General features: G+C 65.9%; 51 protein-coding genes, 1 tRNA gene and 1 pseudogene (2 of these 53 running past the window's edge). 37 read left to right on the top strand and 16 right to left on the bottom strand.

Annotated elements, in window-relative coordinates; all coding sequences use genetic code 11:
* The 4 genes from AC5P78_RS00980 to AC5P78_RS00995 all read right to left on the bottom strand — a co-directional run.
* Positions 1-1,341 carry the 5' portion of a M13 family metallopeptidase gene (locus AC5P78_RS00980; protein WP_197634432.1) on the bottom strand. The gene continues 762 nt to the left of window position 1, outside the view, so the window shows 1,341 of its 2,103 coding nt (coding positions 1-1,341); its start codon is at positions 1,339-1,341; the stop codon falls past the left edge of the window.
* 202 nt (positions 1,342-1,543) lie between these two features.
* A complete protein-coding gene (locus AC5P78_RS00985) occupies positions 1,544-4,630 on the bottom strand; it encodes a TonB-dependent receptor (RefSeq protein WP_005414103.1) in 3,087 nt (1,028 codons plus the stop codon).
* Positions 4,631-5,033: 403 nt separating this feature from the next.
* Entirely contained in the window at positions 5,034-7,856 is a 2,823-nt protein-coding gene (locus tag AC5P78_RS00990; protein ID WP_262101872.1) for a TonB-dependent receptor domain-containing protein, read from the bottom strand.
* A gap of 361 nt (positions 7,857-8,217) precedes the next feature.
* Positions 8,218-11,025 (bottom strand): TonB-dependent receptor plug domain-containing protein, encoded by a 2,808-nt coding sequence (locus tag AC5P78_RS00995; protein WP_012480903.1) that lies wholly within the window; start codon positions 11,023-11,025, stop codon positions 8,218-8,220.
* Positions 11,026-11,238: 213 nt separating this feature from the next.
* Here AC5P78_RS00995 and apbC point away from each other — a divergent pair, with 213 nt between their 5' ends.
* On the top strand, positions 11,239-12,093 hold the full coding sequence (apbC, locus tag AC5P78_RS01000) for an iron-sulfur cluster carrier protein ApbC (protein WP_024956337.1): 855 nt from the start codon (positions 11,239-11,241) through the stop codon (positions 12,091-12,093).
* 78 nt (positions 12,094-12,171) lie between these two features.
* Positions 12,172-12,744 (top strand): dCTP deaminase, encoded by a 573-nt coding sequence (dcd, locus tag AC5P78_RS01005; RefSeq protein WP_005410499.1) that lies wholly within the window; start codon positions 12,172-12,174, stop codon positions 12,742-12,744.
* A gap of 106 nt (positions 12,745-12,850) precedes the next feature.
* Here the strand turns inward: dcd and AC5P78_RS01010 are convergent, their stop codons facing one another.
* Genes AC5P78_RS01010 through AC5P78_RS01020 form a run of 3 tightly spaced genes read right to left on the bottom strand, consistent with a single transcriptional unit; the run spans position 12,851 to position 14,124 of the window.
* A complete protein-coding gene (locus tag AC5P78_RS01010) occupies positions 12,851-13,018 on the bottom strand; it encodes a LiaI-LiaF-like domain-containing protein (protein WP_005410498.1) in 168 nt (55 codons plus the stop codon).
* 15 nt (positions 13,019-13,033) lie between these two features.
* Complete coding sequence (locus AC5P78_RS01015; protein WP_005410497.1) at positions 13,034-13,456, bottom strand: HIT domain-containing protein; 423 nt, start codon at positions 13,454-13,456, stop codon at positions 13,034-13,036.
* Complete coding sequence (locus tag AC5P78_RS01020; RefSeq protein ID WP_012480901.1) at positions 13,453-14,124, bottom strand: dienelactone hydrolase family protein; 672 nt, start codon at positions 14,122-14,124, stop codon at positions 13,453-13,455. The genes AC5P78_RS01015 and AC5P78_RS01020 overlap by 4 nt, the downstream gene beginning before the upstream one ends.
* Before the next feature lie 204 nt (positions 14,125-14,328).
* Here AC5P78_RS01020 and rimO point away from each other — a divergent pair, with 204 nt between their 5' ends.
* Both rimO and AC5P78_RS01030 read left to right on the top strand, forming a co-directional pair.
* Positions 14,329-15,690, top strand: a complete 1,362-nt coding sequence (gene rimO, locus AC5P78_RS01025; protein ID WP_049436796.1) for a 30S ribosomal protein S12 methylthiotransferase RimO — start codon at positions 14,329-14,331, stop codon at positions 15,688-15,690.
* A complete protein-coding gene (locus tag AC5P78_RS01030; protein WP_138969940.1) occupies positions 15,687-16,523 on the top strand; it encodes a DUF3025 domain-containing protein in 837 nt (278 codons plus the stop codon). Before rimO ends, AC5P78_RS01030 begins: the two co-directional genes overlap by 4 nt.
* A 157-nt stretch (positions 16,524-16,680) precedes the next feature.
* Here the strand turns inward: AC5P78_RS01030 and greB are convergent, their stop codons facing one another.
* The gene (gene greB, locus AC5P78_RS01035; protein WP_279915534.1) at positions 16,681-17,187 is read right to left on the bottom strand and encodes a transcription elongation factor GreB; all 507 of its coding nucleotides are present in this window, start codon (positions 17,185-17,187) and stop codon (positions 16,681-16,683) included.
* 79 nt (positions 17,188-17,266) lie between these two features.
* On the bottom strand, positions 17,267-18,772 hold the full coding sequence (locus tag AC5P78_RS01040) for a helicase HerA-like domain-containing protein (protein ID WP_279915533.1): 1,506 nt from the start codon (positions 18,770-18,772) through the stop codon (positions 17,267-17,269).
* Positions 18,773-18,894: 122 nt separating this feature from the next.
* Here AC5P78_RS01040 and AC5P78_RS01045 point away from each other — a divergent pair, with 122 nt between their 5' ends.
* Both AC5P78_RS01045 and AC5P78_RS01050 read left to right on the top strand, forming a co-directional pair.
* Positions 18,895-20,499: a transglycosylase SLT domain-containing protein gene (locus AC5P78_RS01045; protein ID WP_044570661.1), complete on the top strand. Its 1,605-nt coding sequence runs from the start codon at positions 18,895-18,897 to the stop codon at positions 20,497-20,499.
* A gap of 20 nt (positions 20,500-20,519) precedes the next feature.
* On the top strand, positions 20,520-20,867 hold the full coding sequence (locus AC5P78_RS01050; protein WP_005410490.1) for a ribonuclease E inhibitor RraB: 348 nt from the start codon (positions 20,520-20,522) through the stop codon (positions 20,865-20,867).
* 121 nt (positions 20,868-20,988) lie between these two features.
* Here the strand turns inward: AC5P78_RS01050 and asd are convergent, their stop codons facing one another.
* Together asd and AC5P78_RS01060 are read right to left on the bottom strand one after the other, a co-directional pair.
* On the bottom strand, positions 20,989-21,831 hold the full coding sequence (asd, locus tag AC5P78_RS01055; protein ID WP_049451986.1) for an archaetidylserine decarboxylase: 843 nt from the start codon (positions 21,829-21,831) through the stop codon (positions 20,989-20,991).
* Positions 21,828-22,478 carry an SCO family protein gene (locus AC5P78_RS01060; protein WP_005410488.1) on the bottom strand — a complete coding sequence of 217 codons (651 nt, stop codon included), beginning with the start codon at positions 22,476-22,478 and terminating at the stop codon, positions 21,828-21,830. Before AC5P78_RS01060 ends, asd begins: the two co-directional genes overlap by 4 nt.
* Before the next feature lie 123 nt (positions 22,479-22,601).
* Here AC5P78_RS01060 and prmB point away from each other — a divergent pair, with 123 nt between their 5' ends.
* The 10 genes and pseudogenes from prmB to AC5P78_RS01110 all read left to right on the top strand — a co-directional run.
* Complete coding sequence (gene prmB / locus AC5P78_RS01065; RefSeq protein ID WP_495217143.1) at positions 22,602-23,531, top strand: 50S ribosomal protein L3 N(5)-glutamine methyltransferase; 930 nt, start codon at positions 22,602-22,604, stop codon at positions 23,529-23,531.
* On the top strand, positions 23,528-24,631 hold the full coding sequence (gene aroC / locus AC5P78_RS01070; protein ID WP_012480895.1) for a chorismate synthase: 1,104 nt from the start codon (positions 23,528-23,530) through the stop codon (positions 24,629-24,631). Before prmB ends, aroC begins: the two co-directional genes overlap by 4 nt.
* Complete coding sequence (locus tag AC5P78_RS01075; RefSeq protein WP_108270361.1) at positions 24,624-25,661, top strand: 2-hydroxyacid dehydrogenase; 1,038 nt, start codon at positions 24,624-24,626, stop codon at positions 25,659-25,661. The genes aroC and AC5P78_RS01075 overlap by 8 nt, the downstream gene beginning before the upstream one ends.
* 91 nt (positions 25,662-25,752) lie before the next feature.
* Positions 25,753-26,781: an aspartate-semialdehyde dehydrogenase gene (locus AC5P78_RS01080; RefSeq protein WP_049397021.1), complete on the top strand. Its 1,029-nt coding sequence runs from the start codon at positions 25,753-25,755 to the stop codon at positions 26,779-26,781.
* Positions 26,782-26,931: 150 nt separating this feature from the next.
* Positions 26,932-28,992: a FimV/HubP family polar landmark protein gene (locus AC5P78_RS01085; RefSeq protein ID WP_414498367.1), complete on the top strand. Its 2,061-nt coding sequence runs from the start codon at positions 26,932-26,934 to the stop codon at positions 28,990-28,992.
* Between the two features lie 26 nt (positions 28,993-29,018).
* A complete protein-coding gene (locus AC5P78_RS01090; protein WP_005410482.1) occupies positions 29,019-29,381 on the top strand; it encodes a VOC family protein in 363 nt (120 codons plus the stop codon).
* Positions 29,382-29,413: 32 nt separating this feature from the next.
* Entirely contained in the window at positions 29,414-30,184 is a 771-nt protein-coding gene (gene truA / locus AC5P78_RS01095) for a tRNA pseudouridine(38-40) synthase TruA (protein WP_012480891.1), read from the top strand.
* Positions 30,181-30,837: a phosphoribosylanthranilate isomerase gene (locus AC5P78_RS01100; protein ID WP_005410480.1), complete on the top strand. Its 657-nt coding sequence runs from the start codon at positions 30,181-30,183 to the stop codon at positions 30,835-30,837. The genes truA and AC5P78_RS01100 overlap by 4 nt, the downstream gene beginning before the upstream one ends.
* A gap of 280 nt (positions 30,838-31,117) precedes the next feature.
* Positions 31,118-31,807: a hypothetical protein gene (locus AC5P78_RS01105; RefSeq protein WP_076739729.1), complete on the top strand. Its 690-nt coding sequence runs from the start codon at positions 31,118-31,120 to the stop codon at positions 31,805-31,807.
* Between the two features lies 1 nt (position 31,808).
* Positions 31,809-32,021, top strand: a pseudogene (locus AC5P78_RS01110) (peptidoglycan-binding protein); the annotation flags it as partial.
* A 47-nt stretch (positions 32,022-32,068) separates the two neighbouring features.
* Here the strand turns inward: AC5P78_RS01110 and AC5P78_RS01115 are convergent.
* Positions 32,069-32,956 carry a LysR family transcriptional regulator gene (locus AC5P78_RS01115; RefSeq protein ID WP_024958314.1) on the bottom strand — a complete coding sequence of 296 codons (888 nt, stop codon included), beginning with the start codon at positions 32,954-32,956 and terminating at the stop codon, positions 32,069-32,071.
* Between the two features lie 96 nt (positions 32,957-33,052).
* On the opposite strand from AC5P78_RS01115, the gene trpB reads away from it, so the two are divergent.
* The 5 genes from trpB (at position 33,053) to glmM (ending at position 38,391) form a co-directional block, all read left to right on the top strand.
* Complete coding sequence (gene trpB, locus AC5P78_RS01120; RefSeq protein ID WP_005410476.1) at positions 33,053-34,270, top strand: tryptophan synthase subunit beta; 1,218 nt, start codon at positions 33,053-33,055, stop codon at positions 34,268-34,270.
* Entirely contained in the window at positions 34,267-34,947 is a 681-nt protein-coding gene (locus AC5P78_RS01125) for a hypothetical protein (protein WP_099473472.1), read from the top strand. Before trpB ends, AC5P78_RS01125 begins: the two co-directional genes overlap by 4 nt.
* Before the next feature lies 1 nt (position 34,948).
* The gene (trpA, locus tag AC5P78_RS01130; protein ID WP_012480887.1) at positions 34,949-35,758 is read left to right on the top strand and encodes a tryptophan synthase subunit alpha; all 810 of its coding nucleotides are present in this window, start codon (positions 34,949-34,951) and stop codon (positions 35,756-35,758) included.
* Positions 35,759-36,154: 396 nt separating this feature from the next.
* Positions 36,155-37,030: an acetyl-CoA carboxylase, carboxyltransferase subunit beta gene (accD, locus tag AC5P78_RS01135; protein WP_005410473.1), complete on the top strand. Its 876-nt coding sequence runs from the start codon at positions 36,155-36,157 to the stop codon at positions 37,028-37,030.
* Complete coding sequence (gene glmM / locus AC5P78_RS01140; RefSeq protein ID WP_012480885.1) at positions 37,030-38,391, top strand: phosphoglucosamine mutase; 1,362 nt, start codon at positions 37,030-37,032, stop codon at positions 38,389-38,391. Before accD ends, glmM begins: the two co-directional genes overlap by 1 nt.
* A gap of 168 nt (positions 38,392-38,559) precedes the next feature.
* On the opposite strand, the gene galE is transcribed toward glmM, so the two are convergent.
* From galE to AC5P78_RS01160, 4 genes are all read right to left on the bottom strand, one after another.
* Positions 38,560-39,600 (bottom strand): UDP-glucose 4-epimerase GalE, encoded by a 1,041-nt coding sequence (gene galE / locus AC5P78_RS01145; protein WP_012480884.1) that lies wholly within the window; start codon positions 39,598-39,600, stop codon positions 38,560-38,562.
* A gap of 68 nt (positions 39,601-39,668) precedes the next feature.
* Entirely contained in the window at positions 39,669-40,526 is an 858-nt protein-coding gene (locus tag AC5P78_RS01150; RefSeq protein ID WP_005410470.1) for a polysaccharide deacetylase family protein, read from the bottom strand.
* Positions 40,519-41,664: a glycosyltransferase family 4 protein gene (locus AC5P78_RS01155; protein ID WP_005410469.1), complete on the bottom strand. Its 1,146-nt coding sequence runs from the start codon at positions 41,662-41,664 to the stop codon at positions 40,519-40,521. Before AC5P78_RS01155 ends, AC5P78_RS01150 begins: the two co-directional genes overlap by 8 nt.
* 18 nt (positions 41,665-41,682) lie before the next feature.
* Entirely contained in the window at positions 41,683-43,563 is a 1,881-nt protein-coding gene (locus AC5P78_RS01160; RefSeq protein WP_012480882.1) for a DUF3413 domain-containing protein, read from the bottom strand.
* A 153-nt stretch (positions 43,564-43,716) separates the two neighbouring features.
* On the opposite strand from AC5P78_RS01160, the gene AC5P78_RS01165 reads away from it, so the two are divergent.
* The 16 genes from AC5P78_RS01165 to nuoL all read left to right on the top strand — a co-directional run.
* Positions 43,717-44,694: an isopenicillin N synthase family dioxygenase gene (locus tag AC5P78_RS01165; protein ID WP_005410467.1), complete on the top strand. Its 978-nt coding sequence runs from the start codon at positions 43,717-43,719 to the stop codon at positions 44,692-44,694.
* Between the two features lie 762 nt (positions 44,695-45,456).
* Positions 45,457-46,212, top strand: coding sequence for a triose-phosphate isomerase (gene tpiA / locus AC5P78_RS01170; protein WP_111198051.1), 756 nt, complete (start codon positions 45,457-45,459; stop codon positions 46,210-46,212).
* Positions 46,213-46,243: 31 nt separating this feature from the next.
* Complete coding sequence (gene secG, locus AC5P78_RS01175; RefSeq protein WP_005410465.1) at positions 46,244-46,681, top strand: preprotein translocase subunit SecG; 438 nt, start codon at positions 46,244-46,246, stop codon at positions 46,679-46,681.
* Between the two features lie 51 nt (positions 46,682-46,732).
* A tRNA-Leu gene (locus AC5P78_RS01180) sits at positions 46,733-46,817 on the top strand.
* Positions 46,818-46,928: 111 nt separating this feature from the next.
* Positions 46,929-47,285: an NADH-quinone oxidoreductase subunit A gene (locus AC5P78_RS01185; RefSeq protein WP_005414075.1), complete on the top strand. Its 357-nt coding sequence runs from the start codon at positions 46,929-46,931 to the stop codon at positions 47,283-47,285.
* On the top strand, positions 47,276-47,830 hold the full coding sequence (locus tag AC5P78_RS01190; protein WP_005410463.1) for a NuoB/complex I 20 kDa subunit family protein: 555 nt from the start codon (positions 47,276-47,278) through the stop codon (positions 47,828-47,830). The genes AC5P78_RS01185 and AC5P78_RS01190 overlap by 10 nt, the downstream gene beginning before the upstream one ends.
* A 33-nt stretch (positions 47,831-47,863) precedes the next feature.
* Positions 47,864-48,613, top strand: a complete 750-nt coding sequence (locus AC5P78_RS01195; protein WP_005410462.1) for an NADH-quinone oxidoreductase subunit C — start codon at positions 47,864-47,866, stop codon at positions 48,611-48,613.
* Positions 48,610-49,917, top strand: a complete 1,308-nt coding sequence (locus AC5P78_RS01200) for an NADH-quinone oxidoreductase subunit D (protein WP_014037950.1) — start codon at positions 48,610-48,612, stop codon at positions 49,915-49,917. Before AC5P78_RS01195 ends, AC5P78_RS01200 begins: the two co-directional genes overlap by 4 nt.
* A gap of 97 nt (positions 49,918-50,014) precedes the next feature.
* Positions 50,015-50,542, top strand: coding sequence for an NADH-quinone oxidoreductase subunit NuoE (nuoE, locus tag AC5P78_RS01205; protein WP_005410460.1), 528 nt, complete (start codon positions 50,015-50,017; stop codon positions 50,540-50,542).
* Between the two features lie 4 nt (positions 50,543-50,546).
* On the top strand, positions 50,547-51,887 hold the full coding sequence (gene nuoF, locus AC5P78_RS01210; protein WP_138969938.1) for an NADH-quinone oxidoreductase subunit NuoF: 1,341 nt from the start codon (positions 50,547-50,549) through the stop codon (positions 51,885-51,887).
* On the top strand, positions 51,884-54,118 hold the full coding sequence (gene nuoG / locus AC5P78_RS01215; protein ID WP_138969937.1) for an NADH-quinone oxidoreductase subunit NuoG: 2,235 nt from the start codon (positions 51,884-51,886) through the stop codon (positions 54,116-54,118). Before nuoF ends, nuoG begins: the two co-directional genes overlap by 4 nt.
* Complete coding sequence (gene nuoH, locus AC5P78_RS01220; RefSeq protein WP_005410457.1) at positions 54,115-55,209, top strand: NADH-quinone oxidoreductase subunit NuoH; 1,095 nt, start codon at positions 54,115-54,117, stop codon at positions 55,207-55,209. Before nuoG ends, nuoH begins: the two co-directional genes overlap by 4 nt.
* A gap of 4 nt (positions 55,210-55,213) precedes the next feature.
* Complete coding sequence (nuoI, locus tag AC5P78_RS01225; protein WP_005410456.1) at positions 55,214-55,702, top strand: NADH-quinone oxidoreductase subunit NuoI; 489 nt, start codon at positions 55,214-55,216, stop codon at positions 55,700-55,702.
* 9 nt (positions 55,703-55,711) lie between these two features.
* Positions 55,712-56,368, top strand: coding sequence for an NADH-quinone oxidoreductase subunit J (locus tag AC5P78_RS01230; protein ID WP_093999837.1), 657 nt, complete (start codon positions 55,712-55,714; stop codon positions 56,366-56,368).
* Positions 56,365-56,670, top strand: a complete 306-nt coding sequence (gene nuoK, locus AC5P78_RS01235) for an NADH-quinone oxidoreductase subunit NuoK (protein ID WP_005410454.1) — start codon at positions 56,365-56,367, stop codon at positions 56,668-56,670. Before AC5P78_RS01230 ends, nuoK begins: the two co-directional genes overlap by 4 nt.
* A gap of 7 nt (positions 56,671-56,677) precedes the next feature.
* Positions 56,678-56,803: the 5' portion of an NADH-quinone oxidoreductase subunit L gene (gene nuoL, locus AC5P78_RS01240; RefSeq protein ID WP_138969936.1), read on the top strand. It continues 2,034 nt past the right edge of the window; 126 of the gene's 2,160 nt are visible here — the first part of the coding sequence; it begins with the start codon at positions 56,678-56,680; its stop codon lies off the right edge, out of view.

The raw sequence follows: 56,803 nt of genomic DNA on the forward strand, positions 1-56,803 counted from the left end.
CTTGTCCGGGTAGCCGATCTTCGGGGTGAAGGTTTCCCACTTGGCGATGGCCTTGGCCTTGGTTTCATCGCTCATCCAGCTCAGGCCCTGGATGCGGTCCTTCAGCGAGGCGGCCAGGTTCTTCACCAGTTCTTCCATCTTCGCCTTGGCTTCCGGCGAGAAGGCCACCTTCACGTACAGCTGGCCGAACGCTTCACCGGCGTCATTCTCGATGGTGCCCAGCACACGCTTCCAGCGCGGCTTCTGCTCCTTCTGGCCGTTGAGGGTCTTGCCGTAGAACTCGTAGTTCTCCTGCACGAAGGCGTCGGCCAGGTACGGCGAGGCGCTGTCCACGGTGTGGAAGCGCAGGTAGGCACGCCACACCGACGGATCGGTGTCGCCCAGCGCCTTGCTCACTTCCTCATGGAAGGCCGGCATGGCCAGCGAGAACTTCTCCGGTGCGGCCACGCCCTGCGACTTGAAGAACTCGGTCCAGCTGAAGTTCGGGGTCAGCTTGTCCGCGTCGGCCACGGTGACCGGGTTGTAGTACAGCTCGACGTTGCGCGACAGTTCGACGCGCGACTTGGACGCCTTGGCCAGGCGGGTCTCGAACTTGACCACGTCCTCGGCCTGCTTGGCAGCGTCGGCAGCAGCGACGCCGGACAGCTCCAGCACCTTGGCGACGTGCGCCTGGTAGGCCTTCAGTTTGTCGGCGTTCTTGGCATCGGTGTAGTAGGTGCTGTCCGGCAGGCCCAGGCCGCCCTGGCTGGCGTAGGCCATGTTCACGGCCGAGTTCTTGAAGTCGGCTTCGGCGCCGAAGCCGAACAGAACGTTGTCACCCTTGGCGGCGCTGGAGCGCAGGTAATTGGCGATGGCCGCCTTGTCCTGCAGGCCATCGATCGCGGTCAGGTCGGCCTTCAGCGGCTCGATGCCCTGGGCGTTGATCTTGGCCTCGTCCATGCCGGTGGCCCACAGGTCGCCGACGATCTTCTCGATGTGGTTCGGAGTCTTCACCTGCGCGACCTGTTCGGCCAGCTGGTGCTGCACGGCCACCGAGCGCTCGTCGAGGATGGTGAACGCGCCCCAGCTGGTGCGGTCGCCCGGGATTTCATTGGCGGCCAGCCACTTGCTGTTCACGTAGTCGCCGAAGGCGCCGCAGGCGTCCTTGCTGGCATCCAGGTCGCTGGGCTGGAAGGCGTTGTAGGCCGGCAGCTTGCTCTCGTCCAGGGTGTACTGGGTGGCTTCGGCGGCAGCCGGCGTGGAGGCGGTGGCGTCCTTGGCCGGGGTTTCGTTCTTGCCGCAGCCAACCAGCGCGGCCGAAACGGCCAGGGTCAGCAGCACGATCTTGGGAGTACGGGTCACTTTGATGGCCTCCAGGCCGAGTGAGTCAGGGAAGGGCCGCAGGGACGGCCGTGGGCCGAACGATACGCCGCCGGCTTGCCCTGCAAGGGTGTCGAAGGTCATGGCCGGGCGCAAGGGGCCGACGGCGACGCGCCACGAAAGGAAAAAAGAAGGGCCCGTGCGGATCGCACGGGCCCTCGGGGTCAACGATGCTGCCGGATGATCAGAAATCGTATCGGGCAGTGAAGCGGAAGTAGCGCGGGGTCGAGTAGTTCAGGTCACGACCGTACTCCGGGTTGTAGTCCGCTGCGCCGCGGTACGGCGAGGCGGCGTAACGCGAGTACGTGCTGCCAGCCACCTGGCGATTCAGCAGGTTGATCACATCGGCCTGCAGGGTCAGGCCCTTCGCCCAATCCGGCGTGTACGCGACATTCAGCCCCAGGTTGAACTGCCACGGTGCCTTGCCGTGCGAACCGCGCGGCGAGGAACCGTAGTCCGCCGACGGCGGCACGTAACCGGCCGTGCCCGGTGTGGTGCCGCTGCCCGGCAGGCCGCAGTACCAATAGTAGGAGCCATCGTAGAGGCCCTTGTCTGGGGTCGGGTACATGCTGGTGCAGTTGTTCGGACGACCTTCGGCAACGGTCAGGCTGCCACCCACGCGCCACTCGGGGGTCAGCTTCATGTAGCCGAACGCCTTGAGCACATGGCCACGGTGGTTCGGCAGCAGCCCATTGGCGCCCTGCATCAGCTGCGGCAGATCCCAGTCCTGGGTGACCGACACATCTTCCTGGCCACCGGTACCGGTATCCAGGTCGGAGTTCAGCTGGCCTTCGGTATTGCCGTAGTTGCGGCTGAAGGTGTACATGACCTTGCCGTACCAGTTGTCCGTACGCTTCTCCAGGAACAGGTCCAGCGCGTAGTACTTGCGCTTGAGCTTGGGCAGGCCAAGGTCAGCTGCCGAATAGTGCACCTTCTCGTAGCTGCCATCGGCCTGTTCTTCCCAGAAGGTGTTGCCCACGCCGGGGTTGAACAGGAAGCATGCGCCGCCCAGCGCGGGGGTGCAGGTGTCGTCGATCGCGCTCTTCAGTTCGCGGTAGGTGAACTTCGCGCCCCAGACGGTATCAGCCGCAAGCTGCTGCTCCATGCCAATGATGTACTCGTCCTGGTAGTGCGACTTCATGTCCACTGCGGCCAAGGTGCGCGGATTCGGCGCACTGCCGCATTCCAGGTTGCTGGCGACAGCGTTGGTGCCCGGGCACAGGTACCCCTTCGAGGCATCGACCGGAATGGAATTGAGCCCCGTCGGTGCACCGGTGGTCGGATCGACGCCGGTGTAGGTGAAGTACTCGTTGGTGTTGAGCGAGCCGGAGGCTGCACGCACTGCCACGTTGTTCGGCATGGCCAGGTGGTAGCGACCGGCATTGGCGAACAACTTCAGCGACGAGTCGCCATGAACGTCCCAGGCCACGCCCAGACGCGGTGCCAGCTGCGTCTTCTGGCTCGCATACTTCTCGCCCGTGCCGGTGTAGTTGGTGAACTGTTCGTTGCGCAGACCCAGCGATAGCAAAACGTTGTCCGAAACCTGCCAGCGGTCTTCGATGTACTGCGAGGCCTGCTCGGTCTTCGGCTGTGCCAGCTTGGTGCTGTACAGGCGATAGACGTAGTAGCCCTGTGCGCCCAGGCCGCCACCGGAAGCTGCCGAGCTCACGCCGTGCGATGCATCGATCGGGGTGTTCGGGTTGGTGGAGCGACGATAGATCCAGCCGTAGCCACCCGGATACTCGGTGCCGGTCAGCGACTCTGCATCCTGGCGGTCGAAGCCGAAGCGGAGTTCATGGTTGCCCAGACGCCAGGTCAGGTCGATACGCCCGCCCTTGGTCTCGTCGAAGGCGCCGTCGGCATTGACCAGCGAGGTCGTGCTCTGGCAGCCGCTGTAGTTCAGGCCCGGCACGCGTGCAGTGGTTCCGGCACTGATGTACGGGCAGCTTGCGTCGTAGTTGTACAGGCCCTGCGAGTGTTCGATCTTCTGGCGACCGTACAGCGCCGACAGGGTCAGGTTGTCGGTCAGGTAGCCGGTGTACTTGCCGATGTAGAGTTTGGAGTCTTCCTTGGTGCTGATGCCGCCGGTCTGCACGTCGCCATGTGTGAACTTGTTGTAGTCGAACGAGTAGTACTCGGCGTCGTACTTGGTAACGTCAGACACACCTGTCAGCTCGATGACGTGGTTGTCGGTGATGTTCCAGTCGATCTTCGCCGTCCAGCGCGGATATTCATAGGTGTACTCGTTCCAACCGCGGGTCAGGTTGGCCGGGCTGGTGTTGGTCGCGTAGCGGGCGCTGGTGCCGTCAGTCTTGGTGAACTCGCCGTTGACGAAGAAGAACAGCTTGTCCTGGACGATCGGGCCGCCGACATAGGCACCGGTGGTGTTCTGCCAGGAGTTGTTCTTGTTGCGGTACTGATACAGCTTGCCATCGGTCTGGTAAGCCGCGCCGCGCGGATCATTGGCGGTAAAGTGGCCGGTGTTGGCGTAATACATGTTGCGCGGAGATGCGCGCAGCGATTCCGGGCTCCAGATCTCGTACGCACCGGCCTTCCATTCGTTGGTGCCGCGACGGGTCACGATGTTGACCACGCCACCGGTGGAGCGCCCAAAGTCCGCGCCATAGCCGCCGGTGAGGACCTGTTCCTGGGCGATGGCCTCAAAGGGCAGTGTGGTCGAGCCGATGCTGGTCAGCGGGTTGGTTACCGCAAAGCCGTTGATGTAATAGGCATTCTCCGACGCAGCAGAACCGCCGAAGCTGGGTACGCCGCTGTAGCTGTTGCTGGCGATCGCACCGGGTGCCAGCAGGGCAACAGCAGTGATGTCGCGCGGCAGCGGAAGGCTGCGCAGGTCTTCGTAGCTGAAGACGGTCCGGGTATCGACCTGCGAAACGTCGATCGATGCCATCGACGCGGCGCGCACCACGATGCCGTCCAGATCAGTCGCCTTGCCGCCGGCGAAGGAGACCTCGGTGCCGGAGGCGATGTTGACCGCCACGTCATTCTGTGTCGTGACCGTGGCGCCGTCACGGCGCAGTTCCACCGAGTAGCGGCCGTTGGGCAGGTCGGACACGCGGTAACGACCATTGGCATCAACCGGCAGGGTGCGCGTGGCGCCGGTCCCCAGGTTGCGGACAACCACGCTCGAACCCGCGCCGGCCGGCGCCTGGCCGTAGATGTAACCGGTCACGGACTGAGCGTGGGCGATCGAGAAAAGGCAACCAGACAGGGCGGTAGCCAGCGCCGCGCGGCGCCAGAACTTCGTTTGCATCAGGACTCTCTCCGGGGTGTAGTGGGTGCGCCTCGTGGCCAAACAGGAACGCGGTCACAAACGGCGTGCCTCATTTATAAATGCCTCGTGAACAAAAATGCAATGAATCCTGAATGAAATTTTTTAGGTGACAAGACTTGGAAAAACTCCGGGTTGGTAAAAAACGCAATATTGAAGCTAAGTTCTGCGAAAATACATATAAAATCATTGTCATGTGATGGGCGGCGCGATCGCTGCATGAGGTGGAATTGTCATATTTTTCTGACATTCATGAATCCAGCCGCTAACGATCAAGGATGGTCACCGACGCGCAGCATCCGGAGAGAAGCGGTGGAAGACCCACGCAGGCAAAAAAAAGCCCCGCCGGAGCGGGGCCTCTGCTTCCATGTGCGTTTGGCTGTGCTTACTTCCTGCCGAAGTCGTACTGGGCCTGGACGTAGATAGCGCGCCCGTAGGCGTTGTAGAGCGAGTTGTTGTACGGCACGTCGATGTTGCCCGCGTAGGAGTGCTGCTGGTTGTCCGGTACCTTGTTGAACAGGTTGTTGACCATCAGCGAGAACGTCAGGTTGTCCATCGCGCGGTAGTTCACGCTCAGGTTGTACGTCGTGTAAGAGCCCCACTTGCCAGCCTTGTAGCCGGACGTCGGATCGACATAGTCATAGCCACGGCCCAGGTAGGACAGGTAGTTCGGCGTGCGGCCGATGTAATTGAAGTACAGCGTGGTGGTGAACTTGTCGATCGCCCAGCCGATCGAGCCGTCAGCCCGGACCTTGGCGTAGGAGTCGTACACCCACATTGCGTACGGGTTGCCCAGCAGATCCAGGAACGGGTCGTTGAGCTGCGGCTGCAGTTCACGCTTGAGTATGTTGGTGTAGTTGCTGGAGAACTGCAGCGAACCGAAGCGACCGATGTCCTGCACGTACTTGAAGCTGGCAGTGACCGCCTCGAGGTTCTGCCGTGCCACGTTCAGCTTCGGCGTGTAGATCTCCTCCAGCGCGCCGGTGGCATCACGGGTGACCCAGTTGGCCACTTCCTCGCAGGTGGCGCCAGCGGTGTTGGTCAGGCCGTTGCGGCAGTAGTACTCGGCCAGCAGCAACTGGTCGGAGCTGAGGGTGTTGACCTCGTTCTTGATCTTCCAGTTGTAGTAGTCCAGGGACACCGACAGGTTGTTGATCGGCGCCCACACCAGGCCCGCGTTCCACACATCGGCGGTAATCGGCTTCAGCTCCGGATTGCCCGACTGGGTGCCGAACACCGACACGCTGCCGTAGCGGCAGTCGACCGTGTTGGACGGATCGAACCCGAGCTGGCCACAGCGGTAGTAATCCTTGGACCCATTGGCGTAGTAGCCGCTCTTGCCCTGGAAGGCATCGGGCAGGGACGGGGCGCGGAACGCGGTGCCGTACTTGCCGCGGACCAGCAGGCTTTCGAAGGGGCGGAACTCGAGGCCGATGCTGTAGGTGGGCTTGTCTACGGTATGGCCGGCGATCTTGAAGTTGTCGTAGCGGCCGGAAGCGGTGACCGTCAGCATGTCATGCAACGGCAGACGCAGTTCGCTGGTGACAGCGTAGTTGCTGCGATGGCCGTTGCCCGCCACCGAGGTGGTACCGAACACCGTGCCGTCGGTCAGGCGCACGTCCGGCGTGTAGTTCCACCCTTCGCTGCCGCCTTCAACCACGGCGGCAAAGCCGGCGTCGCCACCGGGCAGCTTGAACAGCGAGCTGTTGGTGATCTGCGCGCGGGTCTGGGTCTGCCAGGTGCGGCTGCGGCTGGTGGTGAAGCCGGTGAAGCTCTGGAAGGCCCCTTGCGGCAGCTGGGAATAGAAAGCACCCCAGTTCGGGTTGTAGATGTTGTAGCCGTCGTCGGTCTGGCCCAGCACCGGTCCCAGCACGTTGTCGGCAAACCAGTTGTTGATCGGGTCGTTCCAGCGCGCATAGCCACGCTCGTTGAGCTTGTACTCGCCGTGGGTGATGCTGGCCTCGTAGTCCCAGTTGCTGCCGATCGCGCCGCGTGCGCCCAGCGTGACCTGATAGGACTTGCTGCGGTCGGTATTCATGATGTCGCGGTAGCCGATGCCGCCGATGTCTTCGGGTGCGAACACGCGTTGCAGCCCCAGATAGCGACCACTGGACTGATCGAAGAACGGACCCATGCTGATGTCCGTGCCCCAGTAGTTGTAGCCGGCACCGGTGTTGTACTTGACGGTTTCGTAGCTGTAGAGGACATCGCCGAACAGCTGCAGGTTGTCATTCACGTCGTAGGTCAGCGACGAATAGAGCTGGCTGCTTTCCTTGCCGTTCTTGATCGTCTTGTAACCCGCGCCGAACGCGGAGCCGCAGGATTGTCCAGCGCGGCGCGTACCGAGGATGGTGGTGCCGCCGAACTGGCCGGAAACGCCGGCGCAGTTGTTCGGATCCATCATCAGGAAATCATTGGTATCCGCGTCGAAGACCAGGAAGTCGTTCGAGGGCAGCTGGCGCGTGTAGCCATGCGGATTGTTCTGCTTGGTGATGTCGCGCTGGTAACCCCAGATCGGGTTGGTCTTTTCATACTGCACATTGACCAGGGCGCGGAAGCGATCGTCCTTGCTGTTGAAGCCATTGGCGCCGCTCACGCGGAAGCTGGCGCCACCGCCATCGGAATAGGCGCCGCCGCGCACGTTCAGCGTGCCGCCGTCCATGCGTTCCTTGAGGATGATGTTGACCACGCCGGCGATCGCGTCCGAACCGTACAGGGATGACTGGCCACCGGGCAGCACCTCGATGCGGTCGACGATGTCGATGGGGATGCCGCTGATGTTGTTGAACGCGTCGCTGCCGTTGTACAGCGCCGGATACGAGAGCATCGGGCGGCCGTTGATCAGGTACTTGGTGTAGCCCGGGTTCAAGCCGAACATGCCAGCCGCTTCAGCACCCTGGGTGAAGGATGCCGAGGTCTGGCCGCCTTGCAGGCCGCCGGTGGTCAACGAGGACTGCTGCAACACTTCGGCAACGCTGGAGAAACCGCGCGCCTGAATCGCCTCGGCGCTGATGGTCAGCACCGGCGTCTGGTTTTCGATCTGCGTCTGCGGGATCAGCGAGCCGGTGACCGTGACCCGGTCGAGGTTGGTCGCGGCCTTGCTGCTGTCCTGGGCGAGTACGGTGGCGCTGCTGCCGGCCAGCAACAAGCCGCAGGCGACGGCGTGGGTGAGCGGGTGGTGCGAGAATGCGAAGCGACGACGAGACATGCGATTACTCCGTGTGATCGTGATGACGCGTGTATCCCTTTCCTGGGATTTCGATTCTGTTCAGCTGCTTTGCCTATGCGGTTTAGCGGCGTAGCGTCAACGTAACACACGCTTAACGTGCCTTGCGCAGTTCTGTAACGGTCGGTGACGGACGGTTGCGCGCTTGGTGAAAAGCCCCTTCTCCACAGGCATTTCTGCCGTTTTCCGGATTATCGGAAAGCAGGGAAAATGAATATTTGATAAATTCAACTGACATTAACAATCGATACGTCGCGGGCTTTCCCCATGCCGCATAGAAGGAAAAAAAAGGCCCCGCCGAAGCGGGGCCTGGTCCAGACACGAAGTCCGGAAAACGACGGGATCAGAAGTTGTACTTGACCTGGGCCGAGATCTGGCGGCCGTAGACGCTGTAGAAGCCGTCATTGAACGGGGTCGATTCGTTGCCCGGGTAGTTGTAGCGCTGGCCTTCCGGCAGCTTGTTGAACACGTTGTTGACCATCAGCGACAGGACCAGATCGTCCTGTGCCTGGTAGTTCATGCTCAGGTTGTACGTGGTGTACGAACCCCACTTGCCGGCCTTGGCGCCGGAAGAGTGGACATAGCCGTAGCTGCGGCCGGTGTAGGCCAGGTAGTTCGGGGTGCTGCCAACGTAGTTGGCGTACACGGTGGTGGTGAACTTGGCGATGTTCCAGGCCACCGACAGATCGCCACGGACCTTGGCGAAGTTGTCGTAGTACCACATGTTGTACGGATCGCTCAGCAGGTCGAGCTTGGCGGCGCCCGGCATCGGCTGCACTTCACGCTTCAGCATGTTCGTGTAGTTGCCGGAGAACATCAGCGAGCCGAAGCGGCCGATATCCTGCTGGTACTTGGCCGCCACCGTCACCGCTTCCAGGTTCTGGCTGGCGACGTTGAGCTTCGGCGTGTACACCCGGGTCAGGTTGCCGCCGGCATCGCGCGACACCCAGTCGGTGACGTTCTGGCAGCTGGCCGAGGTGTTGTTCGGCAGCCCGTTGTGGCACTGGTACTCGGCCAGCAGCAGCTGGTCGGTGCTGAGGGTCTTGACCTCGTTCTTGATCTTCCAGTTGTAGTAGTCGGCCGACAGCGAGAAGTTGCTCACCGGGGCCCACACCACGCCTGCGCTCCACACGTCGGCGGTGATCGGCTTCAGGTCCGGGTTGCCGGACTTTTCGCTGTACACCGAGGTGTTCTTGTAGAACGAGCAGGCCTCGTCACGCAGGCCGTAGCCCAGCTGGCTGCAGCGGTAGTAGTCATTCTGGCCGGACGAGTACGAGCCGCTCATGCCCTGGAAGGCATCGGACAGGGTCGGTGCACGGAAGGCGGTGCCGTACTTGCCGCGCAGCAGCAGGCTCTCGATCGGACGGAATTCCAGGCCGATGCTGTAAGTGGCCTTGTCGACGGTCTTGTCGGCGATCTTGAAAGCGTCATAACGGCCCGAGGCGCTGACGGTCAGCTTCTCCAGCAGCGGCATGCGCAGTTCGCTGGTGACCGCGTAGTTGCTGCGGTGGCCGGCGCCCGCGACGGCGGTGGTGCCCCACACGTTGCCGTCGACGAAGGCCTGGTCCGGCGAGTAGTCCCAACCTTCGCTGCCACCTTCCAGCACGACGGCCAGGCCGGCGTCACCGCCCGGCAGGCTGAACAGCGAGCCGTTGGTCACCTGCACGCGACCCAGGTTCTGCCAGGTCTTGCTGCGGTGGGTGCCGTAGCCGGTGAAGCTGGCGAACTGGTCCGGGGTGATCGGCGAGTAGAAGGCAGCGTAGTTCGGGTTGTAGATGCCGAACGTGGCGGTCGGGTCCTTCGGGTCGGTGTAGGTGCCCAGGCGCGGGCCCAGCACGGTCTGGCCGAAGAAGTCCTCGATCTTGTCCTTCCAGCGCACGAAGCGGTTCTGGTCCAGGCGGTACTCGCCACGGGTGAAGCTGGCGCTGTAATCCCAGTCGCCGACCATGCCCTTGCCGCCCAAGGTGACCTGGTAGGCGCGGCTCTCATCGGAGTTCAGGATGTTGTTGTAGTCGCCCTCGCCGATCTCCTCCGGCGCGAAGGCGCGCTGCAGGTTCACGACCTTGCCTGCGCCCTGGTCGTAGAAGCCACCCATGACCGACTTCGTGCCCCACCACAGGGCGCTGGAGCCGGAGGTGAACTCGGTCTTTTCCTTGCTGTACAGCACGTCGGCGAACAGCTGGAAGTTGTCGTTCACGTCGAAGGTCATCGACGAGTAGAACTGGCCGCTGTTCTTGCCGTTCTTCAGGGTCTTGTAGCCGGCGCTGTACACCGAACCGCAGGACTCGCCCGACGCGCGCTTGCCGACGACGGTGGTGCCGTCGTACAGGCCTGCCACGTTGGCGCAGCGACTCGGGTCCATCATCAGCAGCTTGTTGTCTGCATTGGTGATGACGGCGAAGTCGTTCGACGGCACCTGCGCGGTGTAGCCGACCGGGTTGTTCTGCTTGGTGATGTCACGCTGGTAGCCCCAGATCGGGCTGCCGTTCTCGATCTGCACGTTGACCAGCGCGTGGAAGCGGTCGTCGAACGCGTTGAAGCCCTTGGCTGCGCTGAAGCGGATATTGCTGCCGCCGCCTTCGGTGTAGGTGCCGCCACGGACGGTCATCGTACCGCCGTCCATGCGCTCCTTCAGGATGATGTTGACCACACCGGCGATCGCGTCCGAGCCGTACAGCGAGGACTGGCCACCGGGCAGCACTTCGATGCGCTCGACGATGTCGATCGGAATGCCGCTGATGTTGTTGAAGGTGTCGCTACCGTTGTACAGCGCCGGATACGAGAGCATCGGGCGGCCGTTGATCAGGTACTTGGTGTAACCCGGGTTCAGGCCGAACATGCCGGCTGCTTCAGCGCCCTGGGTGAACGAACCCGAGGTCTGGCCACCCTGCAGGCCGCCGGTGGTCAGCGAGGACTGCTGCAGCACTTCAGCAACGCTGCTGAAGCCGCGGGTCTGGATGTCTTCGGCGGTGATGGACATCACCGGGGTCTGGGTTTCAACCTGGGTCTGCGGGATCAGCGAACCGGTGACGGTGATCTTGTCCAGGTTGGTCGCCTTGTCCTGGGCCATTGCCGGGGCGGCGGCCATCAGGGCGGAAATCAGGGCGACGGCGAGCGTGTTGCGACGTGCGGTGTTGCTTGCGTATTTCATGTAGTTCCAATAGAGAGCAAAAACAAAAATCGGCACTGCGCATGCGCCATCGTGCGCGCTGGAAACCAGCTCCGCAGCCCAAAACAGTGCTTCAGGAACGTAACATGAACTTAACAATCTGTGCACGAATCTGTAGCAATCCTGAATTTCAGTCAGGCTACGTCCAGCTTGTATGATGTTGGGTTATTCCCCCTGATACAGCTGGTGCCCGTTGTGAACAGTTCCCCCCGCCGCCCCCATGCCAGCCAGGTCCAGAAGGGACTGACGCCACATGCCCGCATCCGCAATGTCATCGCGGTCGGCTCCGGCAAGGGCGGCGTGGGCAAGTCGACCACCGCGGTCAATCTGGCCGTGGCGCTGCAGCAGCTGGGCGCACGTGTCGGCGTGCTGGACGCGGACATCTACGGCCCCAGCGTGCCCGCCATGCTGGGCTTGTCCGGGCGGCCGGAAAGTCCCGACAACAAGAGCATCGAGCCCCTGCGCGCGTTCGGCGTGGACACGATGTCGATCGGTTACCTGATCGAAGAGGACACGCCGATGATCTGGCGCGGTCCGATGGCCACCTCGGCAATGACCCAGCTGTTCAACGACACGCTGTGGGATGACCTGGATTTCCTGCTGATCGACCTGCCGCCGGGCACCGGCGACATCCAGCTGACTCTGACCCAGAAGATCCCGCTGGCCGGTGCGGTGATCGTCACCACGCCGCAGGACATCGCCACGCTGGATGCGAAGAAGGCGCTGAAGATGTTCGAGAAGGTCGAGGTGCCGGTGCTGGGCATTGTCGAGAACATGGCCGTGCACACCTGCAGCCACTGCGGGCATGTCGAGCATCTGTTCGGCGAGGGCGGTGGCGAGCGCATGGCCGCGCAGTACGGCGTGCCGCTGCTGGGATCGCTGCCGCTGCAGATCGGCATCCGCGAGCAGGGCGATAGCGGTACCCCGATCACCGTGGCGCAGCCCGATTCGGTGCCGGCGCAGGCCTACCGCCATGCCGCGCAGCGCCTGATCGAGGAAGTGGGCAAGCGCCCGCGGGCGTCGATTCCGATCCTGTCGTCGCTGCTGTAAGCACCTCGGCCGGTGCCGTCGGCGATGCCCGGCCCCCTGCTAGAATCCTCGCGCCCCTCGTATCCCCCAGGACAAAGCATGAGCATCAAGAGTGACCGTTGGATCCGCCGCATGTCCGAGCAGCACGGCATGATCGAGCCGTTCGAGGCCGGGCAGGTCAAGCAGGCCAACGGCGAGCGCATCGTCAGCTACGGCACGTCCAGCTATGGCTACGACGTGCGCTGCTCGCGCGAGTTCAAGGTGTTCACCAACATCAACTCGACCATCGTCGATCCCAAGCATTTCGACTCGGGCAGCTTCGTCGACATTACCGCCGACGAGTGCATCATTCCGCCGAACAGCTTCGCGCTGGCGCGTACCGTCGAGTACTTCCGCATCCCCCGCGACACCCTGGTGGTGTGCCTGGGCAAGAGCACCTATGCGCGCTGCGGCATCATCGTCAACGTGACGCCGCTGGAGCCGGAATGGGAAGGCCACGTCACCCTGGAATTCAGCAACACCACGCCGCTGCCGGCGCGCATCTACGCCAACGAAGGCGTTGCACAGATGCTGTTCTTCCAGGCCGCGGCCGATGACATCTGCGAGACGTCGTACCGCGATCGTGGCGGCAAGTACCAGGGCCAGACCGGTGTGACCCTGCCGCGGACCTGAAGATTGCAGGCGGTTTGTGGAGCCGAGCCATGCTCGGCTTCAAGGCGGGGCAGCCGAGCATGGCTCGGCTCTGCATGAACGAGGGCGGCGCAATGCGCCGCCTTCGTTATTTTCCGCGCCCGAACAGCATCGCGATCCCGACACCCACCAGCGCCACCGGCCACCAGGTCAGCAGCAGCTTGGACAGGTTCAGGTGCGTCCAGCCGAGGTTGCTGGCGAGCATGAACAGGCCGATCAGGATCAGCAGGATGGCGGCAACGAGGTTGAATCGCATCGGGTCGGCGAAGGCTCAGGTGTGGGCCGGATATCCTAGCCGTTCCTTCCAGTAGGCGACATGCTGGTCCAGTGCGGCCGCTTCGTAGCGGTGCGCGGGACCGCTGCCCCAGACCGGGCCCGGCCAGGCCGGATCACCGTCATGGCGGCCGATCACGTGGAAGTGCAGCTGGCGCACGATGTTGCCCAACGCGCCGATGTTGATCTTCTCCACCCCGTCGGCGCCCTTCAGGGCCTTGCAGGCGCGGTTGAGCTCGGTGCGCAGCTTGTCCTGCTGCTCGCCGTCCAGCTCGATCCACTCGGTGACCCCGGCCAGGCGCGGTACCAGTACCAGCCACGGGAATCGTTCGTCGTTCATCAGCCGCACTTGCGACAACGGTCCTTCGGCCACCAGCACGCTATCGGTGGCCAGGCGTGAATCGAGTTCGAATTCGCTCATCCAAGATGCTCCGAGAAGAAGTCCAGGGTGCGTTGCAGCGCCAGGGCGGCGCTGTCTGGATCATACGCATGTCCGACCTCCCGGTTGAAGGCGTGGTCGGCCGGATAGACGAAGGTGGCCATCTGCGGCAGCTTCTCGCGATGGGCCTGGACCGCTTCCGGCGGGATGCTGCGGTCCTGGGCGCCGAAGTGGAAGATCACCGGCGCCTTCGGCGTCTCATCGAGGAACTGGACGTTGCGCGCGCCGTAGTAGCTGACGGAGGGCAGGCCCAGGCGCACTGCGGACAGCATCGCTACCGTACCGCCCCAGCAGTAGCCGACGGTGCCGACCTTGCCGTAGGGGGCAAGCCGGGTGGCTGCCGCGCGGACCACTTCCAGCGCCTTCTCCATGCCCAGCGCGCTGACCCGTTCCAGGCCCTGCTTCACGCCGTCGGCGTCGTAGGGCAGGGCGTCCGGGTCGGCATCGGGGCCATCGACCAGGTCGAAGAACGACGGTGCCAGCACCGCATAGCCCTCGGCGGCGAAGCGCTCGGCCACGCCGCGGATGTGCGGGTTGGCGCCGAAGATTTCCTGCACCACCACCAGCCCGCCTCGCGCGGTGCCCTCGGGGAGTGCCTGCCAGGCCCGGACGGGGCCGTGGTGCGTATCCAGGGTGATCCACTCGGCCATCTTCATCTACTCTCGTTGCAGGGACAGGACTGCATTGTCGGTGCTGCGAGGGTTAGCGCGGTGTCAGCGGCTGTGCGCGATCGGGCGGCTGGCCGTTCAGAGCCCGGCCGCCAACCCCGGTATACTGGCGCCCTTTCAGGCCCCGGCCCCCAGGAACCCCTGCCATGCCGGCAGGGGCCCAGGCCTCCAGAGTCCCGCGATTCCATGTCCCAGCTGAACCCCAAAGTCGGCTTCGTCAGCCTTGGCTGCCCGAAGGCCCTTGTCGATTCCGAGCGCATCCTTACCCAGCTCCGCTCGGAGGGCTACGACATCGTCCCGTCCTACGATTCGGCCGACGTGGTGGTGGTCAACACCTGCGGCTTCATCGATTCGGCGGTGACCGAGTCGCTGGACGCGATTGGCGAGGCGATGAACCAGAACGGCAAGGTCATCGTCACCGGCTGCCTGGGCAAGCGCCCGGAGCAGATCCGCGAGGCCTACCCGAACGTGCTGGCGGTGTCCGGCCCGCAGGACTACCAGAGCGTGATGGAAGCGGTGCATGAAGCACTGCCGCCCAAGCACGATCCGTTCGTGGACCTGGTGCCGGACTACGGCATCAAGCTGACCCCGCGCCACTATGCCTACCTGAAGATCTCCGAAGGCTGCAACCATAAGTGCAGCTTCTGCATCATTCCGTCGATGCGCGGCAAGCTGGTCTCGCGCCCGGTGGATGAAGTGCTGCGTGAAGCCGAGCGCCTGGTGCGTGGTGGCGTGCGCGAGCTGCTGGTGGTTTCGCAGGACACCTCGGCCTACGGCGTGGACGTGAAGTACGCCGAGAAGATGTGGCGCGACAAGGCCTACCAGACCCGCCTGAAGGCGCTGTGCGAAGGCCTGTCCGAGCTGGATGCGTGGGTGCGCATGCACTACGTCTACCCATATCCGCATGTGGACGAGGTGGTGCCGCTGATGGCCGAGAACCGCATCCTGCCGTACCTGGACATCCCGTTCCAGCACGCCAGCCCGCGCATCCTGCGCCTGATGAAGCGCCCCGGTGCGGTCGAAAAGACCCTGGAGCGCGTGCAGAACTGGCGCCGCATCGCCCCGGACATCACCGTGCGTTCGACTTTCATCGTTGGCTTCCCCGGCGAGACCGAGGCCGAGTTCGAAGAACTGCTGTCGTTCCTGGACGAGGCACAGCTGGATCGCGTCGGTGCGTTTGCCTACTCACCGGTCGAAGGTGCCACCGCCAACGACCTGCCCGATGCGGTGCCGGAAGAAGTGAAGCAGGAACGCCTGGCCCGTTTCATGGAGAAGCAGGCGCAGATTTCCGCCGCGCGCCTGGAAGCCAAGATCGGTACCGTGCAGCAGTGCCTGGTCGACGCCATCGAAGGTGACATCGCCGTGGCCCGTTCCAAGGCCGATGCGCCGGAGATCGACGGCCTGGTGCACATCCAGAATGCCGACCAGGTGCCGCTGCGCGTGGGTGAGTTCGTCGACGTGGAAATCACCGAGAGCGACGAGCACGACCTGTACGGTGATGCGCTGCCCGCCGCTACCCGCCCGGCATTCGATCTCAAGATGCTGTGACCGCAGCGACGACCGCCGCCGGTGACGGCAGCGGCGTGCGCCGCTTCGTGCCGCCGCCGCGTGCGGCGGTCGATCCGCAGGTGTTCGCGCACCCGGTGTTTGCCGGGTTGCGCGACGTCCATGACCTGCTGGCCAGCCCCGAGTGGCCGTCCATTGCAGCGCTCGAGGCACGCCTCACGCTGCCCGGCAAGCACCTGGTCGAGCAGGATGCCGCGCTGCTGGCCGACGGCCTGCACTACGAAGCCCGCATCGCACAGGGGCGCATCGCCACCCGCGCCGACAACTGGCATGACCTGTTCAATGCACTGGTGTGGGCCCGTTACCCGCAGCTCAAGCAGGTGCTCAATGTGCAGCAGTGCAGGCATATCGCATCCATGCCGCCGGGCCAGCGCAATCGCGCGCAGGCCGCGCTGACCCAGTTCGACGAAACCGGTGTGATCGTGCGTGTGCGCGATGAGGACGTGTTGGCCGCATGGGACGTGCATGATTGGCCGGCGTTGTTCGAGCCTGCGCGCTGGCAGAGTGGTGACATCGCTATCGCTGCGATATTCGGGCACGCGCTGATGGAGCAGGCGCTGCTACCGGGGCGCCTGCTGGTCGGCAAGTGCGTGGTGGTGCACGGTGAAGTCGATGATGCCTGCGTTGACGCAGTGACCGCGGCCATCGCCGAGGGCAGGGCAGTGGCAGATCCCCTGCAGTTGCGTCCGCTGCCGCTGGCGGGAATCCCGGGCTGGCACCAGGGACAGGATGCCGCCTTCTATGCAGATGCCGCGTACTTCCGCCCGCTGCGGGCCGGCCGCCAGTACCCGCCGCCGTTGCACAGGGCTATGTAGAGTCGACTGTCAGTCGACTGCTCTTCGTTCCGAGGCCGTGAACGCCCGACAGGTGGCTTCGGCGAGTCATCAACCGCGATGAGGAGCGCGGTGCGCTTACCGTCCGGCTGCGGAGGTTTGTGCCGCGCTTGGCGCGGTAGTCGACTGACAGTCGACGCTACAGCGGTTCGTATTCCACGCTGATCACCGCGAAGGTGAACTGGCCGCCGGGCAGTTCCACCGAAAATTCATCATCCAGCCGCTTCTTCAGCAGCGCACGCGCCAGCGGCGAATCGATGCTGATCCAGCCCAGGCCTGCGTCGGTCTCATCCGGGCCGACAATGCGATAGCGGCTGGTGTCGCCACTGTCCACGTTCTCCAGTTCCACCCATGCGCCGAAGAACACCGCCAGCGGATCGGTCGGCGTGGTATCAACCACGCGTAGCGATTCCAACCGCTTGGTCAGGTAGCGCACACGACGGTCGATCTCGCCCAGCTGCTTCTTGCGATAGGTGTACTCGGCGTTTTCCGAACGGTCGCCTTCCGCAGCGGCCGCGGCCAGTGCCTTCACCACCTCGGGGCGGCGCACACGCCATAGGTCATCCAGCTCGGCCTTCAGCCGGGCATGGCCGGAGGCGGTGATCAGGGCGGTACTCTTTTCTGCAGGGGGACGCCAACGCGACATGTGGTGCGACTTCTTTTCAGGGGAACGATGGGGTCGGATCCTTTCCGCAGGAAAGGGATCCGACCCCAGTAGTGGCGGATCAGCGCTTGCCGCCGAAGATGCCACCCAGGATGCCACGCACGATCTGGTTGCCCAGCTTGGTGCCGACGGTGCGCGTGGTCTGCTTGGCCATGGTTTCGATCATGCCCTGGCGGCGCTTGGTGCCGAAGATCGCGTCCTTGATTGCCTGGCCGAAACCGCCTTCCTGCGCTTCGTCCTGCTCGCGACTACGCGCGGCCGGTGCCTGCGCCTGTTCGACGGTCTTCTGCGCACGCTGGGCCAGCAGTTCGGCGGCCGATTCACGGTTGATCGCGGTGTCGTAGCGGCTGCCGACCGGGCTGCCGGCACGCACCTGGGCACGCTCGGCGTCGGTGATCGGCCCCATCCGGCAGCGCGGCGGCGCGATCATCGTCTGCTGCACCGGCATCGGCACACCCTTGTCCTGCAGCGTGGACACCAGCGCTTCGCCGGTACCGAGCTGGCTGAGCACCTTGGCCACGTCCAGCTTCGGGTTCGGCACGAAGGTCTCGGCAGCAGTCTTCACTGCCTTCTGGTCGCGCGGGGTGAATGCACGCAGCGCATGCTGCACGCGGTTGCCGAGCTGGCCGAGGATGTTGCCCGGTACGTCATCAGGGAACTGCGAGCAGAAGTACACGCCCACGCCCTTGGAGCGGATCAGGCGCACCACCTGCTCGATGCGCTGCACCAGCGACGGGGGTGCATCGTCGAACAGCAGGTGCGCTTCGTCGAAGATGAAGACCAGCTTCGGCTTGTCCAGGTCGCCCACCTCCGGCAGCTGCTCGAACAGCTCCGACAGCAGCCACAACAGGAAGGTGGAATACAGCTTCGGCTTGAGCACCAGCTGGTCGGCGGCAAGGATGCCGATCATGCCGCGGCCGTCGTGATTGACCCGCATGATGTCGGCCAGTTCCAGGGCCGGCTCACCGAAGAAGTTCTCGCCGCCATCCTGCGCCAGGCGCAGCACCGACCGCTGGATCGCAGCGATGGACTGCGCGCTGACCAGGCCGTACTCGGTGGAGATGTCCTTGCGCTCCTCGGCCACCAGGCCGAGCAGCGCGCGCAGGTCGTCCATGTCCAGCAGCAGCAGGCCACGGTCGTCGGCCAGCTTGAACACGATGTCGAGCACGCCGGACTGGGTGTCGTTCAACTCGAGGATGCGCGCCAGCAGGGTCGGGCCCATCTCGCTGACCGTGGTGCGCACCGGGTGGCCGAGCTTGCCGTACAGGTCCCAGAAAATGGTCGGGCTGGCGGCCGGTGCGTAGTCGGCCACGCCGATCTCGGCGGCGCGCTTGAGCAGGTTCTCGGCGCCGGTGCCGGGCACCGCCAGGCCGGACACATCGCCCTTCACATCGGCCAGGAACACCGGCACGCCCAGCCGCGAGAAGCCCTCGGCCAGGGTCATCAGGGTCACGGTCTTGCCGGTACCGGTGGCGCCGGCCACCAGGCCGTGGCGGTTGCCGAGTCTCGGCAGCAGGGTGACGGCCACATCGTCGGTGATGCCTTTGCCGAGCAGAATCGGATCCATGGTCCAGCCCTTGTGGTGAATAGCCCAATGTTAACCGCCGGCGGTGACGGTCCGAAGGTCGGCTTGCCCGGACCTTGGCGGCGCCGCTACTCTGCCTGCCTGTTTCGCACACAGTGCCATCAATGCCCGTTCCTGTCCTGATTTCCCGCGGTTGGCCGCTGCTGGCCCTGGCCGGCCTGGTTTCCCTGGCGCCCGACGCCCATGCGCAGCGGGTTTCGGCCCGGGACAAGGTGAAGGTGGATGCGCTGCAGCAGCGCATGACCGTCGCCGAGAAGCGTTACAGCGATGCGCTGCTGCTGGTCGCCAATGCCGACCCCAAGGGCAGCAACGAAGCCGACGCCGCGCTGGAGGACATGGAAGATGTCCTCAACGACTGCGTGAAGCAGAAGGGCTGCCAGATGGGCACCCTGCTGGCCAGCTACAAGCGCCTGCTCAAGCACGACGCCGACGCGGCCGCCAGCGATGACGTGGCCGACGAGGGCGGTGATCGCCTGGAAGCCGACCCCGACCACATCGGCCCGCTTACCGCCGACGTACCGGAGGCCGCGCGCGCTGCCGCGCTGCTGAACGACAAGCGGCACGCCTTCGACAGCATGGTCGAATACAACCCGGCGGTGCAGGCCGGCATCCGCCGCTGGCTGACCGACATGCGCCCGGCGTTGCTGACCAGCTACGAGAACTACCAGAACCTGCGTGCGGTGATGTGGCCGGAGTGGGAGAAGCGTGGCCTGCCCGAAGCGCTGCTGTTCGGCATCATGGCCAAGGAATCCAACGGCCGCGTGCATGCCTCCTCGCGCGCCGGCGCGGCGGGCCTGATGCAGTTCATGCCGGCCACCGGCCGCCGCTTCGGCCTCGGCCCGGACGGCACCGGCTTCGACACCCGCTTTGACGCGCGCAGCGCCGCCGAAGCCAGCGCCAGCTACCTCAACGAACGCCTGCGCGAACTGAACAACAACGTGGAAATGTCGGTGGCCGCCTATAATGGTGGCGAAGGCCGCGCCGCGCGCGTGTTCAAGCAGAGCGCCGGGCAGAGCTTCTGGACCGACAGCGTCTACAACCAGTTCCCCGGCGAGACCAAGGACTACGTGCCGATGGTGATCGCCGCGGCCTGGATCTTCCTGCACCCGCAGCAATACGGCGTGGAGTTCCCGAAGATCAGCGCGCAACCGGCCACGCTGCGCCTGGCCAAGTCGACCACCATCTACGAACTGACCATCTGCCTGGGCAGCCACGGCACCCGCGATGGCTACATGCGCGCGCTGCGCAACCTCAACCCGCGCTATGAGGCCGATGGCTGGATCCCGGCCGGCACGCTGATCAATGCCACCACCCGCATCGCCGGCCTGTACCAGCGCAACTGCGTCAGTGGCCCGCGTGCCGACCTGGCCCGGACGCTGATCACCGCCGATCTGAACGCAGCAATCAAGCGCCCGACCGCGACCAGCTACACCGGGAGCGTGGCCGTGGGCGGCGTGGTGCCGGTGGCCGATGCGGCCGCGTCCACCAGCGTGCCGACCACGCCGGTCGCTCCGGTGGCCACGCCGCGCCCGGCGGCGCGCCCGAAGCCGGTGCGCAGCCACAAGGTGGGCCGGGGTGAAACCCTGGGCGCCATCGCGGCCAAGTTCCAGTGCGACGTGCCCACCCTGGCCCGTGCCAACGGCCTGAAGGCCCCGGCCTACAGCCTGCGCCACGGCCAGACGCTGAAGCTGCAGGGCTGCGACAAGTAATCCCCTACCCTGGAATCCGCATGGACCTCGAAGACACCCGCAACCTGTTCGCCAACCTCCGCGAAAACACCGACTGGGACATCACCGGCCCGTTGCTGTGGGGGTACTTCTTCGTGCACTCCACTGCCGAGCCGTTGCAGGCACTGGCGCAGCACCTGCAGGCGCAGGGTTACACCTTCGTGGAATTGTTCGAACAGGATCCGGAAGAGGGCGACGCGCCGTTCCACGTGCTGCATGTGGAGCGCGTCGAGATCCACGACGAAGCCTCGCTTGACCGCCGCAACCAGGAATTCGCAGCGCTGGCCGCGGAGAAGGGCGTGGAAGACTACGACGGCATGGACGTCGGTCCGGCCCCGTCCCTGCAGTAACGCGCGTACCGGTAGTGCCGGCCGCTGGCCGGCAATGCTCGACGCGTTGGATCGAAAAAGGGGACGGAGGGGATTAAGTCGTTTATGCATAAACGACTTAATCCCCTCCGTCCCCTTTTTGTCAGCGCAGCCTGGCCAGCGCCTGGCCCAGCTGCACCGGGCTTTCAGCGCCCAACTGCGGGGCGAAGTCAGCCACGCCTGGCGGCAGCAGCACGATCACGGTGGAGCCGTAGTTGAAGCGCGCCATCTCGGCAAAGCGCTCCAGCCTGATGCCCTGGCCGCGGTAGTCCTTGCGGGTGATGCGGTCGCCATAGTGCGGAATCTCCTCGCCGCTCCACACGGTTTCCACCCCGGACACCAGCAGCGCACCGACCATCACGCTGACCATCGGCCCGAAGCTGGTGTCGAAGTGGCAGACCAGGCGCTCGTTGCGGGCGAACAGGCGCGGTACGCCGTTCACTGCCGCCGGACCAACGCTGAACAGGCGCCCCGGCACGTGCACGGTCTCACGCAGGGTGCCGGTCCACGGCATGTGCACGCGGTGGTAATCGCGCGGCGACAGGTACACCGTGGCGTAGAGGCCATCGTTGTATGGCTTGGCGTCCTCGTCACTGCCCAGCAGTTCGGCAGCGGTGAATGACTGGCCCTTGGCCTGGAAGATGCGGCCGGCCTCGATCTTCCCCAGCTGGCTGATGCGGCCGTCGGCCGGCATCACCAGGCTGCGCGGATCGGCGTCAGCCACGCGCGCGCCCGGCTTCAGCGCACGGGTGAAGAACTGGTTGAAGGTCGCATAGCTGCGCGGGTCCGGGTTGGCCGCTTCGTCCAGGTTGACGTTGAACTTGCGGGTGACCGTGTCGATCAGCCAGCGCGATACGCGCGGATCGTCCGAGTACGCCAGCGAACGCGCCATCGAGGACAGCAGGCGGTGTGGCAGGGCGTACGTCAGGGCGGTGGTGAGGCTCATGGGGCGGTTTTCTCGGTCAGCTTCTGCAGGTCGCGGGCAATGGCCGGCGCGTTGAACGGGGGGCGTACCAGGCCGGCAAGGCGGCCCTGCGGGTCGAGCACGGCCAGGCTGGCCGAATGCTCGACGGTGTAATCCTCGGGGTTCTCGTCGAAATGCTTGCCCGGTACCTTCTGGAACACGAAGCCCAACGAGGTGGCGAAGCGCTCCAGCGAGGGAACGTCAGCGGTGGCGGCCAGGGTGTCCTTGTGGAAGCCGTGCACGTACTCGCCGAGGCGGGTGGCGCTGTCGCGGTCGGGGTCGACCGAGATGAACAACACGCGTGGGCGCAGGCTGTCGGGCAGGGCTTCCCACTGGTTCTGCGCGCCGGCCAGCTCGGCCAGGGTGGTCGGGCAGACGTCCGGGCAGAAGGTGAAGCCCAGGAATACCAGGGTCCAGTGGCCCTTCAGTTCGCCCGGGATCAGGCGGGTGCCGTCGGACTGGGCCAGGTTGAAGTCGGGCAGTTCGCGCGGCTGCGGGTACAGCGTGATCGCTTCGGTGGCCGGGGCATTGGCCGGCGGCTTCGGCGCGAACAGCTGCTGGGCGGCCAGCAGACCGAGACCCGCCGCCAGGGCGATCAGCAGGATGATGCCGGCGTTGCGATTGAACATGGGGGCTCCCGCGCGAAGTGGGCCCCATCATACCGGCTGTGGCCCGAATCGTTTCCGCCGCAACGGATGCCGCCACGGGCGCCAGCCCCTATAATCGGGGGCCACTTTGCCCGCAGTACCGCCATGACCGCTGAAACGGCCGCCGAACTCCACACGATCATCGATCTGATCCGCTACGGCACCAGCCGTTTCAACGAAGCCGGACTGACCTTCGGGCACAGCTACGACAACGCGCTGGACGAGGCCACCCAGCTGGTGCTGCACAGCCTGCACCTGCCGCATGACCTCGGCCCGGCCTATGGCCAGGCGCGCCTGCTGCAGGCCGAGAAGCTGCGCGTGCTGGAGCTGTTCCAGCGTCGCATCGACGAACGCATCCCGGCCGCCTACCTGACCGGTGAGGCCTGGTTCGCCGGCCTGAGCTTCAAGAGCGACAAGCGCGCCCTGGTGCCGCGCTCGCCGATCGCCGAACTGATCGAATGCGGCTTCGAGCCGTGGCTGGCCGGCCGCGATGTCAGCCGTGCGCTGGACCTGTGCACCGGCTCGGGCTGCATCGCCATTGCGATGGGTCACTACTATCCGAACTGGGAAGTGGACGGCGTCGACCTGAGCGACGATGCACTGTCGCTGGCCGAAGAAAACAAGGAGCGCCTGCAGGCGCACAACGTCACTCTGCTCAAGTCGGACCTGTTCAACGGCCTGACCGTCCGCCACTACGACCTGATCGTCACCAATCCGCCGTACGTCACCAACGACGAAACCGATGCCCTGCCGCAGGAATACTCCTACGAGCCGGAAATGGGCCTGCGTGCCGGCGACGACGGCCTGGACCTGGTGCTGAAGATCCTGCGTGACGCCCCGCTGCACCTGAGCGAGGACGGCCTGCTGATCTGCGAAGTGGGCGAATCCGAGCAGCACCTGATCAAGCTGCTGCCGGAAGTCGACTTCGCCTGGATCGAGTTCAAGGTCGGCCAGATGGGCATCTTCGCGGTCGAGTGCCGCGAGCTGATCGCCCACAGCGCGCGCATCACCGAACTGGCGGCGCAGCGCCCGTGAGCTCCAATTCGTTCGGCAAGCTGTTCACGGTCACCACGTTCGGTGAGTCGCACGGGCCGGCCATCGGCTGCGTGATCGATGGCTGCCCTCCGGGGCTGGCGCTGGACGCGGCCGAATTCGGCCATGACCTGCAGCGTCGCGCGACCGGCAAGAGCCGGCACACCTCGGCCCGCCGCGAGGCCGATGAGGTCGAGATCCTGTCCGGCGTGTACGAGGGCCTGACCACCGGCACCCCGATCGCGCTGCTGATCCGCAACACCGACCAGCGCAGCAAGGATTACGCGAACATCGGCCAGCAGTTCCGGCCAGGTCATGCCGACTACAGCTACTGGCACAAGTACGGCATCCGCGACCCGCGCGGTGGTGGCCGTTCCTCGGCACGCGAGACCACCATGCGCGTGGCCGCCGGCGTGGTCGCCAAGAAGTGGCTGGCCGAACGCTTCGGCGTGACCGTGCGCGGCTACCTGTCGCAGCTGGGCGACATCACCCCGGCTGGTTTCGACTGGTCGGCGGTGGAAGACAATCCGTTCTTCTGGCCGCATGCCGCACAGGTGCCCGAGCTGGAGGCGTACATGGATGCGCTGCGCAAGTCCGGTGATTCGGTCGGCGCGCGCGTGGACGTGGTCGCCGACAACGTGCCGCCGGGCTGGGGCGAGCCGATCTACGGCAAGCTCGATGGCGAACTGGCCGCCGCGCTGATGAGCATCAACGCGGTGAAGGGCGTTGAGATCGGCGACGGTTTCGCCAGCGCCGCACAGAAGGGCACCGAACATCGCGACCTGCTGACCCCACAGGGCTTCGCCAGCAATCACGCCGGCGGCATCCTCGGTGGCATCTCCACCGGCCAGCCGGTGGTTGCGTCGATGGTGTTGAAGCCGACCTCCAGCCTGCGCCTGCCGGGCCCGTCGCTGGACACCGCCGGCAACGTGGTCGAGGTGGTCACCACCGGTCGCCACGATCCCTGCGTCGGCATCCGCGCCACCCCGATCGCCGAGGCGATGGTGGCGATGGTGCTGATGGACCAGGCGCTGCGCCATCGCGCGCAGTGCGGCGATGTCGGCACGATCACCCCGCGCATTCCCGGGCAGATCGATGGCTGACACGCGGCCGACCGTGTGGGTGAGCCAGCCGCTGATCGACGCGGCCATCGCGCCGCTGCGCGATCGCGTGCAGCTGCGCAGCACCGATGCGGTCACCGCCTGGTCGCCCGACCAGATCGCCGAACAGCTGGACGGCGTCGACGGCGCGATCATCACCCTCAACGAGCGCATCGGTGCGGCCCAGGTGGCCGATGCCGCGCAGCTTCAGGTGATCGCCAATGTCGGCGTCGGCTACAACAACCTGGATGTCGATGCGCTCAGCGCAGCCGGCATCCTCGCCAGCAACACGCCGGACGTCCTGACCGAAACCACCGCCGATCTCGGTTTCGCCCTGTTGATGGCGACCGCGCGCCGGATCACCGAATCCGAGCGCTGGCTGCGCGAAGGCCAGTGGCAGCAATGGTCGTTCCAGACCATGCTTGGCGCAGACATCCATGGCAGCACGCTGGGCATCCTCGGCATGGGCCGCATCGGCCAGGGCATCGCCCGCCGCGGCGCGCATGGTTTCGGCATGAAGGTGCTGTACCACAACCGTTCGCGCCTTCCGGCCGAGACCGAGGCTGCGCTCGGCGCGACCTACGTCGACCTGGACACGCTGCTGGCGCAGTCCGACCACCTGGTCACCGTGCTGCCCTACACGCCGGCCTCGCATCACATCATCGATGCGGCTGCGCTGGCGAAGATGAGGCCCTCAGCCACCCTGGTGAACATCGCCCGCGGCGGCATCGTCGACGAACTGGCGTTGGCCGACGCGCTTGCCCGAGGCCGTCTGGCCGCTGCCGGCCTGGATGTCTACGAGGGTGAGCCGGCGGTGCGCCCCGAACTGCTGGCGCTGCGCAATGTCGTGCTCACGCCGCACATCGGCAGCGCCTCGCTGGCCACGCGCACGGCGATGGTACAGCTGGCCGTGGATAATCTGGTTGCCGGGCTCGGCCTGGACGGCGGCCCGTCGCGCATGCCGAGCGCGATCAACGCTGATGCGGCGATGGCCGCGCGCGTGACGCTGGGCAAAAAAACCGGGAAACGATAGGGAACCTCCGCGCGCCCCGCTTGAGGAGGTTCCCCGAACCCAGCTGTTGTGCGTGTTTCTTCCCCATTCCCGTTTTCGTGAGAGTTCCCCCATGAGCAATGCACAGCGCAGTTTCCACGTCGCCGTCGTCGGTGCCACCGGTGCGGTCGGCGAGACCATGTTGTCGATCCTGGCCGAGCGTGGTTTCCCGGTCGGTACCCTGAGCGTCCTGGCTTCCGAGCGTTCGGCCGGCGGCGAGATCGAATTCAACGGCCAGAAGGTCACGGTCCAGGACCTGGCCACCTTCGATCCGAGCGGCGTCGAGATCGCGCTGTTCTCGGCCGGTGGCAGTGTGTCCAAGGAATACGCACCGAAGTTCGCCGCTGCCGGTGCGGTGGTGATCGACAACTCTTCGGCCTTCCGTTACGACGATGACGTGCCGCTGGTGGTGTCCGAGGTCAATCCGGAACAGGTGGCCAACCGTCCGCGCGGCATCATCGCCAACCCGAACTGCTCGACCATGCAGATGCTGGTGGCGCTGGCGCCACTGCACCGCAAGTACGGCATCGAGCGTATCAACGTCTCCACCTACCAGTCGGTGTCCGGCGGCGGCCGTTCGGCTACCGAGGAACTGGGCAAGCAGACCGGCCAGCTGCTGAGCTTCCAGGAAATCGATCCGCAGCGCTTCCCGGTGCAGATCGCCTTCAACCTGATCCCGCACATCGACGACTTCCAGGACAATGGCTTCACCAAGGAAGAAATGAAGCTGATCTGGGAAACCCGCAAGATCCTCGGCGACGACAGCATCCTGGTGAACCCGACTGCGGTGCGCGTGCCGGTGTTCTACGGCCACTCCGAGTCGGTGGCGATCGAGACCCGCGACAAGGTCACCGTCGCCGAAGCGCGCGCGCTGCTGGAGCAGTCGCCGGGCATCGAAGTGGTGGATCGTCACGAAGCCGGTGGTTACCCAACCCCGGTCACCCACGCCTCGGGCACGGACGCGGTGTACGTCGGCCGCATCCGCGAGGACCTCTCGCACCCGCGCGGCCTGAACCTGTGGATCGTGTCGGACAACGTGCGCAAGGGCGCGGCGTTGAATGCCGTGCAGCTGGCCGAGCTGGTCGCCGCCGAGCAGCGCTGATCACAGCGGTTGCCTCACCGGTAGTGCCGGCCGCTGGCCGGCATTGCCGTGATCCATGTGCCGGAGTGCATGCCGGCCAGCGGCCGGCACTGCCTAAAGGGTCTTTCCGGTGGGTGCGGACCCCGGTCCGCACGCTTTATAGTGTCGCCCATGAATAAACGGGCCAGGGGCGCAAAGCGCCCGCTCCTCTATCTTTCCACTGCGCTGCTGGCCCTGGCCAGCAGTTCGGCACTCGCATTGGGCCTGGGAGACATCCGTGTCCTGTCCAAGCCGGGGCAGCCATTGCTGGCCGAAATCCCGGTGGTGTCGGCGGACCCGTCCGAACTGGAAAACCTGCGCGTGGCGCTGGCCTCGCCGGTCACCTTCGAACGCGTCGGCCTGCAACGGCCGACCGGGCTGGTCAGCGAGCTGCAGTTCGAGCTGACCCGCAATGCGCAGGGCAGGGCGGTGGTGCGCGTCACCTCGCAGGCCCCGGTGGAGACGCCGTCGCTGAGCTTCCTGATCGAAGCTGACTGGGGCCAGGGCCGCCTGGTGCGCGAGTACTCCGCGCTGGTCGACGCGCCGTCCAGCGCGCTGGCCGTGGCCGAGCCGGAGATCGTCGCGCCGGCAGGCACGCTCTCCAATACCATCGTGCGCGAACCGGCACCGGCTTCGGCAACAGTGCCAGCGGCGGAGGCGCCCACTACGCCGCCACCTGCGGTGGCGCCTGCACCGGCACGCCCGCGTGCGGCCTCCGCGCCGGTCGCTGCACCGGCGGCCGATGGCAGCGTCACCGTACAGCGCGGTCAGACCCTGTCGCAGATCGCCAGCGCGGTGGCGCGTGGCAACCAGGTCAGCCGCGACCGCGCGATGATCGCCCTGCTGCGCGCCAATCCCGAAGCCTTCATCCGTGGCAACGTCAATCTGCTCAAGCAGGGCGCGGTGCTGCGCGTGCCGGGCAGCGATGCGCTTGCCGCTGTCGATGCCGCCGAGGCCACCGCGCTGGTACGCGAGCACGCCGCGCAATGGCGGCAGGCGCGCACCGTGCCGCAACCGGCGGGTGCGGTCGCGCCGGCCGCCAAGGCGGCAACCGCGAACGCTTCTTCCCCGGCTGCCGCCAACGGGGCACGACTTGAGATCGCTCCGGCGCTGGCGTCCGACGCCGCGCACGCGGGCACAACCACCGGCACCGCTGCCGGCAGCGAGGGTGACATGCTGGGCAACGAACAACTGCGACAGGCGCGTGAGGACATCGCCACCCGCGATGCCGAGATCGGTGAACTGAAGCAGCGCGTGGCCGATCTGGAGAAGCTGAAGGAACAGCAGCAATCGCTGATCGCGATGAAGGACAACGACCTGGCCGCCGCGCAGCAGCGCCTGGCACAGGCGCCGGGTTCCCGTGATGCGGCAACGCCGTGGTACTGGCTGGGGCTGCCGGTGTTGCTGTTGGCGGCGGGCGCGGCCTGGCTGCTGCGTCGTCGCAAGCCGTCGCCGCTGCCGCCGCTGCGTGAGGAAGACGATGCCGCCGGCCTGGCCGCAGCGGTGCCGGCAGGTGCGGCGCTGGATACGGTGGCCGAGCAGTCCTCGTGGTCGTCGGCTGTTGCCGACAATGGCCGCCAGGAACCGGTGATGCCTGCCTGGGCGACCGAAACCGAAGTGCACGACGTGGTGGTCGCCGAACCCGTCGCCGAGCACGCGGTGCGGGCCGAATGGCAGGCCGAGACACTGCGCGACGAGGACGCGGTGGCATTGCCCGAAGCGGTGACCAATCTGCCGCGCTGGGACGATTCCGCAACCACCGGCGACGAGGTTGTCGTCGCCGAGCCGCTGCAGGACGAACGCGTTGTACCGCAGGCGCCGGCCGAAGTGGCGGTGCCGGACTACGCACTGCATGCCGAACAGCAGCCTCAGTTCCGCGGAGTGTTCGATCTGCCGGCTGACGCGCATGAGAACGAGGCTCCGGCGGATACCGTACATCCCGAGGCCATCGACAGCATCGACCACGGCAGCGTCGACGCTTCTCATTCCGACGATATCGCGCCGAGCGCGGCCGCGCCCGCCGGCGACGCGGGCTGGTCGCCGCGTGCCGGCCAGGAGCGCCTGGAACTGGCCATTGCCTACCTCGATCTGGGCGACGCGCAGACCGCGCGCACCCTGTTGCTGGAAGTCGCCGAAGGCGGTGACCTGCACAGCCAGGCCCAGGCCCGCGAACTGCTGGCCCGCCTGCCGTGACCGAACCTGCCGACAAGGACCCTGCCATGAGCCGCGAGCGTCGCATCGACTACGTTGAATTCGCTTCCAGCGACCCGGCCGCAAGCCGCGCCTTCTTCGAGAAGGTGTTCGGCTGGTCGTTCGTCGATTACGGCAGCGACTACACGGCGTTCGACGATGGCCGCCTGCAGGGCGGCTTCTTCCGCGGCCAGCCGCAGCGGGCCAGCGACAGCGGCGCACCGCTGCTGGTGCTGTATGCCGACGCACTGGCACCGGTCGAGGCCGCCGTGCGCGACGCCGGCGGCGAGATCGTGCGCCCGGTGTTTTCCTTCCCCGGTGGCAGCCGCTTCCAGTTCGTCGAGCCCGGTGGCAACGAACTGGCGGTCTGGTCCGAACGCGATCCGGCCTGAGCGCCGCCCCATACGCAATATCGAGGTAGCACATGCGTTACGCGCTTGGCGTCGAATACGACGGCAGCGATTTCAGGGGCTGGCAGAACCTGGGCGAGGGCGGTCCCAGCGTGCAGGCCAGCCTTGAGCAGGCCCTGTCGTCGGTGGCCGATACGCCGCTGCAGGTGGTCTGCGCCGGCCGCACCGATGCCGGCGTGCATGGCCAGTGCCAGGTCGTCCATTTCGATACCGACGTGGTGCGCGACCCGCGCGCCTGGATGCTGGGCACCACCACCCGCCTGCCGCGCTCGATCGCGGTGCGCTGGTGCGTGCCGGTGGCCGACGATTTCCACGCCCGCTTCTCGGCACGCGCGCGCCGCTACCGCTACCGCCTGCTCAACCGCGAGGTGCGGCCGGCGCTGGACCGGCAGACCCTCAGCTGGGAGCGCCGGGCGCTGGACGAGACGCTGATGCACGCCGCCGGCCAGGCCCTGATCGGCGAAAATGACTTCAGCGCGTTCCGCTCCGTGCAGTGCCAGGCGCTGCATGCGCGGCGTGAGCTGCAATCACTGCAGGTCAGCCGCCAGGGCGAAGTGATTGAAGTGGCCGTGCAGGGCAATGCATTCCTTCATCACATGGTCCGCAATATCGTCGGATCGTTGATCCTGGTGGGCAGCGGTGAAAAACCGGTGGAATGGATCGCCGAACTGCTGGCCGGGCGCGATCGCACCGTAGCCGGTCCCACCGCACCGCCGCAGGGCCTGGTGTTCCTTGGGCCCCTGTACCCCGACAACTGGCATCTGCCCGCCGAGGTCACGCTATGAGCCGCTCCTACTACCGCACGCGCATCAAGTTCTGTGGCATGACCCGTGCCGGCGATGTCCGCCTGGCCGGTGAGCTGGGCGTGGACGCAGTGGGTTTCATCTTTGCCCGCGAGAGCAGCCGCCGGGTTGCGCCTGCCGAAGCACGCGCGATGCGCCAGGCGATCGCGCCGATGGTTGATGTGGTGGCCCTGTTCCGCAACAACAGCAAGGAAGAGGTGCGCGAGGTGCTGCGCACGGTGCGGCCAACCCTGCTGCAGTTCCACGGCGAGGAAGACGAGAGCTTCTGCCGCAGCTTCAACATGCCCTACCTGAAGGCGATTGCCATGGGGGGCCGGGAAGAGGTCAATGCGCGCACGTTGCAGCTGCGTTACCCGAGCGCGGCGGGGTTCCTGTTCGACAGCCACGCTCCCGGCGGCGGCGGCGGTACCGGCGTGGCCTTCGACTGGGGCCGTATCCCGACCGGCCTGCACCGGCCGTTCCTGCTGGCCGGTGGGCTGAACCCGGAAAACGTCTACGACGCTGTGCTGGCCACGCTTCCCTGGGGCGTGGACGTGTCCAGCGGCATCGAACTGGAGCCGGGCATCAAGGACGGTTACAGGATGCGCACCTTCGTCGAGGAAGTGCGCCGCGCGGACTGCACGGTCCTGGAGTGATCCGCGCCCCCTGAGGGCGCACCCGGAACGTCATCGCCGACGGTGCATTCCGCCGGGTCTGTGTTCTTGCCTGTCGCGTGCCGTGCCATGAAGGCGGACGTCTACTGAATGCGGTGAGCATCCCACTTTCGGGTAATTCAGGATCCAGCGCCAGGAAGTCGACACCCCCGAGCAACTGATCGGACACAATGGGCCCGGCCTGACCTGGCTGGGTGCGATGCGGTGTGCGTGTCGCTGGCCGCACCCCTGAGATACGCCTTGGCTTTCGAACGAGGACGCAATGGATATGCCCCATCTCTCTTCCCACCGTATCCGCCTGGCCCGCCTGACGATCATGCCCGGCCTGCTGCTTGCATTGGGCGCGTGTGCGGGCGGTGACTCTTCCGCCCCGACTGCATCGGCACCGGCCGCTGCCACACCGGCAGGCGCAGCCGCCACAGCACCGGCGACGGTTCCGGCGGCAGCACCGGCTGCCGACAGCCTGGCGGCGCTGATCCAGGCCAGTGGCGTGAAATGCAGCAACGCCAATACGGGCAGCGGCTGCACGGCCGGCGATGTGGACAGCGGTGATTTCTACGATGTCGAACTGTCGCCGGACTGTGGCGACCAGGGCTTCTTCGCGGGCGTAGCCGACGCCAAGGGCGTGGAGACGTTGAATGCGGTGCCATCCACCGGCAGCAAGGCCAGCGTGACCGCAAAGCTGTCGAAGGGGCAGCTGGTCTGCGTGCAGGGCATCGGGCGTACCGGACAGAATCCGCTGTTCTATTACGTCGTGGCGGTTCCCGCAGCAACGGTCGGCAAGTGCAAGGGCAACACGTTGTGTGACACCTATGGCGACAGGCCGATCACTGGCCTGGCGAACACGGGGGGCGAGGCCTGCCATGTGGCGGCGCCGGGACGTTACGCCGGGAACTGCGCGCAGGGCTGGGTCAGTGCGGACGTGCTCGACGTGTTTTCCAACGGAATGTAATCACGGTATCGATGCGGCCGACAAGCTGCAGAGCATCACGGTGCAGGATGGCAAGGCGTTCGTGATGGGCACGACGCCGGGCTTCCGCACCGCCATCGGTCTGGCTCAGGCGCCACCGCCGCTGGAGCAGACCGGTGCCAAGCCGCTGGCAGATCCGCCGCACCAGCAGCAGGTGCATGAGGAGCAGCAGCGGGTCGCGATGGGGGGGCGCTGAGGCTTGTGTTGCCGGCTTCGGGGGCGAACGCCACCCGGAGCCTTGTCTCATCGCAGCTGTGCTGCTGCCCAGTCGGCCAGGGCGTCCACCCGTGCATCGGCCGGGCCATCCGGCCGCGCCAGCACCCAGAAGCCGCCGGTGGCGGTAAATCCCCACGGTGCGACCAGCCGGCCTGCGGCCAGGTCTTCGGCCACCAGCGGTTCCGGTGCGATTGCCGGGCCCAGCCCGGCCACCGCGGCTTCCAGCAGGTAGTACAGGTGCTCGAAGGCGGTGCCCAGCTGCAGCTTCGACACGTCCAGATCGTGCGCCTGTGCCCATGCCGGCCATGCCTGCGGCCGTGAGCTGGTGTGCAGCAGCGTCTCCTGCAGCAGCGCCGACGGCGGTGCATGCCGCAGGCGCTGCGCGGCCGGATGCGATGGCGCCACCACCACGCCGACCCGTTCCGGCGCCAGCTCGCGTACCTGCCAGCCTCGTGGCCACGGGCCCTGCGCCAGCAGCAGCACCGCGTCCAGCGCCGCCTGCGCTTCGGTGAAACTGCCATCCAGTGCCGACCACTGCAGGCGCACGCCGGGCAGGGCAGCCTGCAATGCTGGCAGTCGTGGAATCATCCATCGCGCCAGCACGCTGCCACTACAGCCCAGTACCAGCGCCGGGGCTGCTGTCGGCCGCCGCAGTTCGCGCACGCAGTCTTCGATGCCGCTGAAGGCCTCGCTGCATGCTGCCTGCAGCCGCGTGCCCGCAGCGGTCAGGCGCAGGCCACGGCCGGCCCGCTGGAACAACGCCAGGCCAAGGTGATCCTCCAGCAGCTTCAACTGCCGGCTGACCGCGCCGTGGGTGACGTGCAGGTCCTGCGCGGCGCGCCCAACGCCGCCAAGGCGGGCCGTCGCTTCGAACGCGCGCAGCGCATTGAGGGGAGGCAGCAGGGAACGGCTCATGTGAGATTTCCTGACGATATGCGCCAGATAATATCCATTTTCCGGTCATGACCTGTGCGCTAGAGTATCCACCTGTCTGAACCACCGGTCGTATCCATGTCTGCCTCCCCCATTGCCGACTATCACGCCTTCCCGGATGCCCAGGGCCACTTCGGCCGCTATGGCGGCAGTTTCGTTGCCGAAACCCTGGTCGGCCCGCTGCAGGAACTGGCCCAGGCCTATGACCAGGCGCGCCAGGATCCCGCATTCCAGCTGGCCTATGACCGCGATCTGGCGCACTACGTGGGCCGGCCGAGCCCGATCTATCACGCCCAGCGCCTGAGCGATCACGTCGGTGGCGCGCAGATCCTGCTCAAGCGCGAGGACCTGAACCACACCGGCGCGCACAAGATCAACAACACCATCGGCCAGGCCTTGCTGGCCGCGCGGATGGGCAAGAAGCGCATCATTGCCGAGACCGGTGCCGGCCAGCATGGCGTGGCCAGTGCCACGGTTGCCGCGCGGCTGGGCCTGGAATGCGTGGTGTACATGGGCGCCACCGACATCGAGCGGCAGAAGATCAATGTTTACCGCATGAAGCTGCTGGGCGCGACGGTGGTGCCGGTCACTTCCGGCTCGGCCACCCTGAAGGACGCACTCAACGAAGCCATGCGCGACTGGGTGACCAACGTGCAGGACACCTTCTACATCATCGGCACCGTGGCCGGCCCGGATCCGTATCCGCGCATGGTTCGTGACTTCAATGCCATCGTCGGCCGTGAGGCGCGCGAGCAGATGCTGGCCGAGTACGGCCGCCTGCCCGATGCGATCACCGCCTGCGTGGGCGGCGGCAGCAATGCCATCGGCCTGTTCCATGCCTTCCTCAACGACCGCCAGGTCGAGATCGTCGGCGCCGAAGCCGCCGGTGATGGCATCAACACCGGCCGTCACGCCGCGTCGATCGCTGCCGGTCGCCCGGGTGTGCTGCACGGCAACCGCACCTATGTGCTGTGCGACGACGACGGCCAGATCATCGAGACCCACTCGGTATCAGCCGGCCTGGATTATCCGGGCGTCGGCCCGGAGCACGCGTTCCTGGCCGATACCGGTCGCGCACGCTATCTGGGCATCACCGACGAGGAAGCGCTGCAGGCCTTCCACCTGCTGGCGCATACCGAGGGCATCCTGCCGGCACTGGAGTCCAGCCATGCGCTGGCACAGGCGATCAAGCTGGCGCGTGAGCGACCGCGTGACCAGATCGTGCTGTGCAATCTATCCGGCCGTGGCGACAAGGACGTGCACACCATCGCTGCGCGCGAAGGGCTGGTGCTGTGAGCGCGCGGCTGCGGAACAGCGGCGTGCTGCTGCTGGCGCTTGGGCTGGCCGCGTGCCAGCCGCCGGAGCCACCGGTACTGGCGCCGGCCGCCAAGGCCACCACGCAGCCGGCGCAGCAGCCTGCCGCCAATGATGACCTCGACCCGATGGCGCGCACGCCGATCGACGATCCGCCGTCTGTGGACGATACGGACAGCGATGACGCACCAGCGGTGGCCTCGGTGGCGCTGGACCATGCCGGCGAGGTATTGATCGGGCAGCACATGACCGATCTGAAGGCCTTCGGGCCGTGGACGGCACAAGGGGCTGTCGAAGCCATCGGCGGTAGCTGCGAATACTACGACGGCAAGGGGCTGCCGCCCGGCGTGTCGATGATGACCGATGAAGATCGGGTGGTCCGTTTCGACCTCGGCCTGGATCCGGAAAGTGGGGCGCCGACCCAGCAGCCAGGTCCATTCGGCCTGCGCGTCGGCATGACCCGCGCCCAGGCGATTGCCCGGTTCCCGAAGCCGCCTGTGTCCAGCCCGCATGCCTACGATGGTGAGCAGGGCGAGTATCTCACCTGGCAGGACCCGGGCTCGGCCCTTGGCATCCGGGTGGAACTGTTTGAAGGGAAGGTCATCCAGATGTACTGGGGGACCAGTGATGCGATTGAACTGATTGAAGGATGTGCCTGAGATGCCTGTATCCCGACTCGATGCCTGTTTCCAGCGCCTGCGCGAGCAGCAGCGCAAGGCGCTGATTCCCTTCATCACTGCCGGTGATCCCTCGCTGGAGGCCACCGTGCCGGTCATGCACGCGCTGGTTGAGGCCGGTGCCGATGTGATCGAGCTGGGCGTGCCGTTCTCCGACCCGATGGCCGATGGCCCGACCATCCAGCGCAGCTCCGAGCGCGCGCTGGCACGGGGGGCTGGCAGCCGCTACGTCCTGCAGGCCGTGGCGCAGTTCCGCGAGCGCGACGCGCAGACCCCGGTGGTGCTGATGGGCTACCTCAACCCGGTGGAGATCCATGGCTACGCGGCCTTCGCCAAGGCCGCCGTCGACGCAGGCGTGGACGGCGTACTGCTGGTCGACCTGCCGCCGGAAGAAGCGGTTGAAGCGCAGCAGGCCTTCGATGCAGCCGGCCTGGCACTGGTCCTGCTGGCGTCGCCGACCACCAGCGAAGCGCGGGCCGACAAGCTGCTGGCGCTGGCCCGTGGCTACCTCTACTACGTCAGCTTTGCCGGTGTCACCGGCGCGTCCGAACGCCTGGACAGCGATGCCGCCAGTGCCCGCCTGCAGGCCCTGCGCGCGCGCGCTTCAGTGCCGGTGGTTGCTGGCTTCGGCATCAAGGACGCCGCCAGTGCGGCGGCGATGGCGCGCCAGGCCGATGGCGTGGTGGTCGGCAGTGCATTGGTGGCGGTGCTGGCCGAAGCGGGCTCGGCTGAAGAGGCCGCGCAGCGTGCTGGAGACTTCCTGGCCCCGCTGCGGCAGGCGCTGGACGCGTAACGGTCGTGCCGGCCGCTGGCCGGCATCTGCTTGACGGCCACATGCAAGTGCTGCCGGCCAGCGGCCGGCACTACCCATGGGTCTGCACGTAAGGGGCTGCCGGCCAGCGGCCGGCACTACCCATGGGTCTGCACGTGGGGGCTGCCGGCCAGCGGCCGGCACTACCCATGGGTCTGCACGTAGGGGGCTGCCGGCCAGCGGCCGGCACTACCCATGGGTCTGCACGTAGGGGCTGCCGGCCAGCGGCCGGCATGACCCAGCAACTAAACGTACGTTCCAGCATGGTTTTTTCCAGTGGCCCCGTGGCCAGCAAGGGGGTGCACGGGCAGGGAAAGCGGAGCTAGACTGTCCGCCTTTGCGGCCCTCGGGCCGCCCTGAACGGAAGTGTCCTCCCGCATGAGTTGGCTCAGCAAGTTGATGCCGTCCGGCATCCGCACCGACAACACCCCCAGCAAGAAGCGCAGTGTCCCCGAGGGCCTGTGGGAAAAGTGCAGCAACTGCGGCAGCGCGTTGTACCGTCCGGAACTGGAAGAGAACCTGGAGGTCTGCCCGAAGTGCGGCCACCACATGGCGATCCGCGCGCGTGCGCGCCTGGCCGCCCTGTTCGACGCCGACAGCACCACCGAGATCGGTGCGCGCCTGGGGCCGACCGACCTGCTCAAGTTCAAGGACCAGAAGAAGTACAGCGAGCGCATCAAGATCGCGCAGAAGAACACGGGTGAGTACGACGCGCTGATCGCCATGCGCGGTCTGCTCAAGGGCCGTGCACTGGTGGCCTCGTCGTTCGACTTCGCCTTCATGGGCGGCTCGATGGGCTCGGTGGTGGGTGAGCGTTTCGCGCTGGCCGCCGAAACCGCAGTCGAGATCGGTGCCCCCTACGTGTGCTTCTCGCAGAGTGGCGGCGCGCGCATGCAGGAAGGCCTGTTCTCGCTGATGCAGATGGCCAAGACCTCGGCCGCACTGGGCAAGCTGCGTGAAGCGGGCCTGCCGTACATCTCGGTGCTGACCCACCCGACCACCGGTGGCGTGTCGGCCTCGTTCGCGATGCTGGGCGACATCAACATCGCCGAGCCGCAGGCGCTGATCGGCTTTGCGGGTCCGCGCGTGATCGAGCAGACCGTGCGCGAGAAGCTGCCGGAAGGCTTCCAGCGTTCGGAGTTCCTGCTGGAGCACGGTGCCATTGACCAGATCTGTGACCGCCGCGAGATGCGCGACCGCCTGTCCGATCTGCTGGCAATGCTGGGCCGTCAGCCGGCCCCGGAGGTGGCTTGATGGGAGGCCGCAAGTACTTCGGTACTGACGGCATCCGTGGGCGGGTCGGCCAAGGCGTGATCTCGGCCGACTTCGTGCTGCGCCTGGGCAACGCCCTGGGCCGTGTCCTGGTCGCCCAGCGCGGCCAGGACGGGCGCCGGCCGATCGTGGTGATCGGCAAGGACACCCGCATTTCCGGCTACATGTTCGAAGCGGCGCTGGAGGCCGGCCTGGTCGCTGCCGGCGCCGACGTACAGCTGCTGGGGCCGATGCCGACCCCGGCGGTGGCGTTCCTGACCCGCACGCTGGGCGTGGACGCCGGCATCGTCATCAGCGCTTCGCACAACCCGCATTACGACAACGGCATCAAGTTCTTCTCCGCCCAGGGCGAGAAGCTCGACGACGCCACCGAACTGGCCCTGGAAGCGGCGCTGGACGTTCCGTTCACCACCGCCGAATCGGAGAAGCTGGGCAAGGCGTCGCGCGCGCGCGAAGCGGTCGGCCGCTACATCGAGTTCTGCAAGGCCAGCGTGCCGCGCGCGTTCGACCTGCGTGGCGTGCGCCTGGTGCTGGATTGCGCGCACGGTGCCACCTACCAGATCGCACCGCTGCTGTTCCGCGAACTGGGCGCCGAGGTGATCGGCATCGGTGCCGAGCCCAATGGCGTCAACATCAACGCAGGCGTGGGTTCCACCCATATCGACAACCTGGCGGCCAAAGTCCGCGAGACCCGTGCCGATCTCGGCATCGCCTTCGATGGTGATGGCGACCGTGTGCTGATGGCCGACGACCAGGGCAACCCGGTCGACGGTGACGACCTGCTGTACATCCTGGCCCGCGCCTGGAAGGACGAAGGCCGCCTGCGCGGCCCGGTGGTCGGCACGCTGATGAGCAACTACGGCGTGGAGAAAGCTTTCGCCGATCTGCAGATCCCGTTCGTGCGCAGCAACGTTGGTGATCGATACGTGCACCAGGCGCTGGTCGAAGGCGGGGGCGTGCTTGGCGGTGAGGCCTCGGGCCACCTGCTGTGCCTGGACCGGGCGACCACCGGCGACGGTATTGTCAGTGCCCTGCAGGTACTGGTGGCACTGCGCAACGGCGGCCAGACCCTGCGCCAGGCGCTGAAGGGTTTGGAGCGGGTGCCGCAGAAAACGGTCAACGTGCGGTTGGGCAATGTCTCGGCCAAGGCCACGGTGCAGGCCGACAGTGTGCAGGCCGCGCTGGCGGCCGCGCAGCAGTCGGTGGCCGGCCGCGGTCGCGCGTTCCTGCGCCCGTCGGGTACCGAGCCGGTGGTGCGGGTTACCGTCGAAGCCGATGACGCCACGCTGATGCAGGAGACACTCGATCGCTTGTCCGCTGCGGTGCGCGAAGCCGCTGCCTGAGCAGCGTGGCAATCCCGCGTGTTGCACCCGACATGGCCGCGTATGCGGCCATGTTTTTTTCTGGGAGGGGGACTCAACCGTGCGCGACCCGCGATCGCGTTCAGCTGCGGCTGCGCACCTTGTGACGCGTCGTGTACGGGCGTTTCCGACCGCTGGGTCCTGCCCGCATCAGCGCGCGGGCAGGTGCTCTCGCACTGCACCTTGTGCGGCGCGTGACATCGCCCGCTGCCACTTCCAGGTGTCCCGGCACATGTCGGTGAGATCGTGACGCGCCTTCCAGCCCAGCTCGCGCAGCGCCAGCGAGGCATCGGCGAAGCTGACCGCGATGTCGCCATCGCGCCGCGGTACGATGCGGAACGGAACCCGTACGCCGGTGGTGAGCTCGAAGGCCTGGATCAGTTCCAGCACGCTGTGGCCCTGGCCGGTGCCAAGGTTGAGGGTGATGCTGCGCCGCTGGTCGCGAAGGAACTGCAGGGCCAGCACGTGGGCGCTGGCAACGTCCTGCACATGGATGTAGTCGCGCACGCCGGTACCATCATGGGTCGGATAGTCGTCCCCGAAGACCTGGACCTCCGGCAGCAGCCCGGCGGCGACCTGCGCGATGTAGGGCATCAGGTTGCTCGGCGTGCCATGCGGCAGCTCGCCGATCAGCGCGCTGGCGTGGGCGCCGACCGGGTTGAAGTAGCGCAGCGTCGCGATATGCAGGTCCTGGCCCGTTGCCGCCAGGTCGGCAAGCAGCTGCTCGACCACCAGCTTGGTGCGCCCATAGGGCGTCATCGCACAGGTTGAAGCGGTCTCGGCCACCGGGCAGTGGTCCTGGTTGCCGTACACCGTTGCCGAAGAGCTGAAGACCAGCAACTGCACGCCTGCATCCTGCATGGCACCGAGCAGGGCAATCGAACCGCTGATGTTGCTGTCGAAGTACTGCAGTGGAATCTTCTGGGATTCGCCCACGGACTTGAGCGCTGCGAAGTGCAGTACGGCATCGATCGCGTGCTCCTGCATCAAGGCGGCCATGCGCGGCCGGTCCCGGATGTCAGCCTGCACGAACACCGGTGCCGTGCCGGTGATCCGTCCGATGCGCTCGACCACGCTGGCGTCGCTGTTGCACAGCGAGTCCACGATGACCACGCCGTGCCCCTGCTGCTGCAGCTCCACGCATGCATGCGAGCCGATGTAGCCAGCACCGCCGGTCACCAGTACGTTCATTGCCTTCACTGTCCCTTTGAGTCCATTCGAAAACCGGGTGTTGCCGCGATCAAGATGAACGTGGCCTCCTACGGGCCAGGCACCATCTTCTTCTGCCGCGCCTTGAAGCCGTTGAAGATCGGCGCGATCAACGGGTTGTAGCTCCATGCGATGCGCTTGCGCAGCCAGCTGGCCGGCCGGTTGCGGATCGCGAAGCGATAGATCCGCTCCGGATCGCCGCCAATCACGTTGCGGCCGAAGGGATGGGTGGTGTGCAGGTAGCGGAAGCCCTGTTCGCGTGCCACTTCGATGTAGTCATCGTCGAAGTCACCATAGGGCCAGCACAGCGTATCGGAGACTTCGCCGAGCTTCTCCAGCAGCGTCTGCTTCGCCATGGCCAGGTCGCCGCTGATGCCTTCGCGGCGCTGCGCACGGTCCAGGTCATCGCGCTTGAGCCAACGGGTGTGGCTGTGGGTATGGCAGTGGACCTCGAACGTGCCGGCTTCGATTGCCGCACGCGCTTCGCTCCAGCGCATCATCACTTCGTCGCTGCGGCCCTGCTTGTAGATCAGGTCCTCGCAGGCGCGATGTTCCGGCGTGGCCGGCAGCTCGGCGCCTTCGATGCCTGCATGCGGGCGGATCGGACCTTCGTGCATCCAGCCGGTGACCACGAAGACCACCGCATGCATGCCGTATTTCTGCAGGATCGGATGGGCGTAGACCCAGTTGTCCAGGTAGCCGTCGTCGAACGTGATCACGATCGATTTGCGCGGCACCGGCTTCCCGGCGAGAAAGCCGGCGTACTGGTCCAGCGTCAGCGAGGTCCAGCCGGTCCGTGCGAGCCAGGCGATCTGGCTCTCGAAGTTCTCCGGGGATACGGTGATCATTCCCGGCGAGTTGCTGACATGGTGGTGCATCAGCACCGGTACGGTTCTGGCGTTAGCCATGACCCAGCTCCTTCAACCATTGGAGGTAGTAGTTTTCAGTGGCCTCTCCGTGACCGGCCGCGCTGAACTGCTTGGCGCTGCGGATCCAGTCCCAACCGGCGCGGCCCATCTGCCGGCGACGTTCCTGATCATCCACCAGCAGCCGCAACGCACCAGTGAGGGCGGCGTCATCACCCAGCCGGGTGAGGATGGCATTGCTGCCTTCCACCAGCATTTCAGGCACGCCGCCAACGCGATGCGAGACGATCGGCAGTGCCGCCTGCGCCGCCTCGAGGAACACGGTCCCCGAGGCTTCCTTGTGGGTGGCCAGGGCGAAGATGTCGAAACCGGCCATCAGCCGGTGTGCGTCGCTGCGGAAGCCGAGCAGGTGCACCTGGCGCTCCAGCCCGAGTTCGCTGCGCAGGGCCTGCAGGCGGCCCATGACCGGCTCGCCGTCGCCGACCACGGCCAGGTGCAGGTCGGGATTGGTCTTGCATAGTGGCGCCATGGCGCGCAGCAGCTCGGCATGGCCCTTGGGCTCGCGCAGCACGGCCACGCAGCCGACCACGATGTCGCGCTCGGCGAAACCGAGTTCGGCGCGGACCTGTGCGCGGGTGGCCTGCAGGTTCTCCCAGGGATCGCCCTGCTCGGTCATGCCCCAGCGCGGCGGCGTCGCCATGGGGGGCACGATGCCGATGTGCTCGGCGGCAATGCCGCGGTCGACCAGCAGCCGCTTGACGAAATCGCTGACGGTGATGATCCGGTGCGGAAGACCGGTATAGGTCAGCAACGAATTGACCGGACTCATCAGGTGGCGCGAGCGCACCACCAGTGGCGTGCCGCCCAGGCGTGCGCCGGCCGCGGCGATCAGTGCGTCGCGGCGGCTGGTGGTGTTGACCACGTCGTAGCGTTCGCGGCGTACCAGGCGTGACACCGACCAGATGCCGCGCAGCAGCCGTGCCAGGCCGCCCATGCGCAGAGTATGCACAGTGAAGCCATCGTCGCGCGCGAGCTGGGCCAGGCGGGCATCGGGCTGGCACAGCAGCGACACCTGGTGCCCACGCGCACGCATCACCTGCATGTGGCGGAAGATGTAGATCTCCTGGCCGCCCATTCCCCGGGCAGCTTCGGTATGCAGGATCCGCAGCGAGCGTTTCATGGAATCCATCCTCTGTGGTCAGCGGTTGCGGAAGCGGGTCAGCGCTTCCCATGCGGTACGGACGGCGCCGGCATCCGGGGCCTGGCGCGGCAGCGGGCGGTAATGCAGGTCAAGCGCCGTCGCATTGCCGAACTTGTCGAACACGTAGATGCCATTGCCATGGCGGACGGCGCGTTGTGACCAGCTTTCCACCACCAGTGCGCGCTCGCCTGCGGGTTCGGCCAGCAGATCCTGGCCGGTGCTGAAGTCGCTCAGTGCGTTCTCGCAGCCCAGGGCGTGGCGCATCAACGTCGGCACCCAGTCCTCATGTGAACTGGTGCGTGTCTCATGGCCGCTGGCCTGGCCGGGCCAGTGCAGCACGAACGGTACCTGCAGCTGGTAGTCGGAGAAGTTGCCGTTGTGGCCCCAGTAGTTCAGCTTCAGGTCGTTGAACTCCTCGGCGTGGTCGCCGGTGACCAGGACGATGGTGTTCTGATCCAGGCCCTGCGCGCGCAGATCGTCCAGCAGGGTGCCGACGAGGCTGTCGGCGTAATGCACGGCGGTCCGGTAACGGTTCAGTTCCGGGGCCGGGTCGTGGTCCGGACCGAACCTGAGGAAGTCGATTTCCTGCGCCATCGGGGTCGCCAGCGGCGGGTAGCCTGCGGGCATGTGGTAGGGCGCATGGGTGGAATCGAGGAAGACGAAGCCGAACCACGGCGTGTGCGCTGCCTGGCTTGCACGGATGTCCTTCTGAAGCGAGGCCACGATGCTGCTGTCACGGCCTTCCGAACCCAGGCCGGGCGGGCCCTGGTGCAGCTGGTCGCGGACGTCCGCAAATGCAGTGCGGTCGAATTCCGGGCTGTACATCGGCGCGCTGCCGTACAGATGCAGGTCGTACCCCTGCTGGCCCAGCACCTTGAACAGCTGTGAGCCGCGCTGTTCGTCAAGCATGCTTTGCCAGTAGCCGCCCGGCAGGCCGTAGAGCAGGCCGAACAGGCCATAGCGGGTGGCGTTGCCCGTGCTGAAATGGCGGTCGTAGACACGAGCGGAGGCCGCCAGTGCCGAGGTGTTCGGCATGATCTGCGGAGTAAGCGCATCGTGGCGCAGCGATTCCAGCACGACCATCAGTACATTGGGCCGCTGTGGGCTCTGGCAGCGCAGTGGCTGCAGCGGATACAGCAGCTGCGCATGGCGAGGATCGGGCAGGCCGACCTGCTGTTCACTGACCACGCCCAGCCTGCGCATGAAGCTCTTGGCGGTGATCGGCTGGGCCCAGGGCAGGTAGTTCCACTGGGCAATCACGTCACGGTCGCCGCGTGCGTCGTAGTAGGCGGTGGCCACCTGGCCGCTCGCCATCAGCAGGGCGACCACCGCCCAGGCCTGCAGCACCCTGCGCCGGCGGGGCGCGGCCGGCAGCAGCTTCCAGCACGCCCAGGCCAGGATGCCCTCGGCGGTGAAAATGGCCGCCACCAGCAGGCCGACCTGCACCCAGGTCTTCCACGACAACGCAACCTGGTCCTGCAGGGCGCCGCCGAACACCATGTTCAGGACCATGGCATTGAGGTGGAAGCGGTACAGGGTGAACACCTTGGCGTCGACCAGCAGCAGGCACAACCACAAGCCCTGCAGCAGTACCGCACTGATGTTCAGCGTGCGCGCGCTGCGCGGCCACAGGCCCAGCAGCAGTGGCAGCGCGCCGGCCAGCGCGCCGAAGGCGAGCAGGTGCCCGGGCAGGGCAATCGCGAGATAGGCCAGGCCCTGGTGGCCGCCCGGGTTGTCGTACAGCGGCACGTTGCCGAGGGTGATCATCGTCGCCAGCAGCGCATTGCCCAGAACGAACAGGGACCACCACGCAAGCCGGCGCCAGCGAAGGGCAGGGCCCGCAGAGGGAAGAGCGATGGCGGCTGGGGCGTCGGGCATGGTGCGTCGGGTCGGGGAGGCGCGGTCGGGGCTTGCGCTGCCAACGTGATGGATTCGTTAAATTGTGCGCAGGTCGCGCATTGTATCGATTTGTTTCCGAGGATCGAGTAGCGTCCGCCGGGTGATCTGTCACAATGTTCAGGCGGGCCATGAATGCGCAGGCCCCCCAGACCCAATGACAAGCCAGGAATTGCTGTGAGCCAGATCCCCACCCTCGACATCACCCGTTTCGACAGCGACCGCGAGGCCTTCGTGGCCGAGCTGGGCGCGGCCTACCGCCAATGGGGATTCGCGGGCATCCGCAACCACGGCATTCCGCAGGCCGACATCGACGCGGCCTACGATGCCTTCAAGGCCTTCTTCGCGCTGCCGGAAGAGGTCAAGCGCAAGTACCACGTGGCCGGCAGCGGCGGCGCCCGCGGCTATACCCCGTTCGGCGTGGAAACCGCCAAGGGCTCCAAGCACTTCGACCTGAAGGAGTTCTGGCACATCGGTCGTGAAATCGCCGACGACTCCAAGTACCGCGATGTGATGGCACCGAACCTGTGGCCGACCGAGGTCGAGGGCTTCCGTGAGCGCGGCTACGGCCTGTACCAGGCGCTGGACAACCTGGGTTCGCGCGTGCTGTCCGCGCTGGCCCTGCACATCGGCCTGCCGGAAGACTTCTTCGCCGACAAGACCAACTTCGGCAACTCGATCCTGCGCCCGATCCACTACCCGCCGATCACCACCGACGACATCCCGAACGTGCGTGCCGGCGCGCATGGCGACATCAACTTCATCACCCTGCTGGTCGGCGCCAGCGCCGCGGGCCTGGAGGTGCAGTCGCATGAGGGCGAGTGGGTGCCGTTCACCTCGGACGCGGACACCATCGTGGTCAACATCGGCGACATGCTGCAGCGCCTGACCAACCATGTGTACCCGTCGACGATCCATCGCGTGGTCAACCCCCCGGGCGAGCTGGCCCGCCAGCCGCGCTACTCGGTGCCGTTCTTCCTGCACCCGAACCCGGATTTCCTGATCGACGTGCTGCCCTCGTGCATCACCCCGGAGAACCCGAGCCGGTACCCGGAGCCGATCACCGCCCACGGCTTCCTCGAGGAGCGCCTGCGCGAGATCAAGCTGAAGTAAAGAAAAGTGAGGCCGCCGAAAGGCGGCCTTTGTCTTTGCAGGGTTGCACCCTGCACCCGCGGCAGTGCCGGCCGCTGGCCGGCAAGTCCAAAGCCAAAGCGGCTCTGGGTTTCTGCGTGTTGGGCGGGGCGGTGTGGGTTGGCAGGACACGCCGCGAACCCCCAGGCCGGCCCAGCCGCTGGCGGCTGGGCGTTCGGGCGCTTGCGAAGCGGTGCTTCGCAAGCAAAGCGCCCTCACCCCTGGGGGCTCGATGGCGCCATCCATGGCGCCAACGGTCCTGCCAACCCACACCTCCCCGCCTTCGACAGTTTCCCGGTGACGGTTGGTGGGTGTCGACCTTGGTCGACACGGTAGATCCACGCCTTGCGTGGATGAGATCTGTCGGATCGAAGTGGGGTAGGGGTTGGTCCAGCCGGCAGCAACCCGGAATGCAGCTTTTGCCTTTGCTCCTGCTCTTCTTTTTTCTTTCCGTGGCGGGCGGAACCGCCGGACTGTGTCAGAGGCCGGGCGGGTGGGGATGGCGGGGGTGTCCGCGGCATGGATGCCGCGGCCAAGCCCCCAGGGACGGGTTTACGGCGTCCCCCGGCATCCTCACCCGCCCGGCCAATCTCACCAATCCAACCGGTGATACGCGACCAACCCGCCCCCCGCCACGAGGGGCTGCGCCGTTGGCTGAAAATCCATGTAACCGCTTACAAGGAAACGGATTTTTGCCGCAGCGGGTATCATGACCGGCTGACTTCACACAGGAGCCACCCGCTCATGCGCCGCAAGATCGTCGCCGGAAACTGGAAGCTGCATGGCAGCCGTCAATTCGCCAATGAACTGCTGGGGCAGGTGGCTGCCGGGCTGCCGCTGGAGGGGGTGGACGTGGTGATCCTGCCGCCGCTGCCGTACCTGGGCGAGCTGGTCGAGGACTTCGGCGAGAGCGGCCTGGCCTTTGGCGCGCAGGACGTGAGCAGCAACGAGAAGGGCGCCTACACCGGCGAGGTCTGCGCGGCCATGCTGGTCGAGGTCGGGGCCCGCTATGGCCTGGTCGGCCATTCCGAGCGCCGCCAGTACCACCACGAGAGCAGCGAGCTGGTCGCGCGCAAGTTCGCCGCCGCCCAGCACGCCGGCCTGGTGCCGGTGCTGTGCGTGGGCGAGACCCTGGAACAGCGCGAGGCCGGGCAGACCGAAGCGGTCATCGCCAGCCAGCTGGCACCGGTGCTGGAGCTGGTTGGCGCGGCCGGTTTCGCCCAGGCTGTGGTCGCCTATGAGCCGGTCTGGGCCATCGGTACCGGCCGTACCGCCACCAAGGAGCAGGCACAGCAGGTGCACGCGTTCATCCGTGGCGAAGTCGCGCGTATCGATGCTAGAATCGCTGATTCACTGCCCATTGTTTACGGCGGTAGCGTGAAGCCCGACAATGCCGGGGAACTGTTCGCGCAGCCGGATGTCGATGGTGGGCTGGTCGGCGGCGCCTCCCTGGTGGCTGCGGACTTCCTGGCCATCGCAAGGGCGGCGGCCGCGAACTAATCCTAGAAGTATTGTCCGAGGGCGGTTTCCAATGCTGATGTTGATCCTCAATGTCGTCTACGTGCTGGTCGCTGTGGCCATGATCGCGCTGATCCTGATGCAGCGTGGCTCGGGTGCGGCGGCGGGTTCGGGCTTTGGTGCCGGCGCCTCGGGTACGGTGTTCGGTGCGCGTGGCGCCTCGAACTTCCTGTCCAAGTCGACCAAGTGGCTGGCCGTCGTGTTCTTCGGCATCAGCCTCTTCATGGCCTGGTATGCCGGTCATGGCAGTCGTCCGGCGGCCGACCAGGATCTGGGCTTGATGTCCGCCCCGGCGGCGGTCGCTCCGGCGGCTCCGGCAGGCGAATTGCCGGCCGTTCCGAAGGCTGATGCGGTCCCGGCCGCCCCGGTTCCGGCCGCGAATGTGCCGGCTCAGGCGGAATCTTCGGTTTCTGGTGAAGAAAAGCCTTCGGAAGGCTCCCAGAAACACTGAAGCCGGTTACAATACGCGGCGCATCGGGAAGATAGTCTGATGTGATCGTTTGCCCAGGTGGCGGAATTGGTAGACGCACTACCTTGAGGTGGTAGCGACTTAGGTCGTAGGGGTTCGAGTCCCCTCTTGGGCACCATTTGTAAGTAAAGCGGGTTCGCCTGGCGCGCAAGGCGCCAGGTAGATTCCCGTCCACTCCCCCATGCCAAAGCGCCTGCAGGCGCAGCGGCAGAGGCAAGAGAGAATCGCTGTGCTGGCCGAATATTTGCCGTCTCTGCTGTTTCTGATCGTTGCCACCGGTATCGGCATTACGCTGATGCTGGTTGGTCGATTCCTCGGTCCCCGCCGCCCCGATCTGGAAAAGCTGTCGCCGTACGAGTGCGGCTTCGAGGCCTTCGAAGACGCGCGCATGAAGTTCGACGTGCGCTACTACCTGATCGCGATCCAGTTCATCGTCTTCGACCTGGAAATCATCTTCATCGTGCCGTGGACCCAGGTCTTCATGGAGCTGGGCGCGCGTTCGCTCGTCACCATGGGCCTGTTCGTCGGCATGCTGTTCCTCGGTTTCATTTACGTCTGGAAGAAGGGAGCGCTGGAATGGGAGTGATTCAGACTCTCGATGGCCTCATGAACAACCCCACGCCGGAAGGCCGGGTTGATGACATCCTGCGGCCGGAAGGCGACAACCCGCTGCTGGAAAAGGGCTTCGTCACCACCAGCGTCGATGCACTGCTGAACTGGGCGCGCACCGGCTCGATGTGGCCGATGACCTTCGGTCTGGCCTGCTGCGCGGTCGAGATGATGCATGCCGGCGCCGCGCGCCTGGACCTTGACCGCTACGGCGTGGTGTTCCGCCCGTCGCCGCGCCAGTCCGACGTGATGATCGTGGCCGGTACCCTGGTCAACAAGATGGCCCCGGCGCTGCGCAAGGTCTACGACCAGATGCCGGACCCGAAGTGGGTCATCTCGATGGGTAGCTGCGCCAACGGTGGCGGCTATTACCACTACTCCTATTCTGTCGTGCGCGGCTGTGATCGCGTGGTGCCGGTGGACGTCTACGTCCCGGGTTGCCCGCCGACCGCCGAGGCGCTGGTGTACGGGATCCTGCAGCTGCAGAAGAAGATCTGGCGTACACAGACCATCGCCCGCTGACCCCTTCACCTGACAAGAGCGCGCCAAGCCCCCATGGCAGAGCAAGCATCCTTCATCGACCGACTCTCCGCACGTTTCGCTGGTGCGAAGGTCATCGTGGTCGAACCCCGCGGCGAAGTGACGCTGGAAGTGCCTGCCGCCGAGTGGCACGCCACCGCCCTGGCGCTGCGTGACGAGTTTGGTTTCGAGCAGGCCGTGGATCTCTGCGGCGTCGATTACCTGGGTTATGGCTCCGACGAATGGGACACCGCCGACGTGTCCTCGCAGGGCTTCAGCCGTGGCGTCGAAGGCAAGGCCCAGGGCCGTTTCGCGTGGGGTGAGTTCCCCACCGAGGAAAACGGTGCCGACGGTGCCCGCCCGCAGCACATGCCGACCCAGCGTTTCGCCGTGGTCGCCCAGCTGCGCTCGTACCAGCACAACCTGATGATGCACCTGCGCTGCTTCGCCCCTGACGAAGCACTGCCGGTGGTGTCCTCGCTGACCGGCATCTGGCCGGGCCTGAACTGGTTCGAGCGCGAAGCGTTCGACCTGTACGGCGTGATCTTCGAAGGCCACCCGGACCTGCGCCGGATCCTGACCGACTACGGTTTCGTCGGCCATCCGTTCCGCAAGGACTTCCCGCTGATCGGCAATGTCGAAGTCCGCTACGACGAAGAAAAGAAGCGCGTGATCTACGAACCGGTCACCTCGGTGGAGCCGCGTGTCGGCGTGCCGCGCGTGATCCGCGACGACGCCCGTCTGCAGACCGCAGAAGGTGAGCGCGCGCAGGAGGCAGTGAAGTGAGCCACGTACACCAGGCCGGCGAAGCATTCGCCAGCAACGCCGCCGAAAGCCGGCAGGAAATCCGCAACTACACCATGAACTTCGGCCCGCAGCATCCGGCCGCTCACGGTGTGCTGCGCCTGATCCTGGAAATGGACGGTGAAACCATCATGCGCGCCGACCCGCACGTGGGTCTGCTGCACCGTGGTACCGAAAAGCTGGCCGAGTCCAAGCCGTTCAACCAGTCGATCGGTTACATGGATCGACTGGATTACGTGTCGATGATGTGCAACGAGCACGCCTACGTGCGCGCGATCGAGACCCTGATGGGCATCGAGGCGCCGGAGCGTGCGCAGTACATCCGCACCATGTACGACGAGATCACCCGCATCCTCAACCACCTGATGTGGCTGGGCTCCAACGCGCTCGACCTGGGTGCGATGGCGGTGATGCTGTACGCCTTCCGCGAGCGCGAAGAGCTGATGGATTGCTATGAAGCAGTCTCCGGCGCACGCATGCACGCGGCGTACTACCGTCCGGGCGGTGTCTACCGCGACCTGCCGGACCACATGCCGAAGTACAAGGAGTCGCGCTGGCACAAGGGCAAGGCGCTGAAGCAGCTCAATGCTTCGCGCGAGGGCTCGCTGCTGGACTTCCTGGAGAACTTCACCGTCGAGTTCCCCAAGCGCATCGACGAATACGAAACCCTGCTGACCGACAACCGTATCTGGAAGCAGCGTACCGTCGGCATCGGCGTGGTGACGCCGGAACTGGCGCACCAGTGGGGCATGACCGGCGTGATGCTGCGTGGCTCGGGCGTGGCCTGGGACCTGCGCAAGAAGCGCCCGTACGCCAAGTACGATGCCGTCGATTTCGACATCCCGCTGGGCAAGGAAGGCGACTGCTACGACCGCTACCTGGTCCGCGTTGCCGAAATGCGCGAGTCCAACCGCATCATCAAGCAGTGCGTGGCGTGGCTGAAGGCCAACCCGGGCCCGGTGATGGTGAAGAACTTCAAGGTCGCTCCGCCCAAGCGCGAGGACATGAAGGACGACATGGAAGCGCTGATCCACCACTTCAAGCTGTTCAGCGAAGGCTACTGCGTGCCGGCCGGCGAGACCTACTCGGCGGTGGAAGCCCCGAAGGGCGAATTCGGCTGCTACCTGGTCTCCGATGGCGCCAACAAGCCGTTCCGCGTGCACCTGCGTGCGCCGGGCTTCGCCCACCTGTCCTCGATCGATTCGATCGTGCGCGGCCACATGCTGGCCGACGTGGTGGCGATGATCGGTACCTACGACCTGGTGTTCGGCGAGGTTGACCGGTAATGCCGTCCGCCACGCCAACGCCCGCTGCAGGCAGCCGGCGCAAGCCGGCGCCGCAGTTTCTGGAATTTCACGTTATGCATTTCGCTGAGGTCGGCCGATGAAGGCGACAGGTAATTTCGAGGCGGCGCGCGACGTCGACCCGATGGTGGTGCTGAGCGACAAGACCCGCGCTCACATCGATCACTGGCTGTCCAAGTTCCCGCCGGACCGCAAGCGCTCTGCCGTGCTGCAGGGCCTGCATGCGGCCCAGGAGCAGAACCAGGGCTGGCTGACCGACGAACTGATCGCCGGCGTGGCCAAGTACCTGGACCTGCCGCCGGTGTGGGCCTACGAGGTCGCCAGCTTCTACTCGATGTTCGAGACCGAGAAGGTGGGCCGCAACAACGTGGCCATCTGCACCAACATCAGCTGCTGGCTCAATGGCGCCGAGGACATCGTGCGCCATTGCGAGAAGAAGCTGGGCATCAAGCACGGTGAATCGACCCCGGACGGCCGCGTCTACCTCAAGCGCGAGGAAGAGTGCCTGGCTGGCTGCGGTGGCGCGCCGATGATGGTCATCAACGGTCACTACCATGAGCGTCTGACCCTGGAAAAGGTCGACGAGCTGCTGGACGGGCTGGAGTAAGGGCATGGCACATCACCACGAATCCAAGGGTCCGGTCGGCCCCGCGCCGCTGCCGCACCAGGTGGTCTATACCACCCTGCATTACGACACCCCGTGGTCGTACGAAAGCTACCTGAAGACCGGTGGCTACGCCGCCCTGCGCAAGATCCTCGAAGAGAAGATCCCGCCGGAGCAGGTCATCGAGATGGTCAAGGCCTCGGGCCTGCGCGGCCGCGGTGGCGCAGGCTTCCCGACCGGCCTGAAGTGGTCCTTCATGCCGAAGGGCAACATGCAGAAGTACATCCTCTGCAACTCGGACGAATCCGAGCCGGGCACCTGCAAGGATCGCGACATCCTGCGCTACAACCCGCATTCGGTGGTGGAAGGCATGGCGATCGCCTGCTACGCCACCGGTTCGACCGTGGGTTACAACTACCTGCGCGGTGAGTTCCACCACGAGCCGTTCGAGCACTTCGAGCAGGCCCTGGCTGACGCCTATGCGAACGGCTGGCTGGGCAAGAACGTGATGGGCTCGGGCGTGGACATCGACATCTACGGTGCGCTGGGCGCCGGCGCGTACATCTGCGGCGAAGAAACCGCGCTGATGGAATCGCTGGAGGGCAAGAAGGGCCAGCCGCGCTACAAGCCGCCGTTCCCGGCCAATTTCGGCCTGTACGGCAAGCCGTCGACGATCAACAACACTGAAACCTATGGCTCGGTGCCGGCGATCATCCGCAACGGTCCGGAGTGGTTCAAGGGCCTGAGCCTGACCGCCAACGGCGGTCCGAAGTGCTTCTCGGTGTCCGGCTGCGTGCAGAATGGCGGCAACTTCGAAGTGCCGCTCGGCACCAAATTCCACGACCTGCTGGAAATGGCCGGTGGCCTGCGTCCGGGCCGCACGCTGAAGGGCGCGATCCCGGGCGGCGTGTCGATGCCGGTGCTGACCGCGGCCGAGCTGAAGGACCTGCCGATGGACTACGACACCATCCGCGCACTGGGCTCCGGCCTGGGTTCGGGTGCGATCGTGGTTCTCGACGACAGCGTCTGCTGCGTCAAGTTCGCCTGCCGCATCAGCCAGTTCTTCCACAAGGAATCCTGCGGCCAGTGCACCCCGTGCCGTGAAGGCACCGGCTGGATGCACCGCGTGCTGGAGCGCATCGTCGCCGGCAAGGCCACGATCGAAGACCTGCACCAGCTGAAGGCGGTGGCCGGCCAGATCGAAGGCCACACCATCTGTGCGTTCGGTGAAGCGGCTGCATGGCCCATCCAGGGCTTCCTGCGCCAGTTCTGGGACGAATTCGAGTACTACATCGTCAACGGTCATTCGATGGTTGACGGCAAGAAGGTGGAGGCAGCCGCCGCATGAGCGCGCAACCCGTAAACCCGAACGTGCCACCGGATCACGTGACCATCGAAATCGATGGCAAGTCCCTGGTCGTGCCCAAGGGTTCGATGATCATCCAGGCGGCCGACAAGGCCGGCATTTCGATTCCGCGCTTCTGCTACCACGAGAAGCTGCCGATCGCGGCCAACTGCCGCATGTGCCTGGTGGACGTGGAAAAGTCGCCGAAGCCGGCGCCGGCCTGCGCCACTCCGGTGATGGATGGCATGAAGGTCGCCACCCGCAGCGAGAAGGCACTGAAGTTCCAGCGCTCGGTGATGGAGTTCCTGCTCATCAACCACCCCCTTGACTGCCCGATCTGCGATCAGGGCGGCGAGTGCGAGCTGCAGGACGTGTCGCTGGGCTATGGCCGATCGGTCAGCCGCTTCAACGAGCGCAAGCGCGTGGTGCCGGACGAGGACATGGGCCCGCTGGTCGCCACCGAGATGACCCGCTGCATCCAGTGCACCCGCTGCGTCCGCTTCACCGCCGACGTCGCCGGTACCTACGAACTGGGTGGCATGTACCGCGGTGAGAACCTGCAGATCGGTACCTTCGACGGCAAGCCGCTGACCACCGAACTGTCCGGCAACGTCGTCGACGTCTGCCCGGTCGGCGCACTGACCAACAAGGTGTTCCAGTTCCGCGCCCGCCCGTGGGAACTGACCGCGCGCGAGTCGCTGGGCTACCACGACGCGATGGGTTCGAACCTGTTCCTGCACGTGCGTCGCGGCGAAGTGCTGCGCACCGTGCCGCGCGACAACGAAGCGGTGAACGAGTGCTGGCTGTCCGACCGTGACCGCTACTCGCACCAGGGCCTGTACAGCGAAGACCGTGCGGTCAAGCCGCTGCGCAAGGTCAATGGTGAGTGGAAGGAAGTGAGCTGGGCCGAAGGCCTGGCCGCGGCCGCCGAGATCCTCAAGGCCAACCAGGGCGACAACCTGGGCGTGCTGGTGCATCCGTCCACCTCGAACGAGGAAGGCGCGCTGCTGGCCCGCCTGGCCAAGGGCCTGGGCTCGAGCAACATCGACCACCGCATCAACAACCGCGATTTCTCCGACGCTGCAACCGCCGAAGTGTTCGGCCTGCCGCTGGCCGAGATCGAAGGCGCCGACCGCATCGTCGTTCTGGGCAGCAACATCCGCCACGAACTGCCGCTGCTGCACGCCCGCCTGCGCAAGGCGCAGACCACCAAGGGCGCGAAGATCCACGTCGTCAATCCGGTGGACTTCGACTTCGCCTTCAGCATTGCCGGCAAGCAGATCGTTGCACCGTCGAAGTTCGTCGACGCGCTGGCCAGCGCCGAGCTGCGTTCGGCCGTGCAGGGCGGCAACAACACCGTGCTGATCGTTGGTGGCATCGCCGAGAACCACCCGCAGGCTGCCGCCATCCGCGCCGCCGCGCGTGACTTCGCCGCCGCCACCGGTGCCAAGCTGTGCCGCATCCCGCAGGGCGCCAACGCCGTGGGCCTGACCCGCGCTGGCGTGCTGCCGGCCGGCAAGGACGTCGCCGCGATGCTGGCGCAGCCGCGCCAGGCCTACGTGGTGTACGGCCTGGAGCCGGGCCTGGATTTCGCCGATGCACCTGCCGCGCGCAAGGCGCTGGCCGGTGCCCAGGTGGTGGCCTTCAGCCAGTTCGCCTGTGCCTCGACCCGCGACGTCGCCGACGTCATCCTGCCGATCGGTGCGCTGCCGGAAATCGACGCCACCCTGACCAACCTCGATGGTCGCGAGCAGTCGGCCCGTGCCGGCGGCAAGCTGCCGGGCGAGGCCCGTGAAGGCTGGCGCGTGCTGCGCGCACTGGGCGGCGACATGGCGCTGGCCGGTTTCGACTTCACCGACCTGGCCGGCCTGCGTGCCAGCCTGGCCCCGGTGTCGGTCACCGTTGCCGCTTCGGCGCAGCCGGTGATTGCCGGCGAAGGCCTGGAAGTGGCTTCGACCGCCGCGATCTACCGCACCGATGCGGTGGTCCGTCGCGCCCCGGCGCTGCAGTCGCATCCGCTCAACAACGCCCCGCGCATCGTGCTGAACGCTGAAGATGCCGCTCGCCTGCAGCTGCAGGAAGGGCAGATGGCCAAGGTCGGCACCGATGCCGGCAAGGCCACCCTGCCGGTGGTGGTCGACGCCCGCGTCGCTGCGGGTTCGGTCTGGATTGAATCGGGCCACGGCGCGACCGCGCCGCTGGGTGCCGCTCGCGTAACGGTGGTGGCTGCATGAACGAATTGCTGTTGAACGCGGTCGACCCGCTGCACCAGTGGCTGCTTGGCCTCGGTGACATCGGCGCGCTGATCTGGATCATCCTGAAGATCCTGGTGATCACCGTTCCGGTGATCATCTCGGTGGCCTTCTACGTGGTCTGGGAACGCAAGCTGATCGGCTGGATGCACGTCCGCCACGGCCCGATGTACGTGGGCATGGGCATCTTCCAGGCCTTCGCCGACGTCTTCAAGCTGCTGTTCAAGGAAGTGGTCCAGCCGAGCAGCGCCAACAAGGCGATCTACCTGCTGGCACCGCTGATCACCCTGGCCCCGGCCTTCGCGGCCTGGTCGGTGGTCCCCTTCGATTCGCAGATCGTGCTGTCCAATGCCAACGCCGGCCTGCTGTACCTGCTGGCGATGACCTCGCTGGGCATCTACGGCATCATCCTGGCCGGTTGGGCGTCCAACTCGAAGTACGCGTTCCTGGGTGCCATGCGCGCCTCGGCGCAGATGATCAGCTACGAAATCGCCATGGGCTTCGCCCTGGTCGGCGTGATGATCGCCGCTGGCAGCCTGAACCTGAGCAATATCGTGATGGCGCAGGCCGGCAGCTCCGGCTTCTTCGACTGGTTCCTGCTGCCGCTGTTCCCGCTGTTCGTCATCTACTGGGTGTCGGGCGTGGCTGAAACCAACCGCGCGCCGTTCGACGTGGTGGAAGGCGAATCGGAAATCGTCGCCGGCCACATGGTCGAATACTCCGGCGGTGCCTTCGCGCTGTTCTTCCTGGCCGAATACGCGAACATGATCCTGATCAGCTTCCTGATCTCGATCTTCTTCCTCGGCGGCTGGCTGAGCCCGGTCCAGGGCTGGGTCAACTTCGGCGATGTCTCGCCGCTGGTCGACTGGATCTGGAAGGGCGGTGCACCGTGGCTGTTCGTCAAGGTGTTCTTCTTCGCCAGTGCCTACATCTGGTTCCGTGCCAGCTTCCCGCGCTTCCGCTACGACCAGATCATGCGCCTGGGCTGGAAGGTCTTCATCCCGCTGGCCATTCTGTGGATCGCGGTTACCGCCGTCATGGTGTTCTTCGGCGTGATTCAAAAGGGCGTCTAAAGTGATGAACAGGATTACCCATTACTTCAAGAGCCTGCTGCTGCTCGAACTGCTGGCGGGCCTCTGGCTGACGCTGAAGTACAGCTTCAAGCCGAAGTACACGATGATGTACCCGATGGAGAAGTTCCCGCAGTCGCCGCGCTTCCGTGGCCTGCACGCGCTGCGCCGTTACCCCAACGGCGAAGAGCGCTGCATTGCCTGCAAGCTGTGCGAAGCGGTGTGCCCGGCCCTGGCCATCACCATCGACTCGGCCAAGCGCGAGGACGGCACCCGCCGCACCACCCGCTACGACATCGACCTGTTCAAGTGCATCTTCTGCGGCTTCTGCGAAGAAAGCTGCCCGGTGGACTCGATCGTCGAAACCCACATCCTCGAGTACCACTTCGAGAACCGTGGCGAAAACATCGTTACCAAGCCGCAGCTGCTGGCCCTTGGCGATCGTCTCGAAAACGAGATCGCCGAGCGTCGTGCCGCCGATGCCGCTTACCGCTGAGGTCGAGAGATGGATTGGGTAAATATCGCTTTCTGGGTGTTCGCCATCGCGGCAACGGTTTCGGCCGGTGCGGTGATCAGCGTGCGCAACCCGGTGCATGCAGTGCTGTGCCTGGTGCTGACCTTCTTCTCCATTGCCTGCGTGTGGCTGCTGGTGGGCGCCGAGTTCCTCGGCGTGGCGCTGGTGCTGGTCTACGTCGGCGCGGTGATGGTGCTGTTCCTGTTCGTGGTGATGATGCTGGACATCGATCCCACCAAGATGCGTGAGGGCTGGGTGCGCTACCTGCCGGTCGGCCTGATCGTGGCAGTGGCGATGCTGGTGCAGATGCTGATCCTGATCGGCGTGAAGGGCAGGGCGGTCACTCCGTTCCCGGCCGACAACGCCGCTGCGGTCGCTGCCGACAGCTCCAACGTCACCTGGCTGGCGCGCACGCTGTTCACCGAATACCTGCTGCCGTTCGAGTTCGCCGCCGTCATCCTGACCGTGGCCGTGGTCGCCGCCGTGATGCTGACCCTGCGTCGCCGTACCGGCGTGAAGAGCCAGAACCCGGGTGAGCAGACCATGGTCAAGGCCGGCCAGCGCCTGCGCATGGTCAAGATGGGCGCCGAAGCACCGGTCGTGCACAGCAACAGCAAGCCGGCCGCCGGCGAGGAGACCCAGCCGTGATTACCCTTGGCCACATGCTTGCGCTTGGCGCGGTGCTGTTCGCCATCAGCCTGGCCGGCATCTTCCTCAACCGGAAGAACGTCATCGTCCTGCTGATGTCGATCGAGCTGATGCTGCTGTCGGTGAACATCAATTTCGTCGGCTTCTCGCGTCAGCTGGGCGATCCGTCCGGCCAGCTGTTCGTGTTCTTCATCCTGACCGTCGCCGCCGCGGAAGCCGCCATCGGCCTGGCGATCCTGGTGACCCTGTTCCGTACCCGCCGCACGATCAATGTCGGCGAAGTCGATTCGTTGAAGGGCTGATCCACAGATGGAAATCACTCTCTCCAAGAGTCTGTTGATCGCAGTGGTGCTTGCACCGCTGTTCGGCAGCATCATCGCCGGCCTGTTCGGTCGCCAGGTCAAGCGCTTCGGCGCGCAGACCATCACCATCCTC

The sequence above is a fragment of the Stenotrophomonas sp. YJH_SMC_133 genome (assembly GCF_059370655.1).

Excerpts from the sequence above, each read along its gene's own strand:
- trpA (WP_012480887.1), top strand. The coding sequence starts at position 34,949 with ATGCCTGTATCCCGACTCGATGCCTGTTTCCAGCGCCTGCGCGAGCAG.
- truA (WP_012480891.1), top strand. The coding sequence starts at position 29,414 with ATGCGTTACGCGCTTGGCGTCGAATACGACGGCAGCGATTTCAGGGGC.
- AC5P78_RS01075 (WP_108270361.1), top strand. The coding sequence starts at position 24,624 with ATGGCTGACACGCGGCCGACCGTGTGGGTGAGCCAGCCGCTGATCGAC.
- AC5P78_RS01010 (WP_005410498.1), bottom strand. The coding sequence starts at position 13,018 with ATGCGATTCAACCTCGTTGCCGCCATCCTGCTGATCCTGATCGGCCTG.
- nuoH (WP_005410457.1), top strand. The coding sequence starts at position 54,115 with ATGAACGAATTGCTGTTGAACGCGGTCGACCCGCTGCACCAGTGGCTG.
- greB (WP_279915534.1), bottom strand. The coding sequence starts at position 17,187 with ATGTCGCGTTGGCGTCCCCCTGCAGAAAAGAGTACCGCCCTGATCACC.
- tpiA (WP_111198051.1), top strand. The coding sequence starts at position 45,457 with ATGCGCCGCAAGATCGTCGCCGGAAACTGGAAGCTGCATGGCAGCCGT.
- AC5P78_RS01160 (WP_012480882.1), bottom strand. The coding sequence starts at position 43,563 with ATGCCCGACGCCCCAGCCGCCATCGCTCTTCCCTCTGCGGGCCCTGCC.
- AC5P78_RS01085 (WP_414498367.1), top strand. The coding sequence starts at position 26,932 with ATGAATAAACGGGCCAGGGGCGCAAAGCGCCCGCTCCTCTATCTTTCC.
- AC5P78_RS01080 (WP_049397021.1), top strand. The coding sequence starts at position 25,753 with ATGAGCAATGCACAGCGCAGTTTCCACGTCGCCGTCGTCGGTGCCACC.
- AC5P78_RS00985 (WP_005414103.1), bottom strand. The coding sequence starts at position 4,630 with ATGCAAACGAAGTTCTGGCGCCGCGCGGCGCTGGCTACCGCCCTGTCT.
- AC5P78_RS01015 (WP_005410497.1), bottom strand. The coding sequence starts at position 13,456 with ATGAGCGAATTCGAACTCGATTCACGCCTGGCCACCGATAGCGTGCTG.
- AC5P78_RS01150 (WP_005410470.1), bottom strand. The coding sequence starts at position 40,526 with ATGGCTAACGCCAGAACCGTACCGGTGCTGATGCACCACCATGTCAGC.
- trpB (WP_005410476.1), top strand. The coding sequence starts at position 33,053 with ATGTCTGCCTCCCCCATTGCCGACTATCACGCCTTCCCGGATGCCCAG.
- asd (WP_049451986.1), bottom strand. The coding sequence starts at position 21,831 with ATGAGCCTCACCACCGCCCTGACGTACGCCCTGCCACACCGCCTGCTG.
- AC5P78_RS01100 (WP_005410480.1), top strand. The coding sequence starts at position 30,181 with ATGAGCCGCTCCTACTACCGCACGCGCATCAAGTTCTGTGGCATGACC.
- nuoE (WP_005410460.1), top strand. The coding sequence starts at position 50,015 with ATGAAGGCGACAGGTAATTTCGAGGCGGCGCGCGACGTCGACCCGATG.
- nuoI (WP_005410456.1), top strand. The coding sequence starts at position 55,214 with ATGAACAGGATTACCCATTACTTCAAGAGCCTGCTGCTGCTCGAACTG.
- AC5P78_RS01090 (WP_005410482.1), top strand. The coding sequence starts at position 29,019 with ATGAGCCGCGAGCGTCGCATCGACTACGTTGAATTCGCTTCCAGCGAC.
- AC5P78_RS00990 (WP_262101872.1), bottom strand. The coding sequence starts at position 7,856 with ATGTCTCGTCGTCGCTTCGCATTCTCGCACCACCCGCTCACCCACGCC.
- AC5P78_RS01115 (WP_024958314.1), bottom strand. The coding sequence starts at position 32,956 with ATGAGCCGTTCCCTGCTGCCTCCCCTCAATGCGCTGCGCGCGTTCGAA.
- AC5P78_RS01105 (WP_076739729.1), top strand. The coding sequence starts at position 31,118 with ATGGATATGCCCCATCTCTCTTCCCACCGTATCCGCCTGGCCCGCCTG.
- nuoF (WP_138969938.1), top strand. The coding sequence starts at position 50,547 with ATGGCACATCACCACGAATCCAAGGGTCCGGTCGGCCCCGCGCCGCTG.
- nuoG (WP_138969937.1), top strand. The coding sequence starts at position 51,884 with ATGAGCGCGCAACCCGTAAACCCGAACGTGCCACCGGATCACGTGACC.
- accD (WP_005410473.1), top strand. The coding sequence starts at position 36,155 with ATGAGTTGGCTCAGCAAGTTGATGCCGTCCGGCATCCGCACCGACAAC.
- AC5P78_RS00995 (WP_012480903.1), bottom strand. The coding sequence starts at position 11,025 with ATGAAATACGCAAGCAACACCGCACGTCGCAACACGCTCGCCGTCGCC.
- AC5P78_RS01050 (WP_005410490.1), top strand. The coding sequence starts at position 20,520 with ATGGACCTCGAAGACACCCGCAACCTGTTCGCCAACCTCCGCGAAAAC.
- AC5P78_RS01195 (WP_005410462.1), top strand. The coding sequence starts at position 47,864 with ATGGCAGAGCAAGCATCCTTCATCGACCGACTCTCCGCACGTTTCGCT.
- AC5P78_RS01165 (WP_005410467.1), top strand. The coding sequence starts at position 43,717 with ATGCGCAGGCCCCCCAGACCCAATGACAAGCCAGGAATTGCTGTGAGC.
- AC5P78_RS01045 (WP_044570661.1), top strand. The coding sequence starts at position 18,895 with ATGCCCGTTCCTGTCCTGATTTCCCGCGGTTGGCCGCTGCTGGCCCTG.
- dcd (WP_005410499.1), top strand. The coding sequence starts at position 12,172 with ATGAGCATCAAGAGTGACCGTTGGATCCGCCGCATGTCCGAGCAGCAC.
- AC5P78_RS01020 (WP_012480901.1), bottom strand. The coding sequence starts at position 14,124 with ATGGCCGAGTGGATCACCCTGGATACGCACCACGGCCCCGTCCGGGCC.
- AC5P78_RS01060 (WP_005410488.1), bottom strand. The coding sequence starts at position 22,478 with ATGTTCAATCGCAACGCCGGCATCATCCTGCTGATCGCCCTGGCGGCG.
- AC5P78_RS01155 (WP_005410469.1), bottom strand. The coding sequence starts at position 41,664 with ATGAAACGCTCGCTGCGGATCCTGCATACCGAAGCTGCCCGGGGAATG.
- secG (WP_005410465.1), top strand. The coding sequence starts at position 46,244 with ATGCTGATGTTGATCCTCAATGTCGTCTACGTGCTGGTCGCTGTGGCC.
- galE (WP_012480884.1), bottom strand. The coding sequence starts at position 39,600 with ATGAACGTACTGGTGACCGGCGGTGCTGGCTACATCGGCTCGCATGCA.
- prmB (WP_495217143.1), top strand. The coding sequence starts at position 22,602 with ATGACCGCTGAAACGGCCGCCGAACTCCACACGATCATCGATCTGATC.
- AC5P78_RS01190 (WP_005410463.1), top strand. The coding sequence starts at position 47,276 with ATGGGAGTGATTCAGACTCTCGATGGCCTCATGAACAACCCCACGCCG.
- rimO (WP_049436796.1), top strand. The coding sequence starts at position 14,329 with ATGTCCCAGCTGAACCCCAAAGTCGGCTTCGTCAGCCTTGGCTGCCCG.
- AC5P78_RS01040 (WP_279915533.1), bottom strand. The coding sequence starts at position 18,772 with ATGGATCCGATTCTGCTCGGCAAAGGCATCACCGACGATGTGGCCGTC.
- glmM (WP_012480885.1), top strand. The coding sequence starts at position 37,030 with ATGGGAGGCCGCAAGTACTTCGGTACTGACGGCATCCGTGGGCGGGTC.
- AC5P78_RS01230 (WP_093999837.1), top strand. The coding sequence starts at position 55,712 with ATGGATTGGGTAAATATCGCTTTCTGGGTGTTCGCCATCGCGGCAACG.